This is a genomic window from Sphingomonas horti (assembly GCF_009753715.1).
GTDB lineage: Bacteria > Pseudomonadota > Alphaproteobacteria > Sphingomonadales > Sphingomonadaceae > Sphingomonas_B > Sphingomonas_B horti.
This window is the reverse complement of record NZ_WQMS01000002.1, coordinates 1-54,759: the sequence shown is the minus strand read 5'-3', so window position 1 is coordinate 54,759 and position 54,759 is coordinate 1. Positions and strand designations below refer to the sequence as shown.

The 54,759-nt window shown below is 64.5% G+C and carries 59 protein-coding genes (1 of these 59 only partly in view); 28 read left to right on the top strand and 31 right to left on the bottom strand.

Annotation, left to right across the window (positions count from 1 at the left end):
- The 5 genes in view from GON01_RS02805 to GON01_RS02785 are tightly spaced (at most 20 nt apart) and all read right to left on the bottom strand, a layout consistent with a single transcriptional unit that may run on beyond the window.
- A protein-coding gene (locus GON01_RS02805) for a hypothetical protein (RefSeq protein WP_157025846.1) crosses the window boundary here: on the bottom strand, positions 1 to 953 show its 5' portion. The gene continues 883 nt to the left of window position 1, outside the view; the window shows 953 of its 1,836 coding nt (coding positions 1–953); it begins with the start codon at positions 951 to 953; its stop codon lies off the left edge, out of view.
- On the bottom strand, positions 953 to 1,891 hold the full coding sequence (locus tag GON01_RS02800) for a TniB family NTP-binding protein (protein WP_157025844.1): 939 nt from the start codon (positions 1,889 to 1,891) through the stop codon (positions 953 to 955). Before GON01_RS02800 ends, GON01_RS02805 begins: the two co-directional genes overlap by 1 nt.
- 20 nt (positions 1,892 to 1,911) lie before the next feature.
- Positions 1,912 to 4,245, bottom strand: a complete 2,334-nt coding sequence (locus GON01_RS02795) for a hypothetical protein (RefSeq protein ID WP_157025842.1) — start codon at positions 4,243 to 4,245, stop codon at positions 1,912 to 1,914.
- Position 4,246: 1 nt separating this feature from the next.
- The gene (locus GON01_RS02790; protein ID WP_157025840.1) at positions 4,247 to 5,059 is read right to left on the bottom strand and encodes a hypothetical protein; all 813 of its coding nucleotides are present in this window, start codon (positions 5,057 to 5,059) and stop codon (positions 4,247 to 4,249) included.
- Positions 5,059 to 5,421, bottom strand: coding sequence for a hypothetical protein (locus GON01_RS02785; RefSeq protein ID WP_157025838.1), 363 nt, complete (start codon positions 5,419 to 5,421; stop codon positions 5,059 to 5,061). The genes GON01_RS02790 and GON01_RS02785 overlap by 1 nt, the downstream gene beginning before the upstream one ends.
- 580 nt (positions 5,422 to 6,001) lie before the next feature.
- On the opposite strand from GON01_RS02785, the gene GON01_RS02780 reads away from it, so the two are divergent.
- Positions 6,002 to 7,012 carry a hypothetical protein gene (locus GON01_RS02780; protein WP_157025836.1) on the top strand — a complete coding sequence of 337 codons (1,011 nt, stop codon included), beginning with the start codon at positions 6,002 to 6,004 and terminating at the stop codon, positions 7,010 to 7,012.
- Between the two features lie 2 nt (positions 7,013 to 7,014).
- Here the strand turns inward: GON01_RS02780 and GON01_RS02775 are convergent, their stop codons facing one another.
- On the bottom strand, positions 7,015 to 7,965 hold the full coding sequence (locus GON01_RS02775) for a hypothetical protein (protein ID WP_181600244.1): 951 nt from the start codon (positions 7,963 to 7,965) through the stop codon (positions 7,015 to 7,017).
- Between the two features lie 325 nt (positions 7,966 to 8,290).
- Here GON01_RS02775 and GON01_RS02770 point away from each other — a divergent pair, with 325 nt between their 5' ends.
- Positions 8,291 to 8,650 (top strand): hypothetical protein, encoded by a 360-nt coding sequence (locus GON01_RS02770; RefSeq protein ID WP_157025832.1) that lies wholly within the window; start codon positions 8,291 to 8,293, stop codon positions 8,648 to 8,650.
- A 4-nt stretch (positions 8,651 to 8,654) separates the two neighbouring features.
- Here GON01_RS02770 and GON01_RS02765 read toward each other — a convergent pair whose 3' ends face one another.
- The gene (locus tag GON01_RS02765; protein ID WP_157025830.1) at positions 8,655 to 9,119 is read right to left on the bottom strand and encodes a hypothetical protein; all 465 of its coding nucleotides are present in this window, start codon (positions 9,117 to 9,119) and stop codon (positions 8,655 to 8,657) included.
- Positions 9,120 to 9,879: 760 nt separating this feature from the next.
- A complete protein-coding gene (locus tag GON01_RS02760) occupies positions 9,880 to 10,329 on the bottom strand; it encodes a carboxymuconolactone decarboxylase family protein (protein ID WP_232328617.1) in 450 nt (149 codons plus the stop codon).
- A 573-nt stretch (positions 10,330 to 10,902) separates the two neighbouring features.
- Here GON01_RS02760 and GON01_RS02755 point away from each other — a divergent pair.
- The 5 genes from GON01_RS02755 to GON01_RS02740 all read left to right on the top strand — a co-directional run bounded on the left by GON01_RS02755 (position 10,903) and on the right by GON01_RS02740 (position 13,474).
- Positions 10,903 to 11,676 carry an SDR family oxidoreductase gene (locus GON01_RS02755; RefSeq protein ID WP_157025826.1) on the top strand — a complete coding sequence of 258 codons (774 nt, stop codon included), beginning with the start codon at positions 10,903 to 10,905 and terminating at the stop codon, positions 11,674 to 11,676.
- A gap of 13 nt (positions 11,677 to 11,689) precedes the next feature.
- A complete protein-coding gene (locus GON01_RS02750) occupies positions 11,690 to 12,160 on the top strand; it encodes a cupin domain-containing protein (protein WP_157025824.1) in 471 nt (156 codons plus the stop codon).
- A 58-nt stretch (positions 12,161 to 12,218) separates the two neighbouring features.
- Complete coding sequence (locus GON01_RS02745; protein WP_157025822.1) at positions 12,219 to 12,857, top strand: HD domain-containing protein; 639 nt, start codon at positions 12,219 to 12,221, stop codon at positions 12,855 to 12,857.
- 105 nt (positions 12,858 to 12,962) lie between these two features.
- The gene (locus GON01_RS17165; RefSeq protein WP_258558471.1) at positions 12,963 to 13,100 is read left to right on the top strand and encodes a TMEM175 family protein; all 138 of its coding nucleotides are present in this window, start codon (positions 12,963 to 12,965) and stop codon (positions 13,098 to 13,100) included.
- A 47-nt stretch (positions 13,101 to 13,147) separates the two neighbouring features.
- The gene (locus GON01_RS02740) at positions 13,148 to 13,474 is read left to right on the top strand and encodes a TMEM175 family protein (RefSeq protein ID WP_258558470.1); all 327 of its coding nucleotides are present in this window, start codon (positions 13,148 to 13,150) and stop codon (positions 13,472 to 13,474) included.
- Positions 13,475 to 14,076: 602 nt separating this feature from the next.
- Here GON01_RS02740 and GON01_RS02735 read toward each other — a convergent pair.
- A complete protein-coding gene (locus GON01_RS02735; RefSeq protein WP_157025820.1) occupies positions 14,077 to 14,973 on the bottom strand; it encodes a LysR family transcriptional regulator in 897 nt (298 codons plus the stop codon).
- A gap of 98 nt (positions 14,974 to 15,071) precedes the next feature.
- Between GON01_RS02735 and GON01_RS02730 the strand changes: the two genes are divergently transcribed.
- Genes GON01_RS02730 through GON01_RS02720 form a run of 3 tightly spaced genes read left to right on the top strand, consistent with a single transcriptional unit; the run spans position 15,072 to position 16,907 of the window.
- Complete coding sequence (locus GON01_RS02730) at positions 15,072 to 15,821, top strand: SDR family NAD(P)-dependent oxidoreductase (RefSeq protein WP_157025818.1); 750 nt, start codon at positions 15,072 to 15,074, stop codon at positions 15,819 to 15,821.
- 25 nt (positions 15,822 to 15,846) lie between these two features.
- Entirely contained in the window at positions 15,847 to 16,272 is a 426-nt protein-coding gene (locus GON01_RS02725; protein ID WP_157025816.1) for a hypothetical protein, read from the top strand.
- A gap of 29 nt (positions 16,273 to 16,301) precedes the next feature.
- Positions 16,302 to 16,907 (top strand): outer membrane protein, encoded by a 606-nt coding sequence (locus GON01_RS02720; RefSeq protein ID WP_157025814.1) that lies wholly within the window; start codon positions 16,302 to 16,304, stop codon positions 16,905 to 16,907.
- Between the two features lie 150 nt (positions 16,908 to 17,057).
- Here GON01_RS02720 and GON01_RS02715 read toward each other — a convergent pair whose 3' ends face one another.
- The 8 genes from GON01_RS02715 to GON01_RS02680 all read right to left on the bottom strand — a co-directional run bounded on the left by GON01_RS02715 (position 17,058) and on the right by GON01_RS02680 (position 25,200).
- Positions 17,058 to 17,750 carry a response regulator transcription factor gene (locus GON01_RS02715; protein WP_157025813.1) on the bottom strand — a complete coding sequence of 231 codons (693 nt, stop codon included), beginning with the start codon at positions 17,748 to 17,750 and terminating at the stop codon, positions 17,058 to 17,060.
- Entirely contained in the window at positions 17,740 to 18,129 is a 390-nt protein-coding gene (locus tag GON01_RS02710; RefSeq protein ID WP_157025811.1) for a response regulator, read from the bottom strand. Before GON01_RS02710 ends, GON01_RS02715 begins: the two co-directional genes overlap by 11 nt.
- Position 18,130: 1 nt before the next feature.
- Positions 18,131 to 18,772 (bottom strand): response regulator transcription factor, encoded by a 642-nt coding sequence (locus GON01_RS02705; protein WP_157025808.1) that lies wholly within the window; start codon positions 18,770 to 18,772, stop codon positions 18,131 to 18,133.
- Positions 18,769 to 22,260: a PAS domain-containing sensor histidine kinase gene (locus GON01_RS02700; RefSeq protein ID WP_181600243.1), complete on the bottom strand. Its 3,492-nt coding sequence runs from the start codon at positions 22,258 to 22,260 to the stop codon at positions 18,769 to 18,771. Before GON01_RS02700 ends, GON01_RS02705 begins: the two co-directional genes overlap by 4 nt.
- Before the next feature lie 185 nt (positions 22,261 to 22,445).
- Complete coding sequence (locus tag GON01_RS02695; protein ID WP_157025805.1) at positions 22,446 to 22,655, bottom strand: hypothetical protein; 210 nt, start codon at positions 22,653 to 22,655, stop codon at positions 22,446 to 22,448.
- Between the two features lie 127 nt (positions 22,656 to 22,782).
- Positions 22,783 to 23,697, bottom strand: coding sequence for an MBL fold metallo-hydrolase (locus GON01_RS02690; RefSeq protein WP_157025803.1), 915 nt, complete (start codon positions 23,695 to 23,697; stop codon positions 22,783 to 22,785).
- A 212-nt stretch (positions 23,698 to 23,909) separates the two neighbouring features.
- A complete protein-coding gene (locus tag GON01_RS02685; protein ID WP_157025801.1) occupies positions 23,910 to 24,269 on the bottom strand; it encodes a hypothetical protein in 360 nt (119 codons plus the stop codon).
- A 46-nt stretch (positions 24,270 to 24,315) separates the two neighbouring features.
- Positions 24,316 to 25,200, bottom strand: a complete 885-nt coding sequence (locus GON01_RS02680; RefSeq protein ID WP_157025799.1) for a hypothetical protein — start codon at positions 25,198 to 25,200, stop codon at positions 24,316 to 24,318.
- A 454-nt stretch (positions 25,201 to 25,654) separates the two neighbouring features.
- Between GON01_RS02680 and GON01_RS02675 the strand changes: the two genes are divergently transcribed.
- From GON01_RS02675 to GON01_RS02655, 5 genes are all read left to right on the top strand, one after another.
- Positions 25,655 to 26,413: an SDR family oxidoreductase gene (locus tag GON01_RS02675; protein WP_157025797.1), complete on the top strand. Its 759-nt coding sequence runs from the start codon at positions 25,655 to 25,657 to the stop codon at positions 26,411 to 26,413.
- 105 nt (positions 26,414 to 26,518) lie between these two features.
- A complete protein-coding gene (locus GON01_RS02670) occupies positions 26,519 to 26,896 on the top strand; it encodes a hypothetical protein (protein WP_232328629.1) in 378 nt (125 codons plus the stop codon).
- A gap of 256 nt (positions 26,897 to 27,152) precedes the next feature.
- Entirely contained in the window at positions 27,153 to 27,770 is a 618-nt protein-coding gene (locus GON01_RS02665) for a response regulator transcription factor (RefSeq protein ID WP_232328616.1), read from the top strand.
- 83 nt (positions 27,771 to 27,853) lie between these two features.
- A complete protein-coding gene (locus tag GON01_RS02660; protein WP_232328615.1) occupies positions 27,854 to 28,255 on the top strand; it encodes a response regulator transcription factor in 402 nt (133 codons plus the stop codon).
- A 23-nt stretch (positions 28,256 to 28,278) separates the two neighbouring features.
- Entirely contained in the window at positions 28,279 to 30,282 is a 2,004-nt protein-coding gene (locus GON01_RS02655; protein ID WP_232328614.1) for an ATP-binding protein, read from the top strand.
- 57 nt (positions 30,283 to 30,339) lie between these two features.
- On the opposite strand, the gene GON01_RS02650 is transcribed toward GON01_RS02655, so the two are convergent.
- Positions 30,340 to 31,050, bottom strand: a complete 711-nt coding sequence (locus tag GON01_RS02650; RefSeq protein WP_157025789.1) for a sensor histidine kinase — start codon at positions 31,048 to 31,050, stop codon at positions 30,340 to 30,342.
- A gap of 609 nt (positions 31,051 to 31,659) precedes the next feature.
- Here GON01_RS02650 and GON01_RS02645 point away from each other — a divergent pair.
- The 3 genes from GON01_RS02645 to GON01_RS02635 all read left to right on the top strand — a co-directional run bounded on the left by GON01_RS02645 (position 31,660) and on the right by GON01_RS02635 (position 34,406).
- Positions 31,660 to 32,490, top strand: a complete 831-nt coding sequence (locus GON01_RS02645; RefSeq protein ID WP_157025948.1) for an alpha/beta fold hydrolase — start codon at positions 31,660 to 31,662, stop codon at positions 32,488 to 32,490.
- Positions 32,491 to 32,996: 506 nt separating this feature from the next.
- A complete protein-coding gene (locus GON01_RS16545; RefSeq protein WP_232328613.1) occupies positions 32,997 to 33,539 on the top strand; it encodes an alpha/beta fold hydrolase in 543 nt (180 codons plus the stop codon).
- Between the two features lie 528 nt (positions 33,540 to 34,067).
- Positions 34,068 to 34,406 (top strand): hypothetical protein, encoded by a 339-nt coding sequence (locus GON01_RS02635; protein WP_157025786.1) that lies wholly within the window; start codon positions 34,068 to 34,070, stop codon positions 34,404 to 34,406.
- Positions 34,407 to 34,632: 226 nt separating this feature from the next.
- Here the strand turns inward: GON01_RS02635 and GON01_RS17315 are convergent, their stop codons facing one another.
- Positions 34,633 to 34,737: a hypothetical protein gene (locus GON01_RS17315; protein WP_332308465.1), complete on the bottom strand. Its 105-nt coding sequence runs from the start codon at positions 34,735 to 34,737 to the stop codon at positions 34,633 to 34,635.
- A gap of 56 nt (positions 34,738 to 34,793) precedes the next feature.
- Here GON01_RS17315 and GON01_RS17390 point away from each other — a divergent pair, with 56 nt between their 5' ends.
- A complete protein-coding gene (locus tag GON01_RS17390) occupies positions 34,794 to 34,946 on the top strand; it encodes an ATP-binding cassette domain-containing protein (protein ID WP_408640891.1) in 153 nt (50 codons plus the stop codon).
- On the opposite strand, the gene GON01_RS17310 is transcribed toward GON01_RS17390, so the two are convergent.
- From GON01_RS17310 to GON01_RS02615, 4 genes are all read right to left on the bottom strand, one after another.
- A complete protein-coding gene (locus tag GON01_RS17310; protein ID WP_309503878.1) occupies positions 34,903 to 35,292 on the bottom strand; it encodes a hypothetical protein in 390 nt (129 codons plus the stop codon). The two genes, GON01_RS17390 and GON01_RS17310, sit on opposite strands and share 44 nt — an antisense overlap.
- Positions 35,293 to 35,295: 3 nt before the next feature.
- Positions 35,296 to 38,031 (bottom strand): ATP-binding protein, encoded by a 2,736-nt coding sequence (locus GON01_RS02625; protein WP_181600258.1) that lies wholly within the window; start codon positions 38,029 to 38,031, stop codon positions 35,296 to 35,298.
- A 72-nt stretch (positions 38,032 to 38,103) separates the two neighbouring features.
- The gene (locus GON01_RS02620) at positions 38,104 to 38,937 is read right to left on the bottom strand and encodes an oxidoreductase (RefSeq protein ID WP_157025783.1); all 834 of its coding nucleotides are present in this window, start codon (positions 38,935 to 38,937) and stop codon (positions 38,104 to 38,106) included.
- A gap of 13 nt (positions 38,938 to 38,950) precedes the next feature.
- A complete protein-coding gene (locus GON01_RS02615; RefSeq protein ID WP_157025781.1) occupies positions 38,951 to 40,060 on the bottom strand; it encodes a redoxin domain-containing protein in 1,110 nt (369 codons plus the stop codon).
- Between the two features lie 205 nt (positions 40,061 to 40,265).
- Here GON01_RS02615 and GON01_RS02610 point away from each other — a divergent pair, with 205 nt between their 5' ends.
- The 3 genes from GON01_RS02610 to GON01_RS02600 are packed head-to-tail and all read left to right on the top strand — an operon-like array spanning position 40,266 to position 42,767.
- Positions 40,266 to 41,534 carry an epoxide hydrolase family protein gene (locus GON01_RS02610; protein WP_157025779.1) on the top strand — a complete coding sequence of 423 codons (1,269 nt, stop codon included), beginning with the start codon at positions 40,266 to 40,268 and terminating at the stop codon, positions 41,532 to 41,534.
- A 23-nt stretch (positions 41,535 to 41,557) separates the two neighbouring features.
- Entirely contained in the window at positions 41,558 to 41,971 is a 414-nt protein-coding gene (locus GON01_RS02605; RefSeq protein WP_157025777.1) for an organic hydroperoxide resistance protein, read from the top strand.
- 22 nt (positions 41,972 to 41,993) lie between these two features.
- The gene (locus tag GON01_RS02600) at positions 41,994 to 42,767 is read left to right on the top strand and encodes an alpha/beta fold hydrolase (protein ID WP_157025775.1); all 774 of its coding nucleotides are present in this window, start codon (positions 41,994 to 41,996) and stop codon (positions 42,765 to 42,767) included.
- Positions 42,768 to 42,848: 81 nt separating this feature from the next.
- On the opposite strand, the gene GON01_RS02595 is transcribed toward GON01_RS02600, so the two are convergent.
- The 4 genes from GON01_RS02595 to GON01_RS17155 form a co-directional block, all read right to left on the bottom strand.
- Positions 42,849 to 43,382 carry a cytochrome P460 family protein gene (locus tag GON01_RS02595; protein ID WP_157025773.1) on the bottom strand — a complete coding sequence of 178 codons (534 nt, stop codon included), beginning with the start codon at positions 43,380 to 43,382 and terminating at the stop codon, positions 42,849 to 42,851.
- Positions 43,383 to 43,393: 11 nt separating this feature from the next.
- The gene (locus GON01_RS02590) at positions 43,394 to 44,422 is read right to left on the bottom strand and encodes an alpha/beta fold hydrolase (RefSeq protein WP_157025771.1); all 1,029 of its coding nucleotides are present in this window, start codon (positions 44,420 to 44,422) and stop codon (positions 43,394 to 43,396) included.
- Positions 44,423 to 44,622: 200 nt separating this feature from the next.
- Entirely contained in the window at positions 44,623 to 45,210 is a 588-nt protein-coding gene (locus GON01_RS17160; RefSeq protein ID WP_157025769.1) for an MFS transporter, read from the bottom strand.
- Positions 45,102 to 45,857 (bottom strand): MFS transporter, encoded by a 756-nt coding sequence (locus GON01_RS17155; RefSeq protein ID WP_181600241.1) that lies wholly within the window; start codon positions 45,855 to 45,857, stop codon positions 45,102 to 45,104. The genes GON01_RS17160 and GON01_RS17155 overlap by 109 nt, the downstream gene beginning before the upstream one ends.
- A gap of 80 nt (positions 45,858 to 45,937) precedes the next feature.
- Between GON01_RS17155 and GON01_RS02575 the strand changes: the two genes are divergently transcribed.
- From GON01_RS02575 to GON01_RS02565, 3 genes are all read left to right on the top strand, one after another.
- Positions 45,938 to 46,504: a TetR/AcrR family transcriptional regulator gene (locus tag GON01_RS02575; RefSeq protein WP_157025947.1), complete on the top strand. Its 567-nt coding sequence runs from the start codon at positions 45,938 to 45,940 to the stop codon at positions 46,502 to 46,504.
- Between the two features lie 46 nt (positions 46,505 to 46,550).
- Complete coding sequence (locus GON01_RS02570) at positions 46,551 to 47,519, top strand: quinone oxidoreductase family protein (protein WP_157025765.1); 969 nt, start codon at positions 46,551 to 46,553, stop codon at positions 47,517 to 47,519.
- A 347-nt stretch (positions 47,520 to 47,866) separates the two neighbouring features.
- Positions 47,867 to 48,196 carry a dihydrofolate reductase family protein gene (locus tag GON01_RS02565; RefSeq protein ID WP_309503848.1) on the top strand — a complete coding sequence of 110 codons (330 nt, stop codon included), beginning with the start codon at positions 47,867 to 47,869 and terminating at the stop codon, positions 48,194 to 48,196.
- A 154-nt stretch (positions 48,197 to 48,350) separates the two neighbouring features.
- Here GON01_RS02565 and GON01_RS16830 read toward each other — a convergent pair whose 3' ends face one another.
- From GON01_RS16830 to GON01_RS02550, 3 genes are all read right to left on the bottom strand, one after another.
- On the bottom strand, positions 48,351 to 48,929 hold the full coding sequence (locus GON01_RS16830; protein WP_181600240.1) for an MEDS domain-containing protein: 579 nt from the start codon (positions 48,927 to 48,929) through the stop codon (positions 48,351 to 48,353).
- 473 nt (positions 48,930 to 49,402) lie between these two features.
- Complete coding sequence (locus tag GON01_RS02555; RefSeq protein ID WP_157025945.1) at positions 49,403 to 50,407, bottom strand: SDR family NAD(P)-dependent oxidoreductase; 1,005 nt, start codon at positions 50,405 to 50,407, stop codon at positions 49,403 to 49,405.
- 1 nt (position 50,408) lies between these two features.
- Complete coding sequence (locus tag GON01_RS02550; protein ID WP_157025764.1) at positions 50,409 to 51,044, bottom strand: LOG family protein; 636 nt, start codon at positions 51,042 to 51,044, stop codon at positions 50,409 to 50,411.
- Positions 51,045 to 51,124: 80 nt separating this feature from the next.
- Between GON01_RS02550 and GON01_RS17150 the strand changes: the two genes are divergently transcribed.
- Entirely contained in the window at positions 51,125 to 51,715 is a 591-nt protein-coding gene (locus tag GON01_RS17150) for a TetR/AcrR family transcriptional regulator (protein WP_198159764.1), read from the top strand.
- 409 nt (positions 51,716 to 52,124) lie between these two features.
- On the opposite strand, the gene GON01_RS02540 is transcribed toward GON01_RS17150, so the two are convergent.
- Complete coding sequence (locus GON01_RS02540) at positions 52,125 to 52,433, bottom strand: ArsR/SmtB family transcription factor (protein ID WP_181600238.1); 309 nt, start codon at positions 52,431 to 52,433, stop codon at positions 52,125 to 52,127.
- A gap of 157 nt (positions 52,434 to 52,590) precedes the next feature.
- On the opposite strand from GON01_RS02540, the gene GON01_RS02535 reads away from it, so the two are divergent.
- On the top strand, positions 52,591 to 53,319 hold the full coding sequence (locus GON01_RS02535) for a hypothetical protein (protein ID WP_157025758.1): 729 nt from the start codon (positions 52,591 to 52,593) through the stop codon (positions 53,317 to 53,319).
- Positions 53,320 to 53,395: 76 nt separating this feature from the next.
- On the top strand, positions 53,396 to 54,283 hold the full coding sequence (locus tag GON01_RS02530) for a 3'-5' exonuclease (RefSeq protein WP_157025756.1): 888 nt from the start codon (positions 53,396 to 53,398) through the stop codon (positions 54,281 to 54,283).
- The last annotated feature ends 476 nt before the right edge of the window (positions 54,284 to 54,759 follow it).

The following is a 54,759-nucleotide window of genomic DNA, read 5'->3' as shown; positions in this document are numbered from 1 at the left end:
TCCGAGGTCCGCAGGGCATCGGCCAGGCACTGCACTTCGGGCAGGAGCTCACCCCGCGCGTGGCCATCCAGGATGTTCCTGATCCTCCCCCGTGCCGCCCGCGCCTGGGGCGTTGCGTTGGCGCCGCCAAGGCGAGCGGCAAGCGTCCCAAGCGAGTCTGGATAGCCTTTCAGGAGAGTCCACGCCTCCGCGTGGGCCGATACTACCTGCTGCTGCTCTCCTAGGTGGGTTCGCGCACGGAAGCTGAAGCGCAGTTCGGGATCGACGATGCCTGCGGCCAACGAGGTTATCTCAAGCAGCGCACCTGCTGAGAGGCTGGCGAGCTCCTGCGGTAAGCCTGCAGCCACTCGCTGCCCATCGGCCGAGGTGCCGTAAGCCAAGGTGCAAAGCTCATAGAGATCGGCGCGGAGCGCCGGGTCGACGAGTTCCGCCCGCTGCACGGTCAGGTCTGCGTTGCACATGTCGCACCGACGCTGGTCCTGAGCCTGACGCCAGCGCTGCACCTGACCACAGTCTGCGCAGCTGTCCTGCAGGAACTCCCAGCTTTCGGAGCAGAATGGAAGGGTGCGGAGCGACCACGCCGTCAGGTGGGTTTTGGCGCGGCCGAGCGTCGCCGGCGAGAACCGCCTGACGTTCGTCACAACGGCCTTGCGGCGGACCGGGACGCCGTTGAGCTGGACGTATGCAGAGCTGGGCCCGGCGCCCAGCATTCGCGCCTCCACGCTCGCCTGGTCGGCCCCCAGCGAGGTAGCGAGCAACGGAGCCGCCTCGATGCTCAGCAGCGCGGCTATGGGCTTCGCGGTGTAGCTGAGGCCGGTGCGTCTCAGGATGCTGTAGGGGGACGGGAGGACGTTCTCATGAGCAGTCCTCGTGATCCAGCCCATGAGTGACTCGCGCTCGAGCGGCACGATCGGCCACATCACCGCCGCCGCGGGTCGTGCGATCTCGGTCATTACTCAGCGAGACCCTGAAGCGGATTGGCGTCCAATTCACCTTCCAGAACGTAGCGCACGTCCAGCGCGCGGTGGAGGTCCGCGACGGTGATGCGGCTCCCCCTCCGACGGGCGACTGCGCAGAGCGCGTCCTCCAGAACGAGCGCGAGTTCGCCGATGAGGCCGCTGCATGCCCGGCAGAGCGCCTCCGCGACGTCGGGCGCGGCCAGGTTCGAGTGCCGCGTGAGCAGTTTGCGCCTGACGATCTCCTCGTCCATGCCGGCGAGGAACTGCTTCCACGCCGTCAGGTCATCCTCGTGGTCGGGATCGAGCGGCGTAAGCGAGAGCTGCGAGGAGCACCGGTTCCGGAGCTCCTTGTTGGACTTGAACAGCCGGTTCGCATCGGCGGTGCCCATGAAGACTATGGGTGCCCAGCCCTTCGTGAGCATGTTCTTGAGCGTATTCGAGACGTCCTTGCCCATGATCTTCTGGCTGCAGTGGTTCAGCTCGTCGATGATCATGATTTCCACCCCCTTCTCGATGAGGGCCTTGCGGAGGCGTTTGAGCAGCAGCGACTCGGTGCCTTCGGTGGCATACTCGTCGCCGAGCTGCTCCAGGCACGAGACGATCAGACTCTTGGGCGTTCCGGTCGTCTCGAGTGTGACGTGGAGGACGGGCGTCTTTGTGGGGTCGCGGTCCGGCTGAGCTGCGACGAAGGCGACGAACTGCTTGGCGGCCTCGGACTTGCCCGCGCCGCTGGGTTGGATCACCCTGATCCCTCGCGTCGGGGCGCCGGGCGCACGCGCCAGGCCGGAGACGCGCAGCTGCTCCATAGTCTCGATCAGCTGATGCTGGCGCGGCTCCGCGAGGCGGATATCCTGGAACCGGCTCTGGACTCCGCCGACCCTCGCGCCGCGCTCGGAGGGGCTCTCGTCTTCTGATTCCGTGCTGTTGGCCAAGGTTACTCTCCTTCTGAGATCTACTTGAAGGTCGACGTGCTGAGCGGCTTCACCGCACCGGCCGCTTGGGACTTCTCCGCACGCTTCGGCCTCGGTCGCGAGCCGGGCTCTCCCGCGGCTCGGTTGCTACCTCTGCTCCCGTGGCGAGGCGGCGTCCGCCGGGTCGCTGCGTCGGCAATCTCCCGGGTTCCTCCCGCGTCGCGGCTGTCGCGATCGGTTTGTGAGCCGCGGCGCCGGCGCTGTGGCTCGACCATGGCGTCGCGGCGGATGGTGGAGCGGAGTTCGTGCTCGACCAGGCTCTCCATGCCGCTTGGCGAGGGCTGCACGCGAATCATCGAGACGGCGTCGCCCAGGTATCTCCGTACGTTCGGGGCATCGATCAGGCGGGCCATGGTCTGGCGTTCGCGTGCCGCTGCTTCGGGCATCGCCGCCTTGAGATCGTCGATGAAGCCTGCTTCGAGCTCGATCAGCGCCTCTTCCACCTCCTCGGGCGTCTTTCCGTAGAAGTCCGCGCCCATCGCCGCGGCGTGCTCGAGGGTGCGCTCGTGAAGCCAGCGCGGCTTGCCGCTGGCGTAGCGCCTCTTCGTGCAGGGCACGTCGACGTAGCGGCGCGTGTGCGGGTTCCACACCGAGACGAAGCCAATGTCGTCGGTGTAGGACTTCACCTTGACCCGGTAGGTCGGGTCCTCGGTGTCCTCCGCGGGGCCGAGCGCATGCGCGAAGTCGGCGAGAAGAGACTCGTTTGCCTGCCCATCTGAATATTTCAATCCGTGCAGACGGCATCCGGTCCGGCCGAATGGAACGTAGTCGACATCTCCGATCGAGCGGAGGAACTGGTCCAAATCGCGCGCCTGACTGTGCCCGTGGAGCGACATTTGCTCTGTCCAGACGTCGAGCGGGCACCTCCAGTTCAGGGCTTCCGAGGGCGTCAGATGGTATTTCGCGATTGCTTCGGCGAGAAGCACGCGGAACTCCTGGATCGTTACGACCACGTGCTTCTGGGGATCGTAGCCATACTTGCGCATGCGGGGGACGCTGAGCGGCGACCCGGGCACCTCGCTCATGAGGCTCTGGACCGTCTGGTGCCCCCGCTCGACGTGATTCTTGTGCGTAGGTTGGCCTTCGCCCGCCAGCCTGACCTCGTGGCACAGGTCGCCCCCGGCGTCCTCGTTGGCCTTCGAGATGTTCTGGAGCGCGTTGTCGTAGACGTAGGCCCCGACGACGTATCCGAAGATGTCGGCTAGCTCGGGGTGGGACTCACGGTAGCGCTTGGGTACTTCCTTCGGCTCTGCGCCATGCGCGACGGCGCGCATCCAGGTCGAGATCGAGGGGCTTTCGAAGCTGACGTCCCAGCCGATGAAGCACCGTGTGAAGACATCCATGCTGAAGACGACGGTCGCGGGCCCGACTGGAACCCGCCGCTCGAGGTCAATCAGGAAGTATTTGGGAAAGGGCGTGTCGTCCTGCTCGACGATCTCCAGGTAGCGGGTCGGCTCTTTTGAGACGCCCCCGCCGCGATACTCCGCCTGCCTGGCCTTCTTCCCGAAGGCGGCCTGGGTCGTGTCGCCGTTCTTGGCGCGGTGACATTCCAGGCGGAAGATCTCACGGCCGTATGGCTTGAGCGGCTTGGCGGGCTTCTCGTAAGAGAGCTTGACGCCGTTGACCTCGACAGGCTGGCCGCGTGACGCCCGTGCGACGTCTCTTTTGAACAGTTTGAAGCCGGTCTTCTGCGTGCGGCCCGTGATCGCCTCCACCGCAACCGCATGCAGTCTGCCGATGTTGACCACGATTTGATGGGCCTTGCGCCTGCGGGGGACCCGTCCGCTACGGGACTCCGCATCGACGGCGCGGCGATCACCGCGTCGGCCACGCTTCTTGATCCAGGTGCGGAGGGTGGTGCCGCATGGCACCCGTCCGAAGCGGGCGATGACCTCCTGCTTGTCGAAGGCTCTGAGGAACCACGTCGTGAGGCCCGAATCGCTGAGCGCTGGCAAGTCGTCGTCCGGCTCCATCTCCCAGGCCTTGAGCACCTTCCGTCTCAATGGGGCCCAGGAGTCGCGCGCCTCGATTTCCTCCGCACTCGCCTCCTCGGCGCGCGCTTCGGCCCGGACCGGGTCGTCGAGCGGATCGGACCGGATCACAAGCTCGCGGCTGGCCTGTGCGGCGCGCATCATCGCGACCGTGGGAAATGCCGGAAGTCCCGACTCGGGATCTGGCATGGTCAGGATGAGGCCGGTGCTGGAGATCGCCATGAAGCGACGGTCCGGCGTCCTCGTGGTCAGGAAGTAGCTGGTGCGCTTGTAGACCAGTTCGGAGCCTGGCTTGAGGCTGGCGTAGATGTCGAAGTTCGACATGTCAGAACCTGATCTTCGAGATGAACCGGGGAACAGGCTTCAGTTCGACGGCCGTCGCGTCGCGGATCGGCTCGTCGAGGTCGAGAACCACCCGTCCCGCGCAGATGAGCGCGTGGACGACCGCCTTCCCCTGCAGGGGACGGGGATCCATGGCATCGCGGACTGCCGCGAACGTGGAGCGTGGACTCCTCGCGCGCAGCTCCTCGAGCCTCGCCAGCTGCTCCTCGCTCGTGTGGGCCGACCTGTGGGCGAGGATTTGGCCACGATTCAGGGCGAACTGCGGAGACCCGGCGATCTCCTTTTCGTAGCGGACGCGGACGCGCCAGCCGATCCTCCCGAGGATCTCACGCGCGCGGGAGATCTTGAGGACATAGTCCGGCTTCATCTGCTCGGGGTGCTGCTTGACCTCGATCGCTTCGATCGTGCCGTCCTCGAGCTGCCGGAGGTGGTCGCAGATCCACTCCACTGCGGCACCGCCGATCATCATGCGGAGGCGGAATGCCTGGGTCTGGTAGTCGAGAACTTTCGCGAGGATCTCGCTCTCCTCGATCAGCGCCTGCTCGCCCAGCCCCTCGTAGGGCTGGGCGAGACCGGTCTTCCAGCTCGGGTAGACGCCGATCACGTGCCGATGGGCATCGCCCATCAGCGTCCGCAGGGCGCCGCCTGCATCCGAGACGTACAGGCTCGCCAGAGGATCAATGGAGCTGGCGAGATCGCTGGAGGCATCCACGAGGCGGGCGCGGTTGAGGCTGCGCAGCTGCTCGTCGCCGAGCAGAACGGGCAACCCCTCGATGGATCCGGCGCGGATCGGCATCAGTCGCGCACCTCCTGCAGTGCGAGGCTGACCGTGCCAGCTTCGATTGCCGCCTCAAGTGCGGTCGCGCTCATGACAGCGGTTGCCCCGGGGGCGAATCCGTCCAGATCTGCGTGGACGTGCTTGAAGAGGAAAACGTCATGACCGCCGACCGCCGACGAGATCCCGATGAAGAGCCTCCCGCCGATCACGCAGGGGGCTCCCGCGCCGATGGCTTCGAGCAGCACGGCGTTGCCTCGCGCAACCGGGTGGGGGGCAACCGGCGGCTGGTTGCCATGCCGCCGCAGAGGGCGACGCCAGGCCCGATCTGGCCGGGAGGGATGGGTCTGAACGTCTTCGTTCTCGATCGCGGTGGTCTTCATGCTTATGCTCCCGATGGTGTTCGCGTCGGCTGCCGGGTGCCGGCTGCTGCCCTTCAGCTCTTCCGGAGCTTAGGCGGGGACTGCTCGAGGTTGGGCGAGGCGGTGACCGACGGGACCGTGAAGCCCGGGATGATGAAGTTGACGATATCGATGGTGATGGCCATCTCGACCGTTCCGTGCGCGAGGTTGTCCTCGTGATCCGAGACGCCGTCGTTCGGTCCGCCTGCTGCCGCGCGAAGCTGGACGGCGCGGTGGTCCAGTCGGTGGCGATCACATGCCTCCCTCCGGCACCTGTGGTGTCCCCACGAGGCGCGGCGCTTCGCAGCCTCAACGTCCGGTGCAAAATATCTATTCATATTGTCTCCAGATGACAGTGCAGCGGCGGCCATGTGGGTCGGGCAGGCCGGGGTGTCAAATTCTAATCTGGAGAATTTTTCGATTACGTGCTTAACAAGCCGAGCGCAGGACCGGTGATCTGCGGAAGGATGAGGTGAGCTGCTTGGAAAGTGTTTCGTCTTCGCGTCGCGGTCGAGGTCTGGAGAAACTGTTCGAAGGGCCGGTTCCGGAGGCGGAGCAGGCCATGTGGGCGCTGATGGACGAAGAGCAGCGGAAGCGTGCGCTGCAGCGTGGCGCGGCCCTGATCCGTTGGAACAGCGGTGAGGGCTTTCGGACGGCGGCCGAGGCGGCCGTGGCCGCCGGCGTGAAGCTTGTCCGCTTCTACCAGATGAACAAGGACTGGAACGCTCACCGTTCGCTCTCGGCCCTTGGCGTGTCGGCCGCTCCACGCGCGCGGAGGATGAAGGCGGTGCGTGCGGACCTCGGCGCTAACCTGCAGGCTGCAGCCGCCGTCGTGGTCGACGCCGACGAGGAAGCATCGGTTCGACAGCTTGCCTTGGATCTTGAGAATGCGCTGAGGTCAAACGTCGGTTCCGAGGTGACTCTACCGTCTCACAACACTCTCAGGTCCGTGATCGAAGCGGAACTCCGCCGACGTCGCCGGAAGGGCAGGCCGGGAGAGCATCTGTTACTCGACCATTGCGGCTGTGGCATCCTGCGCCCGGATCTCACCGCCTATGAGATGTTCGCCATACTGGACAGTGCTACCCACCTCGTCATCGGTGCCAGCCTAGGCGATGGCGACGAGGCGATGCCGGGTTATTCCCTCGCGGCCGCCGACGCCTTGGAGCGCCTGGGTGACCAGCGCCTCCGGCGAATCGATTGGGCCCAACGCGTCGCGCATGCCCAAGTCGTGCCGGGAGAGGATGATCCGCGAGTCGCGCTTGACGTCCTGCGTGGCGCTGCGCCGGGAATCGGCCTGAACGTGACCAAGAAGGGCGGCGGCCGCTACATCCTGTCCAGAGTCGGTCCACAGCTCGGCGTGCTCCCGCTCTGGCGTACGCGGCCAGGACTGGACCCGCCCCGCACCCTCATCCGGCGCGCGCCCGTCCTCGAGCCTGACGCGGCTGCTGCCCGACTCAAGCTGGAGGTGACGGCGCACAACGATGAGATGCTGGAGCATGTGCTGCAGGGAGATGGTGACGGAGACGACACGGCGTTGAGGGCTATGCTGTCGGCGCTCGCGGGTATGTGATGTCACAGCATCAGCAGCACCGGCTCGCCTGCGCCGCGGCGACGGTCGTGCTCTGCGAGTGCCGCCTGGAGCACAATGGCCGCATCGGCGGGTGACAGCGGCTCGTCTGCCCCCGCCCTCAGGATGCGCTCGGGCGTTAGCTTTGTGCGTGGACTGTAGATGAGGTCGACCGGCCCGATCCCGCTGCCCAGCGTCTTCGCCAGCATGCGGCCGGTGCTGAACCGGGTCCGAAGATCTCTGTCTTCGGCGACCACCGCCATCGAGATCTCCCGATCCTCCACTGTCTCGACGAGGAGCTCGATGCCCGTCATATCCAGCCGCCCGAGCTCTTCCCGGAAGGACGGCGATGGCCCGTCACCGAGGGCGAGGGCGGCCGCACGCACGGCTCCGTCCCGCAGGTCCACGGCGATCAGCAACTCGGGCAGGATCAGGCGGTCGTCGATCCGCACCGGCATGGCGACGATCGCCCGGCCGATCACCAGATGGCTCGGGCCGGCGCCCCCGACGATGCGGTTGAGGAGTGACATGCGGATGTAGGCGACCATCCCGTCGGATGGCGGACGGGTTCGGCGCTGGGCGCAGAGCTTCGCCACCGCCCTGATCGCCTCCCGGTGCGAGGCGTTGACGGGCAGCGCGGCGATCGCCTCCTCGGCTGCCGCGCGGGTGGCCGGTGGCAGACCGCCGGATCTCGGGCCTCGTGGCGTGCGCGTCCTGCCGCCCGTGGACGCTATCGCGTCCGGTCGCCGACTGACCTGCCAGGCCCTTACGAGGTTCATGAACTGCGGTGCCCCGAGGCCGACGCTGCGGGCCGCCGCAGCGCGGTCGTCAGCCGTCGGGAACGGTAGCGCGAGATATGCTTCGATAGCTTCGATGCGCCTCGTCACCTCGGCCCAACGCAGTGGGTCAATGCCGGTCAGGTCGGGCGATTTATGATTTGCGGAAGCGTTCATCATCTACTCCATGTGCTGCTCGAGTTCTGGGGTCGCCCGGTGGGAGCGGGCGGTGTGGGGAGTGCCGACCGCTGCGCCGGACGGATGCGGTGGCGGGCGCGCGCCTGTTCCCATCGGCCCCGGCGACCGGGGTCAGGATTTGAGGGAGCCTGCCTTGAGCCGTTTCTGCGGGATCGATGCTCCAGCGGTCGATTGACCGATCGGCATCGCGCGGGCGCCACGCGCCGGCTTGCCTCTGTTGGACAGAAGCGGTGCGAGACCGCGACTGTCGAGCTAACCGCTGCTTAAGTTCCGGCGGCTAGCCGGCGCCATTTCGAAGGAGTGGCAGATGGCGCGAACGCACATGGGCTTCCCGACCCGGCGCAAGACCATCACCGTCAACGGTGCGACCCGCCCGCTGGGCGCGGGAAGACAGTTCGAGATCCGCGTGGATGGGAGCACCACGTCTTGGGTGGTGGAGGATGGCTCGCATCATGAGGCTACCTACTCGGCGGCGATATCGGCAATGATCGACGCCCACGCGGCGGGAGTGACGCACCTCACCCTCCAGACGCCGAACGACGACGTGCGCCGGACTGCGACCGGAGAGTGGACGCTGAAGGACTGTGAGCTCGCCAGGATGCGGGCGATCTACCTCCTGTTTAAGTGCGACTTCGACGACGTGGACTGGATCAGGGGGCCAGCCTGACGTTCTAAGGGCGCAGGCGCAGCGGCCGATCCACCACCTGCGTATCGATGTCGACTTCGAGGTCAAGAACGCCGGGGATTGCGTCCGGTCTGCTCCAAGTGCCGGACCATCTCGTTACTTCCCTTCCGGGCCACTGCAGGACACCATACAGCACATTGTGCAGGGTCATCGGCCTGGCGTTCGGCCCCACGATGAAGCTGCGGTGGAACGCCGCGCTCTCGCCCCGCCTGAACAGCCGCAGATGCGAATATCCGCTGGGCAGGGGCGCAGCGGGAGCCAGCTTCTTCGCCAGATCGTAGTCCAGGGTAGGCACCGCCGCGAGCAGGCGCACGAACTCCGCTACCTCCTCAAGCACCTTCTCTCCCCTTGCGGGCATGGCAGCGGCTGCCTGCCGGTCTGCTGCTTCGCGATCACGAGGAGCGTCTCCCAGGCGCACGCGAGCACCGTCTCGTTCGAACTCAAGCGTCATCGAATTCTCCTTTTCCATGTGACCCTGTGGTCAACCCGATCAGCTGAAATCAGGACCTTTCTCACCTCACCGGACGAGAACCGTCCGAGCGGCAGCACCCGTGACCGCGGCGCACCCCAGCACGCTTGAAGACCTGCGCCGCCGATGGGGCTGTTCGAAGATCTCGGGCGACGCGCGCAGCCCCGCTCCGCCAAGTGGACTGTGACGCGGCTTCAGTGCCTGAGGATGATCACACGCCGGCCCGCGACTCCGCGGGCGCGGTCCGGGCACCAAGCGCCGAGCACCTGGAACGAGTCCGACTCCCTTGCTCGTGCAGTTGGGCTCATGTGGAGGATCGCGCGTGTTCGGTTGTGGAACCGATTGTCGACATCCAAGCGTCAGTCGTCGGCCTGGTGTCTGAGGCCAAGCCCGGGATCGATGTCCAAGGCGTTCACGGCCACGGTTGCTGCGACGAGGGCGGCCTTGGTGCGGGTTTGGCGCTGGACCGGGGAGTGATCGGCTTCCGTGCGGCGAGCGCACCCGATTATGCGATCAAGATCCTGGTCCGAAGATCGCGAGCGAGCCTCTAGCGAATATGATTTTCAATCGTCATCGGCAGCTCCGCCACTGGCGGAAACTCATGGGCAGGATTCGGACGCTCGCGAAGCGGGTCCCGCGATCCGCTGCGGCGGGCGCCAGCACGGTCGGGAGCGGCACGATGCCGGAGCCATCGGCGGCTATCGCCCTCCTCGCGAGGAGCGGGAGGGCGTCGGTGACCTGTCTAAGCGGCTGCGGCGACCTGCCCCGTGGAACGACGAGCATGCAGACCGATTTGGATGCGGTTCCACACGTTGATCGAACTTATCGCGAGGGTGAGGTAGGCGATCTCCTGATCCTCGAAGTGTACCTTGAGGTAGAGGAAGTCGGCCTCAGGTGCATGCGTCCGACTGACATCCGTCAGCACTTCGGTCCAGTTCAGCGCCGCGCGCTCCCTTTCGGTGAACAGCGGCGAGTCGCGCCATGCGGAGAGAAGGTGGAGGCGCTCGTGCGATTCACCGTTCTTCAAGGCTCCGGTTACATGCATGTTGATGCAGAACGCGCAGCCGTTGACCTGCGAGGCCCGCAACCGCACAAGCTCCAATAGGCCGTGGTCTATACCGCTTCCGGAAATGGCCTGCTCGACGGCGTTCAGGGCCTTCGCCCCGTCGGGAGCGATTTGGAAGAAGTTCATGCGGGGTGCCATTCCGAGCTGACCTTTCTGTTAAGGATTAGATCGCGGAGCCGCCGCTCCGCTTGCAGCGGGGCGTTGCAGGGGGAGCAGCGAAGCGCTGTGATGACGGTGAATTGCCGGTCGGCGTCTTGATACATGGATTTGCCCCTTTGGCATTCGGCGCCGAATACGCCCTCGACGCTCCGAGGTCAGCTATGCATCCGGCCAGGAGGCCCCTGCCCAAAGCGGTAGGAGCGACCATCGGATTGGCGGTGCTGCGCCATTGTTTCCGCAGCCGCATTCACCCTCAGCTGGTGCAGGTGACTGCTTTCCGCGTACGTGCAGTGCATGTGGTCGATCGACCGCGACTGGGCTCATTGTGCGGGCACGTCGGGCGACCATTGATTTTTCGACCTGTAGAACGCCTGGCGTAGCCAATGCGAACTCAGTCGTGCCAGCCGCTGCCCGCCTAGACGTTGGTGCAGAATGGCCTCGACCCGAGGATGATGCTGGCTGGCGTGAGGTCCGATTAATTTCTCCGGAGAGAAGGTCCACCGGTCGAACCAGCGAAGGAGCTCGAAAGGAGACCGACAGATGAAGATTGCTGTGATCGGCGGGACCGGCTTGATCGGTTCAAAAGTGACGGCGATTCTGCGTGGGCTGGGCCACGAGGTAGTCGCTGCCGCTCCGAACACCGGCGTGAACACCATCACGGGTGAGGGGCTGGACGAAGCACTCGCTGGAGCAGAGATCGTGGTCGATCTCGCCAATTCGCCTTCCTTCGATCCCGACGACGTCTACCAGTTCTTCCTGACCCATGAGGACCATCTTCTGAGCGCCGAGATTCGTGCGGGCGTCCGGCACCACGTGGTTCTGTCCATCGTCGGGATCGATCGCTCGCCCGAGAATGGCTACTTCCGCGCCAAGGTCGCTCAGGAGAACCAGGTCATTGAAAGAGGGCAGCGGCACACGATCGTTCGGTCGACACAGTTCATGGAATTTCTTGGCGCCATCGCCGACGCTGGCGAGACGAATGGACAGGTCCATATCGCGCCGGGCATGTTCCAGCCGATCGCCGCTGACGACGTGGCTGTGTTCGTGGCCGAAGCGGCACTTTCCGAACCGGACAACGCAGTCGTGGAGATTGCGGGTCCCGACCGACTGCCCCTCGACGAGGTGATTCGTGGATACCTGAAGGAGACCGGGGACCGGCGGGCAGTGGTGACCGATGCAAGCGCGCGCTACTTCGGAGGACTGGTCGACCAGCTGTCGCTGGTACCGTTGGGTGAAGCGAAGCTCGGGCAGGTCAAGCTCGCTGACTGGATCGCTCGCCGGCGTGAGGCGCCTGCTCTTCTCAGGAAGGCGTGAGCAGAGGGTGTCCATGAAGAACTTCACGCTATGGGCCGCAGCCCTCCCGCTTGCCCTGTTGAGCCAGGCACCCGCCCTGGGGCAGGGCACACAGGGCGGCACATCCTTGAGCGGATCGCGGAACGCTTCCATCACGCCGGTCTACCACCACGCTCTTCCGGGGATCCCCGGCAAAAGCCTCAAGGGTGTTCTAGTGGAATATGGTCCGGGAGGCTTCTCACCGTCACACAGGCACGCGAAGTCTGCGATCATCTGTGCGACGGTCCTGGAGGGCGAGGTCCGCTGCCAGATCAATGGTAGCACGGTTAGAACCTACCGGGCCGACGAGAACTGGGCGGATCTGCCCGGCGACCATCATCAGGTGAGCGCGAACGCGAGCGCCACCCGGCCGGCCAAGGTGCTGGCTGTCTTCGTAGTGGACGACAGTGATGGTGCCCTCACCATTCGCACGTCCGATAGGCTTGGGGCACAAGCCTTCTTGTGACGGAAGCTCCTGCCGTGCCCCTGCTCACGAGCAGTCCGCTTCTAGAAAGAGCTGACGGATGAACGACGACATCGCCGAGTTCGCGGGCTTTCGAATCCCGCCATCGATCCAGCGGGCGATCGATCATGCCCGTGCCTCATGCCCGCCATACCTGTTCAATCACGTCGTTAGGTCGTGGCTCTTCGCGATCCGACTGGGCCGGGTGAGAAAAGTGCATCACGACGCAGAGGTCCTGGCTATCGGGACGCTGCTGCATGATATCACGCTGAACGAGCGCTTTTCAGGTCCGCGGCGGTTCGAGGTTGAGGGAGCGGATCTCGCCCGCAGCTTCGTTCGGGAACTCGGCTTCGACGACAGGCGCTCGCAATTGATCTGGGACAGCGTCGCCCTGAACTCCACCCCTTCGATCGGGCTCCATAAGGAGCCGGAGGTCGCGCTATGCACCGGCGGCGTCTGTCTCGATGTCGTCGGGCTCGCGGCAGACGCGATCTCGACCGCGGAACGCGACATGATTGTCCAAGCCTTTCCCCGCCTGAACATGAAGCGCCAGATGACGAGGTGCTTCGTCCACTTGGTTGAACAGGCTCCCGCGACCACCCACGACAATTTCCTGCGTGACTTTGGAGATCGGTTCGTTCCCGACTACAGGGCGCAATCGTCCGTGGATCTCGTTCAGGCTGCCCCGTTCGACGATTGAGCGCGGCCTCGATGCACAGCCCCGATTCGACGCAGGCCGCTCGACAGGCTGGTCGCGCCGGTCGGCGCAACTCTCCCTCTTGCGGTTGATGGCCGAGGCGCTTCGTTGACGGGAAGGCGGGTTGAGGCGATCACCAATGGGCTGATCGCCATCATCATGACGATCACGGTGCTGGGCCTGAAGGCACCGACTGGAACCAATCCTGAAGACTTGTGGGCCGAGGTGCCCATCCTGCTGGTCTAGGGTCCAGCTCCATCAATGCTGGCACCTACTGGAGCAACCACCACCACATGATGCGGACCGCCGACAGGATCGACGGCCGTGTGCTGTGGGCGAACCTCTTCCTGCTGTTCTGGCTGACGCTTGTGCCCTTCGTCATCCGGTGGCTCGATCAGAGCGGGTTCTCCCCGTATGTGACGGCTGCCTACGGCGTGATCCTTGGTATGGCGGCCGTAGGCTGCAGCATGACCGAACGGGCGATCATAGCGTGCAACGGCCCGGACCCAGCGCTGGCGCGGGCGATTGGTTCGGATTGGAAGGGTTGGAGCAGCATCGCCATGTACGTCATCGCGGTGCCGCTGGCGTTCTCGAACCGTTGGCTCGCGATCTCCCTCTAATTCGCCGTGACTGCCATCTGGGTCATGTCTGATCGTCGGATCACCTGCGGTCTGAAGAGCACTCGCTGATCGTTTGACGGAGCGGTGCTGAGCGCCCCGCTGAAGGTCATCACCCCTTCCTCGGATGCTCCAGTTGTGCAGAGCGATTGACGCTCGCGACTGGCGCGCAGGCAGTCCGCTACGCTGGGTCGTGATGGGCCGGGCACCGCCGGTGGCTGCGCCCGTCGATCTTCCGCTCGCACGCTCACGCTTTGGCACAATGCCACCTGACCCACAGAGGGAGCGAAGCCCCGTCAGGGTTTGAAGAAACTGACCTTCAACCCAGGAGAACCTCAGCGTCCGCATGATGTCCGCGCGGAGCGGGTCGCTTCAGAGGAAACTGCGTGGCGGCGAAGGCTCGGCAAGTGCTGATCCGCCCATCTACAGATCCAGCGGAAGATGACGCCGTGCTGTTCACGAACTGGTCGAGCCGACTCCGGGGTAGCGGCCCTACATCGCGGTGTCTCTGCGGTGCTTCCGTCACAGCGTTCAGAACGTCCGTGGACGTTGGGCCAGTCTGTGCGGGCTCCAGCTTTAGAGCCGCAGACGACTGCATGCCCGCATCAAGCCTTGAGCGAGTACGGAGCCAGCACGTCAGCCACGAAGTCGCAGAAGGCCCTCACGCGCAGAGGTGGAAAGCGCGCGAAGGCGTGCAATGCCTGCGCTGGAACTGGCGCGAGCGCCGCTTGCGGCAAAACCTCGATCAATCGGCCGGCCGCCAGGTCATCGCTGACCGCTACTCTGAGCAGCTGTGCGACCCCGACCCCATTCAGCGCGGCTATCCGCATTGCCTGGCCAGAGTCCGTATCGAACCGGCCCTCGATCTCGAGGCTCGCACCATCGGCGAGGGAGATCGGGTATGCCTGCGATCCGAGGACGTAGCGGATGTGTTCCGCCTGACCCACGTCCCCAATGGATGTCGGCATGCCGATCCGGTCGAGGTAGGTTGGGGACGCGACCAGGACCAGTGGCAGGACGCCCAGCGGGCGAGTGATCCAGTCGACGTCTCCGACTGCGCCGACGCGCAGCGCCACGTCGAACCCTTCCCGCACCAGATCAACGTGGCGATCGGTCACGCTGATCTCGAGCGTGACCTCGGGGTGGCGCGGCACGAAGTCCTTCGTCAGCGCATCCACTAGGAGGGACTCCAAGATCCCAGGGAGGCTGACCCTAAGCCTGCCCCGCGTGCTGCGCTTGTCGCCGAGCACCTCGTCCGCATCCTCCAGGGCTTGGAGCAGGGGTGCGATGCGCTCGTAGTAGGCTGCACCTTCCGAGGTAAGCGACAGCGATCTGGTGGACCGCAGGAACAACTTGGTTCCGAGTTTCCGCTCGAGGCGCTCGACGCTCTTCGACATCGCGGATGGGGTCGTCCCACCGAGCCGCGCAGCCGCGCTGAACGAGCCCGCCTCCGCGGTTCGGACGAAGGCGAACAGGCCCGAATAGCGTTCGATCCCCTTCATTCGCGACTTAATGGCAAAGGACCTGTGCCTTTGTCCATCCTAACCGCGCCATTCTGGAACACCCATAATCAGAGGACATGCAACGGAAGGGAACTCAAATGTTGAGCTTGCAAGGAAAGGTCGCCATCGTGACCGGGGGCAACAGCGGCATCGGGCTCGAGACCGCGAAGCTCTTTGCCGCCCAGGGCGCGCAGGTGGTGATCACCGGACGGCGCAAGGACGTCGTGGACGATGCCGTAAGTATCATCGGGAATAGGTCTATCGGCCTGCAGGGTGATGTCGCGGATGCGGAGCATCACCGGAAGGTCGCTGACTTTGTCCGCGAGCGCTTCGGCGGCATCGACGTCTATGTCGCGAACGCCGGCATCATCAGGATTCAGAACACCACCGAAGTGAGCGAGGCCGACTACGACGCGCAGTTTTCGATCAACGCGCGCGGCACCTTCTTCGGAGTGCAGCACATAGCGCCGGTCCTGCGAGACGGCGGGGCCATCATCTGCCTCGGATCCATTGCGAGCGAGAAGGTGCTCGAGGGTCATCCGGTCTATGCGGGGACCAAGGCCTCGATCAACGCCTTCGCACGCGCGTGGGCGCTCGAGCTGAGCAGCCGCCGGATTCGCGTCAACGTTCTCAGTCCTGGTCCGACCGATACGGCGATCGTCGAGAAGCTCGGGGTCCCGGAAGCAGATCGGGAAGGTTTCACCGCGGCGATGACGAGATCCATCCCGCTCGCGCGCTTCGGCCAGCCCGAGGAGGTCGCTCGGGCGGCACTGTTTCTCGCTTCTGACGCAAGCAGCTTCGTGACCGGCGTCAATCTCCGCGTCGACGGCGGGATGGCGCTGCTCTGACATCTTCAACAGAAAGGAATGTCCAATGGGAATCGAGCCAGTCGATCCGAGAATACACGAGTTGATCCACGAGGTGGTGCATATCGGGAGCGCCTATGACGTGGACGGCATGGAGCGCCTCTACACACCCGATCAAAGCTTCCTCATCCTCGGCAGTGACGGAAACGTGACGAGGGTCAGCCGGGCGGAATCCTTCGCCGAGTTCCGGGCACGGCGGGATGGCGGAGAGGCTCCTCTCTCGACCGAGCACCGCGTGCTCCACGTCGAGCAGCAGGGCAGCTTCGCGACCGCCATCCTCTACCGGCGCATGAGCCCGAACTCGCCCGCTGCGATGTACGAGCTGAGACTGCTCAAGAGCGGCGAGCGGTGGATGGTCGCCGGTGAGACCGTCACCCCGTGGCCCGGCGGCATCGACGGAAGCTTCCTGCCTGTGCGCAGACACGCGGCCTGAACCCTCACTAATCAAAGGATGATAATGCAATGAAAATCAAACTCGCACTCTTCACGCTCCTGCTTGCGTCTGGCACTTCGCAGCCGCTGGCCGCGCAGAGCTTCGAGGGTCCCTACGTCGGCGCTCAAGCGGGGTGGACACAGAACAAGCTCGGCCGGGTCGAGACGGACCTGGGAACAGCACGCGTCAACTCCTCCAAGGATGCAGTCGCGGCCGGGATCTTCGCCGGGTACAACATCCGACCTGCCGATCGGATCGTCTTGTCGGGTGAGGCCGGTGTTCTGTTCGGCTTCGATGACCGCCTCACTCGTTCTTACAAGGACGCGGTCGCGACGATCAATCCCGAGTATAGCTTCGACCTGGGCGTTCGCGCGGGCTACCTCGTGACCGACCGAACCCTCGTGTATGTTCGTGGGGGCTATGAGAACGTACGTGCGTCCGTTCGACTGCTGGACCTCGAGGGGCCCCGCAGGGGCAAGGACAACCTGGATGGCTGGACGGTCGGCGGAGGCGTCGAGCGCCTCCTGACCCAGCGGCTGTCGGCACGGCTCGAGTATCGGTATAGCGATCTCGGCGGAAGCGGCTCCAAGTTCGAGCGCCATCAGGCTCTGGCCGGGTTGGCTTGGCATTTTTGACGGACGACAGCATGGCGAGGTCGAGCGGGAGGGTGCCTTCCGCTCGGCCTCGAGCTGGGGGTTGGGCGTCGACCCTACAGCCAGAGGCTATCTCCGGCCGCTGAGCTAGCCGGCCCGCTCGGCCAGCGGCTGCGATCGGGTGCTCACGCCCTAAGCCGAACTTGCACGTCGCAGCGGTTCGGGGAGGGTCTCCCACATCCGGATGAGCTCGCCGATGGACATCGCCTGCATCTTGCGCATGACGTTGCTGCGATGCAGCTTGACGGTCACCTCGCTGATGCCGAGGTCGAAGGCGATCTGCTTGTTGAGGCGTCCGCGTGCCACCTCGTGCATGACCTCGCGTTCGCGAGGTGTCAGCGTCTGGAATCGTTCGAGATTCTGCGCAACGAGTTCAGCCTCAGACTGCTGCTGCGCATCCCTTGCGAGCGCGGCATTGACTGCATCGAGGAGCACTTGATCCCTCACCGGCTTGGTCAGGAAATCCACAGCACCTGCCTTCATGGCTTGGACGGTCATGGGGATGTCGCCGTGCCCGGTGAGGAAGATGATGGGCTTGGGGTTTCCGCTCCGGGCGAGGTATTCCTGAAGATCCAGGCCACTGGCGCCCGGCATGCGGACGTCGAGGATCAGGCACCCGGGTCGCTGCAGTAGATCGGTCTCGAGGAGCTCGCGGATGGAGCCCAGGGTGACGGGCTGGAATCCCGCTGACAGAATGAGCTCCGAAAGAGCCTCTCGCATGGCTTCATCGTCGTCGACGACGATCACATTCGCCTGCTCAGGCACGGCATTGAGGCGCGCCGGCAACGCCGGCTGCGTTCGACGGTCTAGCTGATCAGATCGCATGATGGCCTCCGCGGTTTCGTGAGGTGAGAGCTCGATCCAAGGCTGCAAGTAGGTGGGCGGCATCGAACGGTTTGCGGAAGAGGTTGGGGACGCGCTCGAGGCGTTCCTCGTCCTGGGGTTCGTGCCGCCCTGTGATCACGAAGACAGGCAGTTGGGCGTCCGTTCTCTGCACCCGCGCGCGGAGTTCGAGGCCGTCGATCCCTGGCATGCCGATGTCAGTGATGAGGAGGTCGACAGCAGCTGTGTCGGCGGCGAGGAAGGCTTCGGCCGACGTAAACATGCATGTCGCGTATCCGGCGGAGTCGAGTAGATCCTCCAATGACTCCAACAGCCGGGAGTCATCGTCGACGACTGCGATCAAGGGCTGATTGCCGAGCATGTCAGGATCGACCCGGTCGACGTGAGTGGGTCACCGGGATGGCAAGACGCTCGGCCATCCGCACCAAGTCGGCGAGCGAGTCCGCCCGCATCTTTTGCATGACGTTCCGGCGATGGACCTGCAGCATGATCTCGCTGATGCGTAGCTCGGCTGCGGCCTGTTTGTTGAGCAGGCCGCTGACGACGAGCGGGAGAACCTGGCGCTCACGGGGAGTGAGCTGATCATATCGCTCCTGGAGAACTCCGATTTCCGCCTGCTGCGCTCGCATTTCGCAGTCCTGCGCGATTGCCGCCTCCACGGCCGAGAGGAGCGCGGCATCGCTGAAGGGCTTCGTCAGGAAGTCGACCGCACCCCCCTTGATGGCGCGCACGGACGAAGGGATGTCGCCATGTCCGGTGATGAACACGATCGGCGGCTGCCCGGGACCAGTCAGCTGGTTCTGCAGATCCAGTCCGTTGATGTCCGGCAGGCTCACATCGAGGATGAGGCAGGCCGGTGCATCTGACCTCGGGGCGGCTAGGTATTCACGGGCGGATGCGTGACTCGAGGACCGGATGCCGTGCGCGGACAGCAGCTCACCAATCGCCTCCCGCACGCGCGGGTCGTCGTCCACGATGTGCACGATGGGCTCTTCCGGGCTCATGCATTCGCCTCGCTGCCAATCGGCAACGTGAACGCGAACGTCGCGCCTCGATCGTCATTGTTCCGGAACCAGATCTTGCCTCCGAGGGATTCGACCATGGAGCGTGAGATCGCCAATCCCATCCCCATTCCTGTCCGCTTGGTGGTGAAGAAGGCGTCGAAGATGTTTTCCGGGTTGATGATGCCCGGTCCGGTGTCGGAGACTTCGACGTGAGCGACCTCCCCTGATCTAGTTGCCTTCACGGCCAAACGCCGTTCTGCCGACTGTCCGTCCATCGCCTCCACGGCGTTGCGCATGAGGTTGAGCAGGATCTGCTGGGTCTGAACGCCGTCGAAGAGCAGGTGCCCGATATCGCCGCTCAGCGACAGCGATACGTCGACGCGCGCGGACCGGGCGAGGTCAGCGAGCACGCGCCGCGTATCGGAGACTATCTCTTCGAAGGAGAGCAGGCTTCGAGGTTCGTCGCTCTTTCGGAAGAGTCCCCTGATCCGCCTGATAACGTCGGCCGCTGCATTCGCGTCGCGAACGATCCGATCGACCGTCCGCTGTGCTCGTTCGAGGTTTGGCGGATGCATTTTCAGCCAGCGCTGACAGGCGTGGGAGTTCGTCACGACGGCTGCCAGAGGCTGATTGATCTCGTGGGCGATGGAAGCGGAGAGTTCGGCGAGGCTTGCCGCCTGCGTGGCCTGAGCCAACCGCTCCTGAGCGAGCCGGAGCTCCTCCTGCGCCTTTACTTCCCGATCGATGTCGAGGCAGATAACGTTCCACTGGATGATTGCGCCGCTCAGATCACGCATCGGAGCGGCACGCGTTTCGACCCACCGGTATTCCCCGTCGTGACGACGGAGACGGTGTCGCCTCGCATAAGGCTCACCCGTCGACAGCGAGTGCGCGTAGTCCTCTCTCACCCCGGCAAGATCATCAGGGTGCACCCCGGCATCGAGTGTTCCTGCCAGTCGGGACCTTCCGGTCTCGTCGAGAGCTCCGAGCTCATAACCCAGGAACTCCCTGAGCTGCTGGCTCCTATAGATCGGCTCTCCGTCGGGCGCGGCGCAATCGATCATCGCCGGCAGTGTCTCCACGACCTGCCAGAGGAATCGCTCCCGCTCGCGGAGTGCCTCTTCCACCCGAAGTTGATCGTCGACGTCGTGAGAGAACCCATACCACCCGACGATCTGACCCGAGTGGTCCCGAAGCGGCTCCGAGTTCGAGAGGACCCACCGGTAAGCTCCGGCAGGTCCCTTCAGCCTGTAGGATACGGAAAGTGGCTCACCTGTCAGAAGGGCATTGTGGAAGGCCTCGGTCACGAGCTCGACGTCCTCCGGGTGGGTGCGCGCGGCGACCAGTTCGACGAAGTTCAACCCGTCGCTTGAGGGGGAGTTGTTTGGATCATGTCCGATGAAGTCCGCCATCCGCTTGTTGAAGAAGATGGGCTCTCCTCGGGAACCGAGCCGCCAGAGCGGGATCGGCACCATATCCACTAGCTGCGAGAGTTCCCGTTCGCGATCGCGCAGTGCCGCTTCCGCACGCTTCCGCTCAGTGAGGTCCAGAATATACGCGAGCCCCTGCCGGGAGTCGCCCTCGAAACATGCGGCACCGATCAGGACCGGCACGCGACTTCCATCCTTCCGGAAGTATTCCTTCTCGCGAGCCTCCATCTTGCCTGTCGCAGCAAGCTCTTCAGCCTCCTCCAGCGCATGGACCTGCTGCCATTCGGGAGGGGTTATGTTGAGCCAGTTCAATCCATTTGCGACGTCCGCCCGGTCATACTGGATCATGCTCAGGAACGCGTCGTTCGCGTCGATCAGGGTGCCATCCAGGTCCCAGATCACGATCCCGATGATGTCGGAGTCGACCAGTCGCCTTATTTTAGCCTCACGGTCGGCGACTTCCGTGTAGAGGCGCATCTGGTCATCGATGTCGTGGCAGAGGCCGAACCACTGGACGACATGCCCGCGGTCGTCGCGAACGGGCTCGGCTCGTCCCGACATCCAGCGATACTCACCGTCGGCGCGCCGCAGCCGGTATCGCATGGCGAAACTGTCGCCGTTCTCAATCGACTGCCCCAGAGATGTCTCGAAAGCCTTCACATCTTCGGGATGGATCGCCTTGAGCAAGCTGAGCAGCCCACTTCCTTCTTCGCGATCCTCGACATTCCAGCCTAGGAAGTCGACCATTCGCTTGTTGAAGAACATGGGTTCGCCGACGGCACTCAAGCGCCAGATGTGGCTGGGCACCATGTCGATGAGTTGGGAGAGTTCGCGCTCTCTGTGGCGCAGTCCTTCCTGAGCGCGCATCAGGTCTTCGATGTCTATGAGTACGCCATACCACTGCACGATCTGGCCGCGCTCATCCCGCAGCGCCTGCGCCCGCACGTCCATCCAGCGGAACTGGCCATCATGGCGACGAACTCGGTAGCGCCGGTTGAACGGCTCTCCGGTGCGCACGCACTGTGCAAGCGCCTCATGTGCTGCCCTACCGTCCTCAGGGTGCACCAGCAGCGTTTCGGCCAGCTGCAGGCGGCTCACGCCGCGACCATCGAGTTCCTCCACGGACAGTCCGAGCCATCGGGCGAGTTGCTTGCTGTAATAGGAGGGCTGACCATCTGGCGACAGGCACCAGGTCAGGCTCGGCATGGCGTCGACCAGCCGCCTTAGGTGTCGCTCCTGTTCCTGAAGCGCCTCCTGAGCGATGACCCGGTCGTGCACATCGACGCAGACGCCATACCATTGGGTAATCACGCCCTTGTCGTCCCGCAATGGCTCCGCGCGGCCTTCGGTCCAGCGGTAGCTTCCATCTGACCTGAGCTGGCGATAGGTCGCCACGAACGAAGTTCCGGTCTCGAACGAGTGCGTTAGCGCGCGTTCGACCATCGGGACATCCTCCATATGGATGTCAGCGAAGGACTTGGAGTTCGAAGACCCGATCAGGTCCCCCAAGCTCACTCCGACGGTATCGGCCAGGCGCTTGTTGATGTACGATGGCGTGCCATCGGGAGTTGTGCACCAGATCAAGGCCGGGACGGTGTCGACGAGCTCCTGAAGATCGCGCGCTCCGCCGGCTTCCTCCTTGTCAGGACTTTGTGCGGACCCCGGGCCTCGAATGAAGGTGCCGTACCATCCGGTAATCTTACCCTCATCATCATAGCTTGGCTGAGCGGAGCACCGGACCCGCGTATAGCAGCCCTCAGCCTGTGAGATACGGCATTCGACGTCGAAGTGGCTTCCAGCGGCCAGACTGGACCGCCACGCGGCGACGGCTTTGGGAAGATCTGCCGGGTGGATTGTCCGCTGAACCGCTGGGCTGGCCTGAGCAATGCCAAGTTCCCGCAGGGCCGACAGCATCGATTCACCTTGGCCGGGCGTGACATAGGTGCACTCGCCGTCAGGATCGCTCGCCCAGGCGAGCCCGAGTAGATTCTCGACCAGCTTCGCAGCCGAAATCGCGTCATGGACGGCGCCATCTGTCAACGCGGTGCTCATCGTCATCAGCCGCTCCTCCCCCGGACGCCGTGCACACCCATCCAATCCTGCGGCGCGCGGAAGCAGCCTTGCACCGGATCCGGACCGCATCAACTTTGGTTGAAATAGCCGTCCCGGTGGTTTCGGCCACCCTATGGGTATCCATTGGTGGACTGCAGGTGCGACGTGCTTCTCAGAACGGCAGAAGGGCGTCAGTTTCGGGGAGCAAAGACTGCGGCAATCGTGACATATGCGATCGCAGAAATCACGAGGGCGATGGCTAGGTCGGCAAGCGATTCGTAGACGATCCAGGCGAGTCCGGCCGGCCCCGGGGAGCACAACAGGAGCGGACCGAGGTATTCCGAGACGCCATTCTTCGCACGGGAGGCGGAGCCGTTGTTTCTCACGTCCCGCGGGTTCATCTCGATTCCTTCAGAGCGGGACTGGACGGGCTGGCGTCAGCGTAGGCTGCTTGCGCCGCTGCCGCAGGTGGCCTGGGCGAATGCGGACCTCGCTCCGCATTCGCCCAAGCTCACCTCCGGCACTCGGTCAGTAGTCCCAGATCGCTGGCACGTAGCGAAATGCCTCTCCGGCAACTGACACGCGCCCGACCGAGGGGAAGGTCAGATGTGTGGCGACGAAAAGCTCACCAGTCTCCGCAGCCTCGCTGAGTAGCTTCATCCGAACACGGGTGGCTTCCTCGGGATCATGCTCAAAGCCATTCTCCCAATCGGGGTGATCGAAGCCGACGGGGAAGATCGCATCGCCTGCGAACATGAGCCGGTCACTGCCAGCGGCCACGCGGACAATGCTGTGCCCAGGGGTATGGCCGCCCGTGCGCTTGACGAGCACGCCCGGCGCCACTTCGACTTCCTCCTCGAACATCTGCAGGTTCGATCCATATCGAAGCAGGAAGTCCTTCGCCGTCGACCGCAGCACGTCTGGCACCGGCGCCGGCATGGCCGTGCGGGAGAAGTCCGGCGCCTTCCAGAACTCGACCTCCGACGCCGACACGTGGATCCTGAGATCGGGACTGAGCCTTTCCTGCACGCCATCGACCAACAATCCGCCGATATGGTCCATATGCATGTGGGTCAGAATCACGTCGGTGATGGAGGACAAGGATATGCCGGCCGCCTCGAGCCGGTCCGGCAGGCGACCCGCGCGGGGGAAGCCCGGGAACTGGCCGCCGAGGCCGGCGTCAACCAGGATGGTCCTATCGCCTGTCTGCAGCACGAGGACATTCAGTCCCCAGTCGAAGGCGTCCGGGCCAAGAAACTGGTCTTTGAACCAGCCGGTCCGCGTCGCTTCATCCACGTTCGTAGACATGGTCTGGGTAGGCAACGGCAATACGCCATCGCTGATCACCAGGACTTCGATATCACCCACCTTCAGCGCGTAGCGCGACGGTACGAGTTCTTCCACGGCGGCCGTGCGGGGCCTCTCGATCGTATCAGTATGCATGTCCAGTCCTCACTTCCGCCGCGATGTGAGCGGCGAGGACAAGGCTATGGAGGGAGCACTTCCTGGTCGATTGGGTCGAGGCATGATCGCCTGCATACCCGCGTATAGGTGATACTATCCGGACGGCGCCGCGTCATCGTAGTCTTGCTGAACGGCAGGCCTGAGTTTGCGCCGCCGTGGCCCCAGATGCTGGTCGCATCCTGTTGCCGTTGTCAGGCGCGGCGGTTTCGCCGGATCAGCTCCTCAACCTCGAGCAGCGCGGTCTCGGAAAAGCGGAACTGCTGACGAAGTTGGCTGCGCGTCTGTACGATGCTCGGATCACCTAGTCTCAGTAGGACACTGTAGCGTCGGAGGTGCTCCAGCCGCTCGTTGGCCAGGCGGTTCGAGGCTCTGAAGCCGAAGGCCCATCCGAGCAGGCGGGCCAGTCCGCCAGGCTCCCTAATGGTCGAGACGTGATCGAACAGCGATAGGGCGACGACACTTTGCTCGTTTGGGCTCAACCCTCTGTCGCGCCTCCGATCGGGAGGCTGAGATGGGTCGCTTGGGGCGTGTCCGTAGGGCGCGCTCAGCATGATCGGCTTCTCCTTGCTTGCTGGTCACCCCCCATCGCTCGTCTGGTCAGCTTGGTGATCTTCCCGCGAGCCAAAGGGCCAGGTTCCGGACGTAGAGGTGAACCGACCGTTGGGCCGCGGGACAGCGAGCAAGCCTTGAACTGGGCGCTTCACTTACGAAGCTTGGACAACCCGACGCGCTGTTCCAGTTGTAGTCAGCGAAGTGATGGAAGGTGGACTGGGCGATCCCGCGGCCCACTCCATTCGTGCCTTCGAATGCGACGGCGAGCGGGAAGCGCGTTCCGGATACCTTGCTCTGCCCCATCGCGATGACGCGCGCGCTCGGGTCGTCGGCGGGGGCGCCCACCGCACCTTCATGCGGATGTGATGGTAGGAAGCGGAGACGCTCGCCGGGCCGTTCGGGATCCTGCAGCACGGGGTGCGGCGGGTCCAACACCTCGATCTCCTGAAAGTCGCCGTTCGCTCCGGAATGGTAGTTCGGCCATAGGATGTAGGCAGTCTCCCGGTCGTCGATCCGTCGTCGTGCCTCCTCGGGCTCGGGATTGCGGCTGTGGAAGAAGTGCGCGCGTCCAACCCCGCCCAGCGTGCATAAGGAGCTGCCGAGATCCATATGGTCGCGAGTCACCAGCAGGCCGCCACCCTGCTCCCTGAACCGGCTGATGGCCGCGCAATCCGCGCTGTCGAGCCCGTCGCCTACGTCGACGGCGAATAGCCACATCTCATCGAAGTCCGAGGAATCCAAGGTGGAGAGGAGCGGATCAGGTCCATGGGCAACGGATCGATCCCGTGCTGTTACCTCGAAAAGGGGAGTTCCGGTCGTATCGGTCAGACCGGCCAGATAGGCGCGCAGCATCGAGAACCGGTTGATCGCCCAATCGTCCTCGACCGCAGTGATCGTCGTCTGAAGCAAGATCTTGATCGGGGGGGTCATCGTGCCTTCCTCTTCGTCGGCTGCCTCGCGGCGCGACCCTGCTCGCCTCCGCGCCACCGCCTAAAATCGCGCCTCGACTACAGTTCACGAGGGGACCTCAGTCGCTCACCAAGGCGCTCACGACAGCGACCGCGCGGAGGAGCAGAATCCACGCTCAGGTTAGTGCCTGGGCATGGTGCAGCGGAATCAAACCTGAGATTAGGCCACTACAGCCGTTTCGAGGCGACCTGACGATTGTTGGATAGGTTTGCTAGCTCGACGGTCAGCCCGATCCATTCTTCAGAGTAGTGGGCGCTGTCCCGTCCGATAGGGATGACATGGGCGGGATATGCCGCGGGCTAGGTTCTTTCACCGTGTCGTCTACGGATAACCGCACCCAGCGCCCTCTGCCCCCAGCTCACAAAACGAGGATAGCGTCCCAGCGAACTTCTTCAGACCAGCGGAGGGCAAGCTGATGCGGATCGTCATAATCGGTGGCACGGGCCTGATCGGCTCGAGGGTTTCGGACCGCTTGAGGGCGGCAGGTCACGAGGCTATGGCCGCTGCCCCGAGCACGGGGGTCGATATCGTTACGGGACAAGGTCTTCTGGACGCGTTCGGTGGAGCCGACGTCGTCGTGAATCTCGCCAACTCCCCCGCGTTCGATGACGAGACCTCGATGTCGTTCTTCCGGACAGCCGGGCAAAACATCAGGGATGGCGAGGCGAAGGCGGGCGTACGGCACCATGTTGCCCTCTCGGTAGTCGGCACGGAGAAGCTGCAGGAAAGCGGATACTTCAGAGCCAAGCTCGTCCAGGAGCAGCTCATCAAGTCGGGTGCGACGCCATGGACGATCCTTCGTGCGACGCAGTTCATGGACTTCCTGCGTGGCATCGCCCAGTCCGGCCAGGTTGGCGATGACATTCGCCTGCCGCCGGCCTCGATTCAGCCGATTGCTGCAGACGACGTCGCTGACGCGGTCGCGGCTGCCGCGATGGCCACACCGGCAAACGACACCATCGAGATCGGCGGCCCTGAGCGGTTCCGGATGGACAAACTGATCGGCCGCGTGCTTGCGTTCGACAAGGATGAACGCAAGGTCATCATGGACCAGGAAGCTCGATACTTCGGCGTTCGCCTCCAGGGCGAGGAGCTGATCCCGGGACCCGACGCCCGTCTTGGCTCGACCCGTCTTGAAGACTGGCTCGCCAATGCGCCGGTCCGCCGATCGTAACACCTCACCAGGGCATCCTGCGCGGAGAGAGCCACCATGCTAGAGAAGACATGTCTGACGGCGGCCGCCTTGCTCGGCCTAGGCGCAATCGCGAACGGCGTGTTCATGCTGGTGTCGCCGGCCGGATGGTATTTCGCCGTCCCCGGGGTGACGACTACGGGGCCGTTCAATCAGCATTTCATCCGAGACATCGGGATCATCTTTATTTTCATCGGATGCGGCTTCCTCCTGGGCATAGTCCGGCCCGTGCACCGCGTCCTGCTGTGGGGCGCACCGGTCATGTGGCTGTGGGGTCACGCACTGTTTCACTTTTGGGAAGTGGCGGTGGGGATCTGCGGTCCATCCGTTCTGGTAAGGGACTTCCCGGCTGTGACGCTGCCGGCGCTAATCGGTGCCGCCATAACCGCATGGGCCGTCGCTGATGCGCGAGACATTTGCCGCCAATCGTCTGGCTTCCGTCCCGTCGCCAGGCAGGTGGGATAACGGAGCGCTGACGCGGCACTTCGAGGGCTCTTCGCCCAAGAGATCTCGGATGCGCGCGCCAAGCTGCGGCCAGCGGCTCGAGGCGCTGCCCTATACCAAGGTCGAGCTCGCACTGGCGCAATGGTGAGCTCGAGCCTTCCTACAGGGCAGCGGGAGGCAGTCGCCGGGATGCCTATGGTCGCTGCTTCGCCTCTTCCTTGAGGTCGCACCAGGATCGAGAAGAATGATCGGAGCTCCGCCACCCGAGGAAACTGCCTTGGCCCTCGTCGTCGATGACGACGAGGACGTGCGCACCGCAGTAGGAGAGTTGCTGCTCTCCGTCGGCATCGAAGCGGTTTGCTTCTCCTCCACCCGTGAACTCGTCGCTTCACCGCTCTTGGCGCAGGCAAAGTGCCTGATCGTCGATATCCGCATGCCTGGAGCGAGTGGTCTGGACCTCCAGGAACATCTGAAGTCGGCCGGGATAGCTACACCAATCGTCTTCCTCACGGGCCATGGAGACATCCCGATGTCGGTTCAGGCGATGAAGTCTGGAGCCATCGACTTCCTCACGAAGCCGGTGCGGGATCAGACGCTGATCGATGCCGTGTTGTCGGGTATCGAGCGGGACAAGTCGCAACGCGCGGACGCGCGCATCGTGGAGGGCCACCTGCAGCGGTTCTCCCTGCTTACTCCCCGGGAGCGCCAGGTCCTGCGTGAGGTGGCCATGGGCAGGCTGAACAAGCAGATCGCCTATGACCTTGGGATCAGCGAAATCACCGTGAAGCTTCATCGCAGCAACGTCATGCGAAAGATGAGCACCGCGTCGGTGGGCGAGCTGATCCGAGCCTGGGAGAAGTTGCCGGCCGATGTGCGGGGCGAAGCGTCGCACTAGACTTTGGTATGGTTCTAAAGGCTTACGAGCTGCGCGACAGTGTCGGCGGCGGTTCTTGAGACCGCACCGAAAGGATGTGGCCTTTGCCTCAGATACCGACCGTCGCCATCATCGACGATGACGAAGCTGTCCGCGAGGCGCTGGGCGATCTGCTCCATGTCTCAGGCCTGATCTGCCGCTGCTTCGCGACGGCCGGCGCATTTCTTGCGGCTCTGAGGACAACGCATTTCGACTGCATCGTGACTGACGTCCGGATGGAGGGAATGAGCGGGATTGAATTGCTGGAGCGGCTCCAGAAGGACCGCTGCGACCTACCGATCATTGTTCTCTCGTCGATCTTGGATCAGCAGGTGCGGGCGCGGGCCCTAGGTCTCGGGGCGCATTGCTGGCTTTCTAAACCCGTAGGTGACAAGCGCCTGCTCGATGCCCTCTCCGCTGCCATGGGCTCTGGCTCGGTCGCGGCCGGGGAAGGACACAGCAGCTGATGGCATCGCCTGCATCAGACGAAATGAGCCTGGCCGAACTTGCTTCGGAAAGCACCGTTCTGTTCGATGAGGACGGTCGGGTCCGCTACTGGAACCCGGCAGCCGAGCGGCTCTTCGGATGGCCGGCGCTGTCTGTCGAAGGTGTCCAGGTCACGCGGCTCGCGGCTTCCTCCAGGCAAGAGGCCTCAGCGTGGGCCGCCCTGCTGCAGGAGGGCTTCTGGCGCGGAGTTCTCAAGCGACGCTCCCGGGACGGTCATGTCGTAGAGGTGCAGGCGCGGCGCCTGGTCCGCTTCGAGGACTCAGGGGAGCTGCGGGACGTCGTGGAATTCGCGGCGCCGACCAGCGGCCACCGGCCAACTTCCATCGATCCGATCGACGCACCGGATCAGATGATGGCGGCAAGCTGGGAGATCGACGTCGCCCCATGTGAGTCGATCCTCGCGGATATCGAGGGCGAACGAGCGGGAGACCCTGATGGCCGGCATGCCGCCCTCTACCAGGAGATCGTCGAGAAGGCCTTGATCGTCCGGGTCAACAAACGGACCGCTCGGCTTGTCGGGGGAAACCGCACTCGGGAGATCATGGCTGGACAACGCGTCGCGGCCTTTTGGCCGCTCGCGAGCAGATCCGCCTTGGGAGAGCTGATCGTCGAGGCCTTGCGGTCAGAGGCAGGCCGAAGCGTTTTCCGCGGACTACCCACGGACGGCATTCTGCGCGACCCAGTAGTCACTGCGTGGCGCGCCGACAGCGAACGGCCGACGCACGTCTTCATCAGCGTCGAAGGCGTCGCCGATGATGACCGCTCCTACTTGTACCTGAAGGCGAGCGAGGCTCGGTATCGCAAGCTCATCCACTACATGCCTGTCGCGCTTCTGCAGGTCGATGCCAGTCACATGGGCAAGATCTACGCCGGACTCCGGGCGCAGGGAGTGGTAGACTTCGACGGCTATCTCCAAGAACATCCCGAGCTCATCGATCTGGCTGGGAGATCCGTGCCGGTCACCGACGTGAACCGCCGTGCGGTAGAACTGTTGGGCGGACAGGGCCCGCATGACCTGATCCGACCCGTGGGCCATCTGTTCGCCATCAGCCCGGCCACACTGCGCCGCGTGATGGTAGGGAGATTCAGCGGGCGCACGAGCCACAGTGAATTCATGAAGGTTCGCGCACTGGATGGACGTGTGCTCGACGTGCGCTTCTCCGTCACCTACCCTGAACCTCTCACCGAACTCGACACGACGATCTTCAGCCTCGAGGACATGACGGACAGAGTGCGCATGGAGGCACAACTCCGGCAGCTCCAGGCCGACTACAGCCATGCAGCCAGGGTCTCGATGCTCGGAGAGCTGACGAGTTCCATTGCGCACGAGGTGAACCAGCCCCTGGCGGCGATAATGACGAACGCGGAGACGAGCCTGCGATGGCTGGCACGTGATGTGCCGGACGTGACGAAGGTCACCCAACTGACCGCGAGGATCGCCGCAAGTGCCCGTCGCGCCGATGAGATCGTCCAGCGCATTCGCGGAATGGCGTCGAAGCGCGCTCCTGAGACAGTGTCGCTCACGCTGAACGAGATCGTTCAGCAGAGTCTGCTGTTCGTCAAGCATGAGATCGAGACCCGCTCCATAAGGGTTGCGACGTCCTGCGCGCGCAACCTACCTCGAGTGATGGGTGATCGGGTCCAGCTGCAACAGGTCGTGGTGAACCTCCTCATCAACGCGGCGCAGGCGATGGAGGGGGTGGATGAAGCAGAGAGGCTGCTCACCATCGAGACGATGGCGGATGCCGAAGGCTCTTCAGTCCTGACCCTTCGCGATCGAGGTCCCGGCATTCCAGCCGAGCATCTGAGCCGGATCTTCGACGGCTTCTTCACCACCAAGGATGAGGGCATGGGCATCGGCTTGGCCATCTGTCGGTCGATCGTGGCGGCGCACGGAGGCACGATATCAGCGGCCAATGTGAGTGCAGGTGGCGCGGAGTTCCGGGTTGAGCTACCTGCTGCGGAAGTCGCTCCCCGTTGGACCTAGCGCACGCCCGCTGAACTGCCTCGCCGAGAGCGGTGGGGGCCCCATACGGCAGCAGCCTCAGAAAGCGCGAACTGTTCCAGCGGCCGAGAGCGCGAGGCTGACGGTCGTCCCTTCTCCCCGGGCACTCATGATTGTGAGGTCTCCTTGAAGAGCAGAGGTGAAGCGCTTCGCCATGGCCAGTCCAAGCCCAGTCCCGCTCGCCTTCGTCGTGAAGTAGGGGGCGGCGGCTCGCTCGAGAACTTCGGCGGACATGCCTGTTCCGTTGTCAGCAACCTCGACGAGCACGCGCTGAGTGCGTCGCTCGAGTCGGGCCGAAACGACGATGCGCCCACTTCCCTCTACGGCGTCACAGGCGTTTCGGATGAGGTTCAGGAGCACGTTCTCAAGGCAGTGCCGATTACAGAGCAGCACGGGGAGGTCAGGCTCCACTTCCACCGACAATGAAATCCGAGGTGGCACGGCCATGCGCAGCACCTGCTCGATCTCCAAAATGCAAGTGCCGACCTGAACCTGGTCGATGTTGATGCGCGGCTGCGGCCCAAGCTGCCGCGCCAGAGAACGAACCCGTTCAAGAGCGAAGATGGCTCCGGATAGCAGCGCTTGAGGTTCGGAGTTGGCGGCGATTGCTGGATGCCGTTGCAACAGCCCGAGTGCGCTTCCAAGCACCTGCATCATGTTGCCGAGGTCATGAACGATACCCGGAGTGTGGATGTTTCCATCTGTGGCGGTTTCCGCCCACGCACCCTTCGCCTCGCCGATCGTCGTCATCCTCGTCGAATATCCCGTATTGGTCCGAGCGGGGCCGGCTCTTGAGGTAAGCCCCTTCAGGACGATGCGCCCATGATCGGCCTCGGCGGCAGTCCCTTCTTGAATATGTCCGCACGTGCCGAAGCTAAGCGGATCACGTCCGGATGGGTCGGGCGAGCTGCCCTCTCCGGCGAGCGCCCCTGTCCTGCAGCGTTGAACCCGACGACGATTGGATGATGCCCGCTGAGAGGTCGGGTGCCAGACAGGATCGTTTCTGGCCGAAGCGAGGACGGGTCATGAAGAACCGCAGACGCCCCTCATCTTCGGAAGTTCAGCTCCTGTCCGCATCGCTGCCGGTCACTGGACCTTCGCATAGAGCTCACCCTGCTCCCGGATGATCGTCGCCGGCGCGACGCTCGCTATCAAAAGGGAGGTCGCCGGCTTTCATGTTCAGGGAGTCGGCAGGCCAGTCAGCAACGAGGTTCTGCCATGTCCCAGCTTGAGGGCTTCATGATCGATCGCCGCACGGCCATCGTCGGGGGCGGTGCCGCCGTTGTCGCTCTCGGTCTGCAGGGTCCCGGCGCAGCCTCGGGCCGGACCATCACTCCCGCGCGCAAAGGAGCAGTTGCCATGAATTACATCGTCGCCGCCGATGGCGCTCAGATCTTCTACAAGGACTGGGGCCCGCGGGATGCGCAGCCTCTGGTCTTTCACCATGGTTGGCCGCTCACGGCCGACGAGTGGGACAATCAGCTCCTATTCTTCCGAAGCCAAGGGTATCGGGTCATCGCTCATGACCGTCGTGGTCACGGGCGATCCACGCAGACAGACAACGGCCACGACATGGACACCTATGCTGCCGACGTGTCCGCGCTCGTTGCGGCGCTCAAGCTGAACGGAGCGGTCCATATCGGCCATTCGACCGGCGGGGGCGAAGCAGCGCACTACGCCGCACGAGCAAAGCCGGGCGCTCTTGCGAAGCTTGTCCTTGTGGCGGCTGTCCCACCGGTCATGGTCAAGATGGCCAGCAATCCCGGAGGGCTACCGCTCGACGTGTTCGACGGCTTCCGCCGAGCCCTCGCTCAGGATCGCTCACAGTTCTACCTCGATGTAGCTTCGGGTCCGTTCTACGGCTTCAATCGGGACGGCGCGAAGGTCAGCCAGGGTCTGATCCAGAACTGGTGGCGCCAGGGAATGATCGGCAGCGCGAAAGCCCACTATGACTGCATCAAGGCCTTCTCGGAGACCGACTTCACCGAGGATCTGAAGAGGATCAAGGTGCCGACACTCGTGATGCATGGCACCGACGACCAGGTGGTGCCGTTTGCCAACTCAGCGCCGCTGTCCGTCAAGCTGCTCGAGAAGGGTGTCCTCAAGGCCTACGAGGGCTACCCTCACGGGATGGCCGGCACAAACTCCGAGGTCATTAACCGGGACATCCTGGACTTCATCCGAGGATGACGGTGGTGCGCCGAGGCCGCACGCAGCGGCGGCCTCGGCTCGCTGGGCCAATCGAGATCAAGGCGCTCGCAAACCGATGTTTCAGATACTCTCCGGCGGGGCCCCCGAGTTGCGGAGACCAACCCGCACACCTGCCGATGTGCCGACAGTGGAGCGTCGTCGGTTCCTCGCCTCGGTTGTAGGGGGAGCGGCCTTGGCCAGCGTGCCTGGTTCCATATCGGAGGCGGCAGGAGTGAAAACGTCCTCTGTGGCAAGCTCCTTGCTCTCGTCAGGCCTCCGTCGTGCTCGCACGAGCAGGCTCGACGTCGCCTACGCCGACATCGGCCCTAGTGGCGGTCAGCCCGTTCTCCTTCTCCATGGATGGCCATACGACATCCACAGCTATGAGGAGGTCGCAGTCGTCCTAGCGAGGGCGGGCTACCGGGCCGTCGTCCCGTTCCTCGCTGGCTTCGGCCCCGCTTCCTATCACGAGGAGCGGCCAGCAGGCTGCGCTCGTCGCCGATGCGATGGAGCTGATCGAGGTCCTCCGCCTTGAACGGCCGATCGTCGCCGGTTTCGACTGGGGTGCGCGGAGCGCCTGTGGCTTGGCTGCGCTCTATCCCGAGCGGGTCCGCGCTATTGTCTCTGTCAGCGGATATCTGATCAGCAGTCAGGCCATTGGCCGGAGGCCGCAGGCTCCTGCCGCAGAGCGTGAGTGGTGGTATCTCCACTACTTCGCGACCGAACGCGGCCGAACCGGCTATGCCACCTTCACTAAAGATTTTGCGCGTCTGATATGGCAGACCGCCTCCCCTCGGTGGACGTTCGATGAGCCTAGGTTCGCCCGGCCTGCGGCAGCTCTAAGCAATCCAGACCACGTGGACGTGACCATTCACAACTACCGTTGGAGGCAGAGTCTTGCCTCTGGCGATCCGCGCTACGCCCATCTGGAAGCGCGCCTGGCGACGCTTCCGGCCGTGCGCCTGCCGAGCATCACGCTCGAGGGGATGCGAATGGCGCTCCCATCCGCGGCCGGTCGACTATCGGACCAAGTTCGTCGCGCCGTATGAACATCGAATGATCACTGGTGGTGTCGGTCACAACCTGCCCCAAGAGGCTCCCATGGCCTTTGCCCAGGCCATCCGCGACGTAGACTCCTGGGCAGATTGACGGGAGGGCCAATCTCGCACCGGGTAGCGACGACACCTGCTTGCGGCGGAGATCCACGTCGACCTGGTGATGCTACCCAGAGTGGAGAAAGAGCGGGTAGGGCAGGCGAAACGGTTCACCCCGTTCTGTTCGGCATGGCCCCTTCGATCGCCAACTCTCTCCATTGGACTGATGCGACCTGCCCGAACGTATGATGGCGCGAAAGGGGGAACTGAGCGACGGTAGCGCCACACGAGACCTCCCCAGGGTGCCCGTCCTGCCCCCCTCTCCCCTCGGGCACCCGGCCGCCGGCTAGTCGCCGGCGGCCTTTTTTTTGCCCGCTGCCGCTTATCGGTGAGTGAGGGCGGGATGAGAACGCCACTGATCGGAACCGCTTGTGATCAACCCAGCGTTAACGATCGTCCCGCAGGGTTAAGGAGAACAGCCCGGTGGAGTATGTGCAGATGTCGATAGTCAGTTCCATGTCGAGCTTCGCGATTCCAGCTGGATACAAGCTTGGGGACGGAGCAAAGGCACGAGCGGGCGAAATCCCTGGCGTGAAGGACATCTTCGGCACCCCGATCCTCAACCCCAAGCCTCCTTCACCCGGTGCTCCGGTCCAAGAGGCGCGCGCCACCATTCTGGAAAGGAATGGATTGAACGAGGAGCAGTATCTGCGGCTCCGAGCTGAACGACCTGCTGCCGTGGATGCTGAGCTGGCAAGCGAGTTCGGTAGGCTGGCTTCCAGGCTTCAGTCGGGATCAGGCTCCGTGGATCGCCTCGCCTGATCGCCTCCCGTTGGACGTGGAAGGCGCCGTGGCCGAGCTTTCGGCTCGACGATCAGGATGAACGTTGACCCAGAAGACAACCCCGCTGGGGCGGCGTAGGGCAGCTATTGATCCTTCTTCAGTCTCCGAGCGACTGCACTACGAAGAGAGCCGTCTGGTTTGCTGGCCTCAGACCCAGCCAGGCGTCCCGGAAAACGATGGTGCCCGTTCCCTCCGAGCTGAACGGCTACTCCGCTCGCCGGTCAGAAGCCGCGATATGGCTCGCATGCGATGCCGTCCCATCGCCATCCATCTCGTCACGGCAACCAGGCTCGCCATAGTGGGTGGGCACTACGCCAGCGGCGCGAGCGGCATCGCAGTTCCGAGAGCACGCTCGTATTCAGGTGCGTGTTGGCAGAGACCACGCGGGGCTTGATCGGCCACGCGGAAGCTTTCAGACAGCCGACCCCGATCTGCGGTCCCAATGGATCGGGCAAATCCACGCTGCTCAGAGTCATCACGGGCCGTTCGCCTGTTTCGACCAGTGGGTCAGCATGTTGATGCTGGAGCTACGATCGCGGAGAATATCCAGGCGTAGAATGTGGGGATGACCGACAATGATTGCCGGGGGGCGCTGGCCCGGTTCGGGTTCAGGGCCGACGCCCCCGATCGCCGGGTGGCGGCGCTCACCGGCGGGCAGACGCTGCGTGCGGGGCTCGCCTGTGTGCTCGGCGGGTCGAAGCCGCCCCCGCTGCTCGTGCTCGACCAACCCACGAATCACCTCGACATGGAGTCGATCGGCAGTGCAGGCCGGGCTGGATGCATTCGACGGTGCGCTTCTGGTCGTCAGCCACGACGAGCGGTTCCTCGACGCGATCCGAATGTCGCGCAGGATCGATATCGCCACAGCCTAGTCCGGCGGCGGATCGGCGAGGTCGGTGGCGGCTCGAAGCTCCCAGGCGCGCGCGCCTTGTTCGCGGCTGAGGGCGAGCGCCTGTCCGAGCAATGCTATCCCTGCATCCTCTTCTCCGGCGGCGCGCACGATCCGGGCCTTGAGACGCAGCAGCTCGGGCGCTGCATAACGCTCGCCATTGGCTTCGCAGTGCGCGAGCGTGGCGTCGATCAGCGCCAATGCTTCACCGGTTCGCGACTCTGCGGCGAGGCCGCGGGCAATCGCGATCGAGAAGGGCGTGGTCAGCAGCTCGTAGCGCGCAGCCCGGAGCCGGAAGAGGCTTTCCTCCAGTGCGCCGAGCGAATCTTCGGTCCGGCCGCGCTGGATGTCGAGCTCGCCGCGAAATCCGGCTGCGGCGGCGATATAGGGGCCCAGCGCATTCACCTCGGCGCATTCGGCGAAGGCGGCGAGATCGGCCTCGGCGGCAGTGAAATCCTCCATCCACAGAAAGACCGAGAACGACCAGATCATCGCGATGCAATGGGTGAGCGGATGATCGAGCCGTGCCGCCTCGCCGACGAACTGCCGCGCCAGCCGCCCGGCCTGTTCGGCGTCTCCTGAGAGCCACAGCGTCCGCGCCAGCGCAATCCCGGAGCGGTTGCGGTGATCGAAGCCGTAATGGATGGTTCGGCCACGCGAGGAAGGCGGGCTCATCTGCAGCGAAAGCTCGAGCGCGCGCCGCGCATTTTTCTGGTCGCCGGCGAGATGGTGCGAAATGCCCGCAAGCGAATGGGCAACGCTAATTGCCTCAGGCGCCCCGATTGCCTCGGCCACCGCGACGGCGCGTTTGGCGTGGCGCATCGCGAGGGCATATTCACCCACGCGCTCGTGGAAGATGTGCAGCCGGCCGAGCAGGCGCAGCTGGTTCCATTTGTCGTCGAGCGCAGTGGCGATCTCGAGCGCGCGGGCGAGCGCAGTGCCGGCGGCTTCGCTGTTGCCCCGCGTGAACATCAAGGTGATGCCGAGCGCCGCCTGAAGCTCGAGTTCCAGCGCGGTGCCGCGTTGATCGTCCGTGATCTCCGCAAGCGCGCGGGTGGACCAGGTGTGGCACTCGATCAGGTGCGACAGATTGAGGAACACCGGCGCACTGGCGGCGGCGAGGCGCACCGCAATCCGGCGGTCGCCCTCGCGCCCGAAGCACCAGTCGAGCGCGCTGCGGATATTGCCGAGCTGGGGGCGGAGCGGCCTGGCGTCTTGCAGCACGCCTTCCTCCTGCCCGGCCATCTCGAGCTCGGCGAGGAAATAGGCAGCGTGGCGGCGGGCGATGGCGATCGGCGCGTTGTCGCCGTGCGCGCGCAGCTTCTCGCGCGCATAGGCGCGAGTCATCTCGAGCAGCCGATAGGTGCCGGTGCGGCGCGAGCGATCGGGTACGATCAGCGATTTCGAGCTGAGTTCGTCGATCGCGACGGCGACTTCGTCCGACCCGATGTCGGCGCCGGCGACCACGCCCAGCGCCGCGTCGATCGAGAAGGGCCCGACGAAGATCGAAAGCCGCTCGAGCACGACACGCTCGGAATCGGAGAGCAGATCGTAGCTCCAGTCGAGCGTGGCCTGCAGCGTCTGCTGGCGAGGTTGCGCGGTGCGCCGGCCCGACCAGCCAAGGCTGAACCGCTCGCCGAGCTGGCGTGCAGTGGCCTCGATGCCGTGGGTCGCGACGCGGACGGCGGCCAGCTCGATCGGCAAGGCCATTCCGTCAAGGCGCTGGCACATCTCGGCGAGCAGCCGGGCGGCCGCGTCGTCGAGCATCAGCGCGCTGTCGGCCGCCGCAGCGCGTTCGCGAAAGAGCTGCACCGCTGGATAGGCGAGCAGCTGATCGCGGGTCAGACCGGCGAGATCCTCGGGATAGCTGAGCGCGTCGAGGCGCAGGACATGCTCGCCGCGCACGCGCAACGGCTCGCGCGAGGTCGTCAACACGCGTGCTTTGGGCGCTCCCTCGACGATCCGCTCGACGATGCCGGCGACCGCCTCGATGACATGCTCGCAATTGTCGAGGATGAGCAGGAAGGGGCGATCGCGGATATGGCCGAGGATCACGGCGAGAGGATCCTCGCTCTGCACTGCGATCCCCATCGCGCCGGCGATCATCGAAGGTACCACCGCCATGTTCTCGAGCATGCTGAAGTCGACGAAGGCGACCTGATCCGCGAACGTGGGCGCCAGCCGGTGACCGGTCTCAACCGCGAGTGTGGTCTTGCCCACGCCCGCCGCGCCGACGATCGAGAAGAGCGGCGTATCGGCCACGCGCTCGACCAGAAGCGCCACGTCGCGCTCGCGTCCGATTAGATGCGGCAGCCGCCCGGGCAGATTGGTCGTGGGCGCCCTGACACTCTCTTCCAGGCGCCGCGGTGCCGTACCGCCGTGCCGCTCGACCGGGGCGACGAATGCATAGCCGACGCCAACTTGGGTCGCGATGTAGCGCGCGCCGTCGACGCCGTCGCCGAGCAGCTTGCGCAGCCCGGCCATGTGGAAGCGCAGGCTCCCGTCTTCAACCACCACATCCGACCAGACGCGCTTGAGCAGCTCGCGCTTGGAGAGAACGCGACCGGGCTGATCGGTGAGCACCACGAGCAGGTCAAAGGAGCGGCCACCGATCTCGACGGGTTCGCCGTGCCGGGTCAGCAGGCGCGCGTCAGGGGTCAGGCAGAAGGGCCCGAAGCAAATGCGTTCGCCAATTTGCTGGTCCAGGTCCGCCACGATCCGCCCATAGCTTTGTCCGCCCGGCCGATCCATGCCGCGTCGGGCGGCGCCCCTCAATCCTGCGGACGATTATTCCGGGGGGAAATCGGTCGAGGCGCTGAGCGGGCGCCAGCGCTCCAGCTCGTCGAGTCGGGCGCGGTCGCTGCGTTCGATTGCGGCGAGCGCGTCGCTGCCGAGGGGGAGGCGGACGGGCGGCGCGTCGGCGGCGACGACGGCGAGGATGGCCTGCGCACCGCGGCGGGGGTCGCCGGGCTGCTTGCCATGATAGGCGGCCTGCATGCGTGCGGCATTGCCGACCACGGCGTCGTATTCGGCGCGGCCCGTGTCGAGCCGGGTCGAGGAACCGGCGAAATCCGTGCGGAAGCCGCCGGGCTCGACGATGGTAACGCGTACTCCAACCAGCTTCATTTCTTGCGCGAGCACTTCGGAAAAGCCCTCCACGCCCCATTTGGCCGCGGAATAGGCCGCACGTCCGGGTGCGCCGAGCCTGCCGCCTACCGAGGAGAACTGGATGATATGGCCGCTGCGCCGCGCGCGCATATGCGGGATGACGGCCTTGGTCATCAGGATCGTGCCGAACAAATTGGTGTCGATCTGGGCGCGGAAGGATTCGATGGACGTATCCTCGACCGAGCCGACATCGCCATAGCCTGCGTTGTTGACCAGCACGTCGATCTGACCGAATGCGGCGATCCCCGTGGCGACGGCGGCGGCGGTCTTTGCTTCGGCGGTCACGTCGAGCCGCGCGGTGATGAGATTGCCGGGACGGCCTTGGCCAAGGCCGGCGAGCTGATCGGGATCGCGGGCGGTCGCCAGCAGATTGTCGCCAGCGTCTAAGATCGCTTCGCACAGCGCGCGCCCAAAGCCGCGCGAACTGCCGGTCACCAGCCAGGTACGCGTCATGACGTTGCTCCGCTCAACCGAAGGTGAAAACATAGGCGCGCACGCCGGGGCGCGAGAATTGGATTTCGAGAGTGCGATCCACGATCTCGCCCGGCTGGCGGATCAGCTGGTAGAGCCGGTCCTGCTTCACTTCGCCCCAGCCGGCCGCATCGACATCCACGCCGTGGCTGGCGCTCGGCGCGCGGCCGTCGATCGTCACACGGAAGCGGACCGGGCGGCCATCGGCCGCGCCGCCGAGGACAAGATGCGCGTCGCGAGCATGGAAGCGGAAACGGATCGTGCCGGGACTGCGCTCGAGCAACGCATATTCGCCGCCGACCTTCCAGATGCCGGCCAGATCCCATCGATTCCGCGACAGGCTCGCGGCGGGCGCATAGCTGCGTGCCGCTCCCGGGTTGAGGCCGCCCGGGGAGGCGAAGCCGACGGCCTTGGCATAGCCGAGATAGGCTTCGGGCGAGCCCAGATCGGCCCAGTCGGCCTGCGCTTCGACGCCCGCACCCTCGATCGCGGTCTGTGGAACGTGGGCCAGGTCGAGCCCCGCCTCGGCCAGCAGCGTGCGGATCAGCTGCTCGCCCTCGGCATATCCACCCTCACCGAGCCGATAGCCGCGGACCTTGCCTTGCGCGTCGATGAAATAGATGCCGGGCCACCCCCGATTGGCGAAAGCGCGCCACATCGCATAGTCATTGTCCTGCAGGTTCGGATAGCGGACATCGAGCTGGTCGAGGGCGAGCCGGACATTCGCCGGGTCTTTCTCGAAGCCGAATTCCGGCGCGTGAACGCCGACCACTGCGAGCCCCTTGTCCGCGTAGCGCTGGCTCCACGCGCGGAGATAGGGCAGCGCGCGCAGTGAATTGATGCAGGAATAGGTCCAGAAATTGACGATCACGACCTTGCCGCGCAGCGATCGGGGACTTTCGGGCGCGGGGAGCAGCCACGGCGAGGCGCTCTGCAGCATGTCGACCGGATGCGCGCTGGTGTCGAACGGCGCTTCGACGGCGGCATTGCCGGCGCCCGTGGGCGATCGGGCGAGGCCGAGCGCGTCGCCGAAGCAGGTCGCGGCGGTAGCAGCCGCCGCGGCGACCGCGGCCACTGCGAAGCCGAGCGAGCGTTTCTGGTCCATGGTGCCGGCCTCCTGTGCTGGTCACTAAGGATATTAGGTTGGCTATGCGGCACCGCCCGTTAGTCGTCGCCCAAGCCGCGTTAGTTGCCGAGAGCCCATCCGGTGCGCGCGGCCTAGCGCGGATTAACGCCGCATCACTGCACTTAACGCGCGCCGCCGCGCCGATCCCCTAGATCTGACAGCGACCAGTTCGGGAGAAAGCCCAATGTTCGCAGATCAAGTCTCGCGCCGCGGATTCGTCGTCGGGGCGACCGTGGCGGGAGCGCTCGGCACTGTGCCGTCCCTCGCACGTGCGCAAGGAGGGGACGGCGCCATCCGCCCCTTCCGGATCGCGATTCCGGAGGTCGAAATCCGCGCGATGAAGCGCCGGATCGCCGAGACCCGCTGGGCCGATGCCCAGCCGGCGCGCGACGACGGCCAGGGCGTGCGCCGCGACGTGCTCGAGCCGCTGATGCGCTACTGGGCGCAGGGCTATGACTGGCGCAAGGTCGAGGCGAAGCTCAACGCGCTGCCGATGTTCCTGACTACGATCGAAGGTCTCGATATCCACTTCATCCATGTCCGCTCGCGGCACGAGAATGCGATGCCGATGATCCTCACCCATGGCTGGCCCGGTTCAATCCTCGAATTCCTGGAGGTCATGACGCCGCTGACCGACCCGACGGCGCATGGCGGCAAGGCCGAGGACGCGTTTCATCTGGTAATCCCCTCGATCCCGGGCTTTGGCTTTTCCGCGAAGCCGACGGTGCCCGGTTGGGGCTCGGATCATATCGGCCGCGCTTGGGCGATGCTCATGCAGCGGCTAGGCTATGACCGCTATGTCAGCCAAGGCGGCGATTGCGGCTCGGTGATCTCGCAGCGCATGGCGCTCCAGCACGTGCCCGGCCTGATCGGCATCCATCTCAACATGCCCGCGGTCGTTCCCGCCGACGTCGCGAAGGTTCTCGCCGCGGGCGATCCCGCTCCGGCAAACCTGTCGGCGAAGGAGCGCTCGGCGTTCGACCAGCTCGAAGTCTTTTATCGCGACAATTCGGCTTATGCCGCGATGATGAACACCCGCCCGCAGACGATCGGCTATTCGCTAGTCGATTCGCCAGTCGGCATGGCCGCCTGGATGTACGAGAAGATCGGCCAGTGGACCTATCCCGCCGGCGATCCCGAGCATGTGCTCGGTCGCGACGCGATCCTCGACGACCTCTCGCTCTATTGGCTCACCGGCACGGGCGCATCCGCCGCACGGATCTACTGGGAGGACCACTCCAACAATTTCAACGCGCGCGGCGTCATCGATCTGCCGGTCGCGGTGAGCGTGTTTCCCGGCGAAATCTTCCGCGCGCCGAGGAGCTGGGCCGAGCGCTGCTACGCCAGGCTCTTCTATTTCAACGAAACGCGCAATGGCGGCCACTTCGCCGCCTGGGAGCAGCCCGCCTTATTCGCCGAGGAAGTGCGCGCCGCCTTCCGTCCGCTTCGCTGAGCCCCGCTTTCAAGGAGAAGACCATGTCCGACACCAAGACCCTGTACACCGCCCATGTCCATGTGACGGGCGGCCGCGAGGGCGCCGCCCGCAGCTCGGACGGCCGCCTCGCCCTCGCCCTCGCGGTCCCCGGAAGCCCCGGTACCGGCACAAATCCGGAGCAGTTGTTCGCCGCCGGCTGGTCGGCCTGCTTCGAGGGCGCGCTGGGGATCGCTGCGAGGAGCAAGGGCGTGACCCTGCCTGCCGATCTCGCGATCGATGCCGAGGTCGATCTGCGCCACGGCGAGGACGGATATTCGCTCGCCGCCCGGCTGAACGTCAGCGTCCCCGGGTTGAAGCCCGAGATCGCCCGCCAGCTGATCGAGGCGGCACACCGCACCTGCCCCTATTCCAAGGCGATCAAAGGTAACATCGACGCTATAGTCCGCCTCGTCTGACCCCGACACGAAGGAGATCGACATGAACAAGCTGATTGCCGGGCTGCTGCTCGCCACGGCCGCATTGCCGCTCACCGCACAGGCTCAGACCGCGAAACCCACCGTGGTGCTCGTCCACGGCGCCTTCGCCGATTCCTCGAGCTGGAACGGCGTGGTCCGGATCCTCGAGCGCGACGGCTATACCGTGATTGCAGCGGCCAATCCGTTGCGCAGCGTCCGCGGCGATGCCGATGCGGTGCGTGCGCTGGTCGACAGCATTAAGGGTCCGGTCGTGCTCGTCGGCCATAGCTACGGCGGCTCCGTGATCAGCGAGGCGGGCGAGGGCGCGTCGAATGTCAAGGCTTTGGTCTATGTCGCTGCCTTCGCGCCAGAGACCGGCGAGACCGCGCTCGGGCTGACCGGCAAGTTCCCCGGCAGCACGCTGGCGCCGACGCTGGCGCCGCCGGTCAAGCTCGCGGACCGCGGCAACGACCTCTACATCCTTCAGGCGCGTTTCCACGACCAGTTCGCGGCGGACGTGCCCGCGCCGGAGGCACGGCTGATGGCGGCCGGCCAGCGCCCGATCGCCGAGGCGGCGTTGGGGGAAGCCTCCACCGCCCCGGCGTGGAAGCACATCCCTTCGTGGTTCGTCTATGGCGACAAGGACCGGAACATCCCGCCCGCCGCGCTGGCGTTCATGGCCGACCGGGCGAAGTCGCGTGGAACGCTGGTGGTGAAAGGCGCCTCGCACGTGGTGATGGTGTCGAACGCGCCCGCCGTGGCCGGCCTGATCGAGAAAGCGGCGTCCGCCCGGTAAGCTGCGCGCCGGCGTTCGCCCCCGACGCCACGGCCGCGCTCGCGGCCGGCTCGCCTTCGCGTAGCCGGCCGCGGGCGATCTCTATTGCGAGTAATGCGTGAAGACGAGGTCGGCCTTGCTGTCGAGCGCGTCGAGCCTGGCGTGGCAGGCGAAGCAGGCCTTGGTGAGCGCCGCATCCTGGTTCGCCACGCCGTTCTCGAACTGGCCGTAGCCCCAGCCGCCGCTTGCTGCATAGCGTTTCGAATCCTTGACGCTCACCTGCACGTTGACTGGCTCGCCGGCGACGAAAGACTGTGGTGCGGGGAAGACGCTGTCGTTGCGCGACGACGATTCGAACCGCCACGCCAGTCGCACGAGGATCGCGCCGTCGGGGAAAGGGCGCTTGCCCTCGCGTAAGGCCTTCACGGCGGTCTCGTTGCCGAGAATGGCGCGGATATCGTTGTTCCTGCCCGCTTCGTGCGCGACGCTGATCAACTTCCAATCCCGATAGCCCTGGGGAAGCTTGACCCCGTAGACCCGCGAAACATCACTGACGGGGCGCCGGGCGTCGGCCACCGTCGAGATCCCGAACAACAGGCTCGCGAGCACGAGGCCAGAGGTTGCGATGCGCTGCATGCCGCTTCTCCTCAACCGGCCAGTCGGGCGACGTCGAGCACCGCCTTAGCGAAGGCGGCCGGGGCTTCCTGCGGCAGATTGTGGCCGATCCCACCGGTGATCAGCCTATGCTCGTAGGGACCGGTGAACTTGGCGCGATATTGCACGGGGTCGGGGTGCGGCGCGCCGTTGGCGTCGCCTTCCATGGTGATCGACGGGATTGTCACCGGCGGCATTGCGGCGAGCCTCGCCTCCACCGCGTCATACTGCGCCTCGCCCTCGGCGAGCCCGAGCCGCCAACGATAATTGTGGATCACGATCGCGACATGGTCGGGATTGGTGAACACGGCCGCCGAACGGTCGAAGGTCGCGGCGTCGAACTTCCATTTGGGCGAAGCCAGCTGCCAGATCAGCTGATTGAACGCCTTGGTGTTCGCGGCATAGCCGGCCTTGCCGCGCTCGGTGGCAAAGTAGAATTGGTACCACCATTGCAGTTCGGCCTGCGGCGGCAGCGGCTTCGCGTTGCCGGCTTGGCTGCCAATCAGATAGCCGCTGACCGAGACCAGCGCCTTGCAGCGCTCGGGCCAAAGCACTGCCATGATGTCGGCGGTGCGCGCGCCCCAGTCGAAGCCGGCGACGATCGCCCGATCGATTTTGAGCGCGTCCATCAGCGCGATGCCGTCGGCTGCGAGCGCAGCCTGTTGGGCATTGCGCGGCGTCTCGGCCGAACGGAACACCGTGCTGCCATGGCCGCGCAGGTGCGGGACGATCACGCGATAGCCGCGCGCGGCGAGCAGCGGCGCCACCTCGGCGAAAGCATCGATCGCATAGGGCCAGCCATGGAAGAGCAGCACCGCCGGCCCGGAAGCGGGACCTGTTTCGACATAGCCGATGCTGAGCACTCCGGTCTCCACCTGCCTGACCGGTCCCAAGGGGAACGGTACCCGCGGTGCCGCCGCCAGCGCCGGCGCGCCGCCTTCGGCCAGCGCTGTGGCGATGGCGGCGGCGCCTTGGACGAAGCCGCGGCGATCGGTTAGGGTTTCGGGCAGAAGCGTCGACATGGCTCGGGTCCTTTCGGCGGCGGAGAACGGCTTCAGATAGCGTCGTACGGACGGCGGCGCCTGTTAGTCGCTATGATCTGATGTGAGCGGGCCGCGCGCCATCGGGGAACTAACAGCGCCTGACTGGCTCTTACGAACCCCCGAGACGTAATCGAAAGACGCTCCAGCCCAGTCCAGCCCAGCCTCACCGAGCTCCGCTTCTAGGCACGCTTAAGCATGGGCATGAGCTCGATGCCTTTGGTTTCGCGCAGCAATGCTGCGGCGAACAGTACAAGCAGGTAGGATGTCGACACGTAGAGGCCGATCGAACGGGAGATGCCGTAGGCGGCGATGCTGCCGCCCACGGCGAGCGGGGCGAGGCCGGCCACGCCCCGCCCTACATTGTAGCAGAAGCCGAGACCCGAACCCCGCATACGCGTCGGGTAGAGCTCGCTCAGCACCGGCCCGATCACGCTGTAGAGTCCCATCGCGAACAGACCGAGCGGCGCGCCGAGCGCGAGCAGTGCGGCGTCCGAAACCCCGCCTTCGGTGGCGATAAGCACCGTCGCAATCCCGCCCGACGCGAACAGGACGAGTGTCGCCCGGCGGCCGAGACGGTCGGCGAGGGTTGCGCCGAGAATATAGCCGGCGAGCGATCCTCCGACGAGCACCGCCATGTGCCTCGCGGCCTGCGCCGTGGTCAGGCCGCGCTCGAGCCGCAGCATCGTCGGCCACCAGGTGGCGAGCGCCCAATAGCCGCCGTGCGTCCCGATCGCGAGCAGGCTGCCCCGGGCGGTGTTGCCGCGCATTCGGCGCGAGAAGATCCGATGCCACGCCTCGACATCCGGGGCGGCGAGGAGGTGGCGGACTCGGCGAGCCGCCGGCGTGCAACGAAAATCGCCAATGCCGGCGGCAGGCTCACGAAAAAGGCGGCGCGCCAGCCCAGTTCTGGCGGCAGCAGCGCGACGGCGATGGTGGAAGTCGCGGCGGCCAGGCCCCAGCCGATTGCCCATGCGCTCTGCGCCGTTCCGACCAGCCGGCCGCGCGTCGCCGCGGAAGCGATTTCGCCCATGTACACCGCGCCGACCGCCCATTCGGCACCGAAGCCGAACCCTTGGAGCGTCCGCGCGACGAGCAACTGCTCGAAATTCTGCGCCAATCCGCAGCAGAGGGTGGAGAGCGCCATCCAGACGATGGCCACCTGCAGCACGCGCACGCGCCCGAACCGGTCGGAGGCCAGTCCCGCCAGCCAGCCGCCGGCCGCGGAGGCGACGAGCATCACCGTCGCCAACAATCCGCCCGCGGCGGGCGACAACTGCCAGAGCGTCAGCAGCAGCGGCAGGATGAACGAATACAGCTGGACGTTCATCGCATCCATGCTGAACCCGGCATAGGTGCTGCGGAATGCGCGGCGGCCGTTCGGGTCCAGGTCGCGATACCAGCGCGGTGCGATCATCGGAGTGCGCGTGCCAAAAGAATCCATCGCGGCTCTCAAACATATCTTGAACGATCGTTCCAGTGCATTATCTCGCCGCCATGGCCCGTCCTAAGGAATTCGATGTCGATAATGCCGTGGAGGCCGCGATTGCGGTGTTCCGTGAGCATGGTTTCGAGGGTAGTTCGGCGCAGATGCTCGTCGATGCGATGGGGATCGGTCGGCAGAGCCTGTACGACACGTTCGGCGACAAATGGGGCGTCTACCGCGCCGCGGTGCAGCGCTATTCGCAGGAGGAAGTGCGGACGCATGCCGAGGTGCTGATGAGCCGCGAACGTGCGATTGAGGGCATTCGCGCGATGCTGGACCGCGTGGCGGGAGAAGCGAACCGGGCGTGCCTCGGCCTAGGCGCCACCGTCGAGTTTGGCTGTTCCCGGCCTGACCTGGTGAAGCTCCGTGAGGCTTCGAGCAAGACGTTGGTCCGCGCCGTGAAAGAAGCCTTGGTCAAAGCGCAGACGCAGGGCGACGTGGCGACTGGTCTCGACGTGGATCATCTCGCAGCCTTCGTCATCGCGACGATCGCCAGCATCCGACTCGCTGCACGCGCGGGCGCGGGGGGCGAGCAGATCGCCGCCCTCGTCGATCTCGCCCTGCGAGCGCTGCGCTGATTTTCTTGCTTCGTTCTGGAATGATCATTCAATAAGGAGATGCAAGATGAAGGTTATCGCGATGACGGCGATCGGCGGCCCCGAAGTGCTCGAGCTGCTGGATCTGCCGGAGCCAGTTGCAGGTCCGGGGGAGGCGCTCGTCGAGGTCGCCGCGAGCGGCGTGAACTTCATGGACGTGGGCGTGCGCCAGGGAATGGCGTGGCACGAGAGGCCGTTGCCCCGCGCACTCGGGGTCGAGGGCGCCGGCCGCGTCGTATCGCTGGGCGAGGGGGTGACCGATCTCGCGCTCGGGCAGCGCGTCGCCTGGGTCTATGCCCCCGGCAGCTATGCCGAGCGGATTGCCATCCCCACTGCTGCGCTAGTGCCGGTGCCCGACGATATCGACGACCGCACCGCCGCCTCGCTGATGATGCAGGGGCTGACCGCCAGCCACTTCGCGACCGACTTCTATCCAGTCCAGCCAGGCGATGTCGCGCTGGTGCATGCCGCCGCCGGCGGGCTTGGGCAGTTACTCACGCAAATCATCAAGCTGCGCGGCGGCACGGTGATCGGCCGGGTCTCGTGCGCGGCCAAGGTCGAGGCCGCGAGGGCCGCCGGGGCGGACCATGTCATCGTCGATGCCGACGGCGATTTCGCGGCCGAGGTACTCCGCCTCACCGGCGGCGAGGGCGTGCATGTCGTCTATGACGGCTCCGGCCCCGCGACCTTTGACGGATCCCTTGCCTCGTTGCGTCGCTCCGGGACCTTTTGCTGGTACGGCCCGGTGCTGGGCGACCCCGGCCGGATTGACATCATGAGCCTGCCGCGCAGCATCAAGCTCGGCTACGCCGTCTTTTCCGACCACATCCATACCCCCGAATTGCTGCGTGCCCGGACAACGCGCCTGTTCGACTGGATCCGTGCGCGTACGCTGCGGGTCGCGCCAGCCCGTGACTTCGCTTTGTCGGATGCTGCGGAGGCGCATGTGGCGATGGAAAGTCGTGTCACCACCGGCAAGCTGCTTCTTATCCCATAGGGCGGCGGCAGGATGAAGAGCTAGGTCACAAGCGACCGCGGGGCGACCCTTTCGGGAGAACGGCAGCTATCGCGGATAGTCTATCGGAAGCGGACGGTCCGCTGGCAGCCCCGTTCCAGACCTCATTCTGATCAGTTGCCGACTTCTGCTTTCGCGCTGGCCTATCCGAAAACGGCCGGTCCGCCAAGGTCCCGCTCCGGTCATTATGCGAGCACCCCTGAACGGCAAAGACGGGCGGGTGACAGTCACTAGCTCCTCCGCGATGTCGAATATCATCTAATGTTCGTTGACGTCTTACCTCTTCATCTTGGCCAAGAGCGCTCTTGGGGCGGTAGCCGTTTTCACGGGTGACAGCAGCAGTAGGTCTAACGGCAAGAGCGTACTTCAGATCAGCACGCCCAGACGCTAAAGCCGCCGTTGGTGAAAAAGATGTTCGGATCGGGGGCGACCCTACCGTCGCGCGGGAATATCTGAAGGCGGGCTTGGTCGATCACCTCCACGTCGCCATAACTCCAACTCTGTTGGGTCGCGGCATTTGCCTGTGGGATGAACTCCGCGGCCTAGACGTCGGCTATTGTGTCGAGGCAGAAAACTGCGAAAAGCGGCGTTGTACATCTCACACTGCGCCGATGGACGCCCCTTCACCAGCGGCACCCTTTCTGCTGCACGAAAAATGACGTCGCGATAGTCGCATGGAACAGCTCACACCGCTCTACGGGAAGCCGATTCGGACGACCGTGCTAATCTGCAAGATATTTGACGCGAGCACGACCGAGCCAGCAACCACGCGTTATTGTCTGCCGCGGTGTGCCGGGACGCTCTTCGACCAGCTCAGGCTAAGCTAACCAACCGCCGAGGCAACACCCAGCCTGGCCGCGGGAAATGGCAGGTGTAGCCATTCGGAACTCGTTCCAGATAATCCTGATGTTCGGGCTCAGCTTCCCAGAACGGCCCGGCTTCAGCGACCTCGGTGACAACCCTCGCTTCGAACTCGATGATGTCTTCATGTTGCGGGCGATGATCTGCCGTCCAATCCATATTGCAGACAATGCGGGTCGCGGGGAAGCCGCTCGAAGCATTGGCGGCGGCAATGGTCTCGAAGGACGCTAACATCCGATCCTGGTCGAAACGGCCACCGTTCAGATAAACGTCAGTGGTGTTGCGGAGCTCCAGCTGACCGGTGGCGCGGGCATGACCAGGATCGATCCCGGCCGAGGCGAGGCGTTCAAGATGTTCGGCTTCGTCGTCCGGGGAGATGACGTGTATCGCCTTATCGCCGCGATCGAATCCTTCCGCAATGAACGGGAGCAAGACGCGATATGCTTCATCCACCCCGCTGAAAAAGGCGCAGGCATGCCTGACGTCGCCCATCTCCGAGTTTCCCAGGCGCACAGCGACCTTACTGCCCATCTGATGACCCCCTTCGGAGCCACGGAAGCCGCTCAACGGCCCGTTTGATCATGCACTTCCGCAGCCTGGAGAGCTATTGATACCATGGTATCGATCTCCCGGCACCCGGTCGGCAACTCATCAACGTCTCCCCCGCCACTCTGTGGCGTCTGTGCCGGTCAATCACAATCAGCTGTTTGAGGCATCTGTAAGGGATCAGTGTCGAACGGCCTATTTTGATCGCTTCGATCTGTCCGGAAGCGATAAGCTCATACATCCCGGAAGAACAATTGGTGCCAGCCTCTAACCGTTTAGCGCGGCGGGCCGACGGCGGACACGGTTCGTCTGCCATCAAGCCTGCTTGAATCCCTTTGTTTAGATTTTTCGATCGAACACTGGTCGGAACCAAGTTGTGCTATCAACATGGAAGGAGCGTAGCCTACAGCTGGCCGGGAGGCGATCGCGATGATAAACACTTCGCCGGTTTTAACCGGCTAAAGTTCGGCCGGAAGATCACGGCCAGTGAAGCGAACACTCTCTCTCCACAGGTTTTCAGCCATGTCGCGGTCAACGGCAAATGGGCGCACCCCGAAATTCCCTTCAACTTCAACCGCGGCGATATCGCAGTCTTCACAATAAACCCCACCCTTGTCTCGCAATGCCTGAGCGGTCGCGCACCATATCGTGGTCGCCGCGCCCTGCTCTGGCGTTTTCATGTCGCGGAGTGGATCGACCACAGCCGTGCCGTCGGCGTTAAGAGCGCCGAATGCATCGATCTCGTCATGGGTCAGATATCGAGCGAGAGGCCCAAGGATGGATCCAGGGTGTACCGAAAACGCGCGAATGCCGTGGTCACGGCCCCGCGTGTCGAGGGCGACCGAAAATAGCGCGTTGGCCGTCTTGGCCTGTCCATAGGCCAGCCACTTATCATAGGGACGGAGCCTGAAATTCAGGTCATTGAGGTCGAAGCCCCCCAACTGATGTCCTCGTGAGGACAGAACGACCACGCGCGCAGTCGCTGCACTACGAAGCGCTGGCCAAAGCTCGGTCGTCAGGCGAAAATGACCGAGGTGATTGGTGGCAAACTGCCCTTCGTTACCGTAGAGATCCCGGAACAGTGGCGTCGCCATGACGCCGGCGCTTAGGATCAGCAGGTCCAGCGATGGATATCTACCTAGAATATCGTCGGCAAACCGATAGATAGACGGTGGGTCGAGGAGGTCCATCGCTGAGACCTCCAGGCCTGGGATATAGGACAGGGACCGTTTCGCGTTCTCGGCGTCGCGCGCCGGGACTATCACCTTTGCGCCCCTCGCGGCGAGCACTCGCGCGGTTTCTTGGCCTAGATTCGAAGCTCCGCCGGTTACCACTGCGACTTTCCCAGAAAGGTCGATATCGCCCGCGACCTCTTCAGCGGTTGTGAAGGGCCCGAAGGGAGTCCCGAGCGGCCTTTGGGCGGCAACCACTGCTTTTCCCTGCGTGGATAGTGGTGCGTTCATGTCAGTTCTGCCCGGCGAGCCATTTGGTTTCGACAGGCGCCCTGAAGTCTGCCAGCGCATCTAGGATGGCAGCCGCTTCGCTACGAACAAGCAGCGCGTCGCGGTGGATCGCCTTCAGGAAACCCTCGTCGACGACGATGTCTAGGAACTCCAAGAGCCGGTCGTAGAAGCCAGCTTCGTTCAGCACCGCGCAGGGCTTTGCGTGGTCGCCCAGCTGCGCCCACGTCCAAACTTCGAAGAGCTCCTCCAAGGTCCCGAGTCCGCCCGGAAGCGCGATGAACCCGTCGGAAAGCTCGGCCATAAGGGCCTTGCGCTCATGCATGGAGGTTACCACGCGCAACTCGGTCAATCCGAAATGCGCGACTTCGCGCTCAACCAGGGCTTGTGGTATGACGCCGATCACTTGCCCACCCGCGGCAAGGGCGGCGTCCGCCATTACTCCCATTAGGCCCACAGCGGCGCCACCATAAACCACGCCGATGCCACGCTCCGCCAAGAGCGCGCCAACCGAAGATGCGGCTCGCTCATAGACGGAAGAGTGGCCGGAGTTGGAGCCGGCAAAGACACAAATGCGCACGTTGACCTCGATCGCTGAGGGTAAATTTAAATGACGACATCGCCCCCACGAGCTTTCCATCGAACGATACGTATCGTTTCAGATGGGACTCGTAACCTATGGATAGTCGTACGTGCGCGGCCTTGAAGGGGAGTGGTGGGGTGAAGATTGGCGAGAAGGGACGCGCGCGCAGCGGCGTGACAACCGACATCGTCCGGGAGGCGGCACTTGCACTTGCCCGGGAATTCGGGCCAGGGCGCGTTACGGTCGAAGGTATATCAACTGCTTCCGGTGTCGCGAAGACAACGATCTATCGACGTTGGCCCAATGCTGCCGCTCTGATCATGGACGCGTTCTTAGATGAAATCGGTCCGGTGATCGCCTATCGCCCGACGGCCACTCTGATTGGGACTTTCAGTAACGCACTTCACGACCTCGCGCGCGCGCTCACCCCGTCTCGGCGCGAAATGCTGCGTCACCTTGTCGCAGCTGCCCAGTCAGATCCTGATCTAGGCGCCGCATTTTGGGAGAATTGGATAAAGCCGCGCCGGGAAGAAGCTCTCAGGGCTATCCAGCCCTTCGGAGTGGCTCGCGACGAAGGCGATATCCTCCTCGATCTGCTGTTTGGCGCTTTCTACTATCGAATGCTCATTCCCTACGCGGCGATTGACAGCGAGTGGATCGACGGGCTGGTTGAACGCGTTTTCCTGGACGACCCGAAACCTGCGACTGAGCTTGGTGGGAGAAACTGACTTCTGCATCGCCTCAGAAAGTCTGCTACTTGCGATGAACCTGTCATCTGTCTTCGCCGCATGAATTCTTTGGGCATTTCTGAAGACCCTACGGCGGCGGGATCTACCGTTATCGTGCCGGAAAGTATCTGAACACCCACTCTATAGTTCCTCGGTCACGATGCGGACGCCTCCTGCTGGCTGCTCAAGAACAGCCAAGGAACAGCTTGGGGCGCGGGTGGCTAGCGCCGGCTCCCACCCCTGGGCAGCGTTGCGTTCGCATCGAGCGACTTGACCGAAACGGTGCCGTTCGCGGCCATGCCGCCTGAGACAATGACGCTGCTTCCGGAACCACCAATCTGAAACCCGGTGCCGTCATCGCCCTGGTATGCGTTTGACCTTGGCGGCTCGCCGGTCGGGCGAACCGGCATCAGGAGTGCCGAACGGCCTCAGCAGCCGACAGGAAGTCAGCGAGTCTTTGCGCCATCCCGACTTCGGCATGGTAGTAGACGGTCTTGCCGTCCCTCGACGCCGTGATGAGGCCGGCGCGCGCCAATATGAGAAGATGCGAAGACATGGTGTTGGCCGGCGTACCGAGAGTCTTCGCGATCTCGCCGGACGAGAGCCCCTTCGGGTGGACGTCACGTAAATGGAGGTAGGCGTCCAGTCTGGTGCGCTGGGCCAAAGCGCTCAGTATCGGCAGGGCTGCTGTCCCATCCATGGCTACCAGATAGTCCAACCGAACCCACATCAGTAAGAGCATCCTATCACTTCAATGTTTCTAGAATTCTCGAAGTATTGAAATGTTGCTGATCACTCCCCATTTCCGGCGCCCAGCGGACCTGCCGCGCCGCTGGACAGGGCGGGAGGGGTATCGCGGCACACGGAGGAAAGCCATGGATGCTCTCTCCACGCGTGCGATGCCGGCTCGTGCCGCTTCGCAAGTGATCACCGCGATGTTTCCCGATCCGCTGGACGAGGACGAGGCACGCGACGTCTGTGTGACCGCCACGGCCCGTAAGATCACCCGCGTCGCGATGGTCGCGTCTGAAACGGCCAGCCGTTTTCAGCGCGAAGGTATCGGCCAGGATCCGATGGCGTGGATGCTAGCTCCGCGCGCGCTGTTCGGCGGCCAGAACGCAATTGAAGCCTGTCTCGAGCGTCAGAACTTCGTTCGTGCGATCCTGCTGCACGGCCTGTCGGTTGGGCTGGATGCGGCTCCCGATCAGATTGACCGCCTGCTGGCCGACGCCGCGGACGACGATCCCGAGTCGCCCTGGATGGATCCAGGACGAAACGTCGGGGGCAACAGGCGGGAGAGGATGCGGCGGCTTCGGCTCTATACGGCGATTATAGTCATCGCCCGCGGAGGCGAGTTGGTCCACGCCTTCCACGCGTCCTTCGCCAGTTCCGCCGCTGTGATCCGGGAGCGCATCCAGGCGCGGCTCGGGCTGGCTGCAGCGGAGCAGGCGCAGATCAGGCTCGGGATAGACCCCGATTGTCCAACTACCATCGCGATGGTTCCTCCGGGCATCCTGGACGTGCTCTGCCAGAGCGGACGCAGGCCAAGGTCGTCCGAGATCCCCGGTCTCGACATCACGGTGGAACAGCGCCTGCCGACTTAGGCGCGTCCGGTTCTGCGCCGATGACATCTGGCCGGCTGGCTGGCGCCGCCGGCGCCTACATCAATGGAGCAACCATATGGCTCTTCCGGGGAGCAGAGGCGGCTGCGCGTGCGCGGAGCAGATCGACCAGGACGCCCGTATCCTGCGCAAGCTCGACGTGTCGGAGGGAGTGACCGGCGAGGGCGATCCCGCGTCGCCCTACGTCTGCACCGTCCTCGACGTGGAGACGACCGGAACGGACCACGGGAGTGACGCGCTGATCCAGCTGGGGCTGCGCCGATTCCGCTGCGACGAGGAAGGCCGGATCACCCGGATCGACCGGCCGTACTCATGGTTCGAGGACCCGGGGCGACCGATTCCTCCCGAGGTCGTCCGGATCACGGGGATAACCGATGAAATGGTCCAGGGTCACGAGATCGATCGCGGAGCCGTGAAGAGGATACTCCAGGGCTCCTCCCTGATCGTGGCCCACAACGCCGCCTTCGACCGCAGGTGGGTGGAGGCTCAGGTGCCGGAGGCAACAGGACTGGCCTGGGGCTGCTCGATGGCGGATGTCGACTGGGCATCCCACGGCTTCGACGGCAGGAGCCTCGGCTTCCTCGGCATGCAGTGCGGGTTTTGGTTCGAGGCGCACCGCGCTGATGCGGATGTCGACGCAGTGATAGGCCTTCTCCGGCACCGCTTCCCGGATGGGCGCACGGTTCTGGCGGAGCTTCTCGATACAGCGAGGCAGCCGAGCTGGCTCGTGCACGCCCAAGGCGCCGCCTTCGGCGTCAAGGATCGGCTACGCGCCCGAGGCTACAGGTGGAATCCCAGCCAGAGGGTCTGGAGCAGAGAGGTCAAGGACGAGGCCTTGACCGCGGAGGAGTTCTGGCTTGCAGCCAACGTGTACTGCGTCGAAGCGAGCCCTCGTGCTCTTGGCCCGAGGCTGGAGCGCGTCGACTGCTGGTCGCGATATGCTTAACTTGGCCGCGCGAGGCAGTCTGATGTGCGGCTGCAGCCGATTCTTCTGGTCAGCGCCGCATCTACAAGGCCGAAATCCTGTGTGTTCACTTGCCTATCGATGACGATCGCAGGTTACCCTACGATTCATGTCCTCGCCCCTCAATAGCGCAGCGCCGATCCTCAGATGACAGCGCTGCCGCCGTTGAAGGAGATCCCCATCCGGGCCGGTGGCTGGCTGGATGCCCAGCCAGCCACCTTCCCTTCGTGCCCTCGGGCCGATCAGGCCGCCCGAGGAACGGAAAAGGGGATCACCTTGCAGCCGCCTGCATCGGCGGGCGCGCGCTCTGGCTGCTCCTCAGGCATGTCCCACACGCGTCCGGTGACCGCGCAGAAGAGCCTCGTCGGATCTGAGAAGCAGATGGGGTGGATGGCTCCCGCTCCCGGCATCTGAGTGCCAAAGTGTGGTTGCTGTCGAAGCGTCCACGCACGAGAGGA

Bases quoted from the DNA above. Each gene is read 5' to 3' on its own strand.
- GON01_RS16830 (WP_181600240.1), bottom strand. From the start codon at position 48,929: ATGGGCAGTAAGGTCGCTGTGCGCCTGGGAAACTCGGAGATGGGCGAC.
- GON01_RS17155 (WP_181600241.1), bottom strand. From the start codon at position 45,857: ATGATCGCACCGCGCTGGTATCGCGACCTGGACCCGAACGGCCGCCGC.
- GON01_RS02755 (WP_157025826.1), top strand. From the start codon at position 10,903: ATGAAGATTGCTGTGATCGGCGGGACCGGCTTGATCGGTTCAAAAGTG.
- GON01_RS02590 (WP_157025771.1), bottom strand. From the start codon at position 44,422: ATGTCGACGCTTCTGCCCGAAACCCTAACCGATCGCCGCGGCTTCGTC.
- GON01_RS17160 (WP_157025769.1), bottom strand. From the start codon at position 45,210: ATGCGCGGCAACACCGCCCGGGGCAGCCTGCTCGCGATCGGGACGCAC.
- GON01_RS02750 (WP_157025824.1), top strand. From the start codon at position 11,690: ATGAAGAACTTCACGCTATGGGCCGCAGCCCTCCCGCTTGCCCTGTTG.
- GON01_RS02615 (WP_157025781.1), bottom strand. From the start codon at position 40,060: ATGGACCAGAAACGCTCGCTCGGCTTCGCAGTGGCCGCGGTCGCCGCG.
- GON01_RS02595 (WP_157025773.1), bottom strand. From the start codon at position 43,382: ATGCAGCGCATCGCAACCTCTGGCCTCGTGCTCGCGAGCCTGTTGTTC.
- GON01_RS02730 (WP_157025818.1), top strand. From the start codon at position 15,072: ATGTTGAGCTTGCAAGGAAAGGTCGCCATCGTGACCGGGGGCAACAGC.
- GON01_RS02605 (WP_157025777.1), top strand. From the start codon at position 41,558: ATGTCCGACACCAAGACCCTGTACACCGCCCATGTCCATGTGACGGGC.
- GON01_RS02720 (WP_157025814.1), top strand. From the start codon at position 16,302: ATGAAAATCAAACTCGCACTCTTCACGCTCCTGCTTGCGTCTGGCACT.
- GON01_RS02670 (WP_232328629.1), top strand. From the start codon at position 26,519: ATGCTGGTGTCGCCGGCCGGATGGTATTTCGCCGTCCCCGGGGTGACG.
- GON01_RS02645 (WP_157025948.1), top strand. From the start codon at position 31,660: ATGAATTACATCGTCGCCGCCGATGGCGCTCAGATCTTCTACAAGGAC.
- GON01_RS02535 (WP_157025758.1), top strand. From the start codon at position 52,591: ATGGATGCTCTCTCCACGCGTGCGATGCCGGCTCGTGCCGCTTCGCAA.
- GON01_RS02570 (WP_157025765.1), top strand. From the start codon at position 46,551: ATGAAGGTTATCGCGATGACGGCGATCGGCGGCCCCGAAGTGCTCGAG.
- GON01_RS02555 (WP_157025945.1), bottom strand. From the start codon at position 50,407: ATGAACGCACCACTATCCACGCAGGGAAAAGCAGTGGTTGCCGCCCAA.
- GON01_RS02735 (WP_157025820.1), bottom strand. From the start codon at position 14,973: ATGAAGGGGATCGAACGCTATTCGGGCCTGTTCGCCTTCGTCCGAACC.
- GON01_RS02610 (WP_157025779.1), top strand. From the start codon at position 40,266: ATGTTCGCAGATCAAGTCTCGCGCCGCGGATTCGTCGTCGGGGCGACC.
- GON01_RS02785 (WP_157025838.1), bottom strand. From the start codon at position 5,421: ATGAAGACCACCGCGATCGAGAACGAAGACGTTCAGACCCATCCCTCC.
- GON01_RS02780 (WP_157025836.1), top strand. From the start codon at position 6,002: ATGTGGGCGCTGATGGACGAAGAGCAGCGGAAGCGTGCGCTGCAGCGT.
- GON01_RS02600 (WP_157025775.1), top strand. From the start codon at position 41,994: ATGAACAAGCTGATTGCCGGGCTGCTGCTCGCCACGGCCGCATTGCCG.
- GON01_RS16545 (WP_232328613.1), top strand. From the start codon at position 32,997: ATGGAGCTGATCGAGGTCCTCCGCCTTGAACGGCCGATCGTCGCCGGT.
- GON01_RS02715 (WP_157025813.1), bottom strand. From the start codon at position 17,750: ATGCGATCTGATCAGCTAGACCGTCGAACGCAGCCGGCGTTGCCGGCG.
- GON01_RS02650 (WP_157025789.1), bottom strand. From the start codon at position 31,050: ATGACGACGATCGGCGAGGCGAAGGGTGCGTGGGCGGAAACCGCCACA.
- GON01_RS02675 (WP_157025797.1), top strand. From the start codon at position 25,655: ATGCGGATCGTCATAATCGGTGGCACGGGCCTGATCGGCTCGAGGGTT.
- GON01_RS02620 (WP_157025783.1), bottom strand. From the start codon at position 38,937: ATGACGCGTACCTGGCTGGTGACCGGCAGTTCGCGCGGCTTTGGGCGC.
- GON01_RS02530 (WP_157025756.1), top strand. From the start codon at position 53,396: ATGGCTCTTCCGGGGAGCAGAGGCGGCTGCGCGTGCGCGGAGCAGATC.
- GON01_RS02790 (WP_157025840.1), bottom strand. From the start codon at position 5,059: ATGCCGATCCGCGCCGGATCCATCGAGGGGTTGCCCGTTCTGCTCGGC.
- GON01_RS02695 (WP_157025805.1), bottom strand. From the start codon at position 22,655: ATGAACCCGCGGGACGTGAGAAACAACGGCTCCGCCTCCCGTGCGAAG.
- GON01_RS02725 (WP_157025816.1), top strand. From the start codon at position 15,847: ATGGGAATCGAGCCAGTCGATCCGAGAATACACGAGTTGATCCACGAG.
- GON01_RS02740 (WP_258558470.1), top strand. From the start codon at position 13,148: ATGATGCGGACCGCCGACAGGATCGACGGCCGTGTGCTGTGGGCGAAC.
- GON01_RS02690 (WP_157025803.1), bottom strand. From the start codon at position 23,697: ATGCATACTGATACGATCGAGAGGCCCCGCACGGCCGCCGTGGAAGAA.
- GON01_RS02770 (WP_157025832.1), top strand. From the start codon at position 8,291: ATGGCGCGAACGCACATGGGCTTCCCGACCCGGCGCAAGACCATCACC.
- GON01_RS02680 (WP_157025799.1), bottom strand. From the start codon at position 25,200: ATGACCCCCCCGATCAAGATCTTGCTTCAGACGACGATCACTGCGGTC.
- GON01_RS02795 (WP_157025842.1), bottom strand. From the start codon at position 4,245: ATGTCGAACTTCGACATCTACGCCAGCCTCAAGCCAGGCTCCGAACTG.
- GON01_RS02775 (WP_181600244.1), bottom strand. From the start codon at position 7,965: ATGATGAACGCTTCCGCAAATCATAAATCGCCCGACCTGACCGGCATT.
- GON01_RS02765 (WP_157025830.1), bottom strand. From the start codon at position 9,119: ATGACGCTTGAGTTCGAACGAGACGGTGCTCGCGTGCGCCTGGGAGAC.
- GON01_RS02575 (WP_157025947.1), top strand. From the start codon at position 45,938: ATGGCCCGTCCTAAGGAATTCGATGTCGATAATGCCGTGGAGGCCGCG.
- GON01_RS02710 (WP_157025811.1), bottom strand. From the start codon at position 18,129: ATGCTCGGCAATCAGCCCTTGATCGCAGTCGTCGACGATGACTCCCGG.
- GON01_RS02745 (WP_157025822.1), top strand. From the start codon at position 12,219: ATGAACGACGACATCGCCGAGTTCGCGGGCTTTCGAATCCCGCCATCG.
- GON01_RS02760 (WP_232328617.1), bottom strand. From the start codon at position 10,329: ATGAACTTCTTCCAAATCGCTCCCGACGGGGCGAAGGCCCTGAACGCC.
- GON01_RS02655 (WP_232328614.1), top strand. From the start codon at position 28,279: ATGAGCCTGGCCGAACTTGCTTCGGAAAGCACCGTTCTGTTCGATGAG.
- GON01_RS02700 (WP_181600243.1), bottom strand. From the start codon at position 22,260: ATGACGATGAGCACCGCGTTGACAGATGGCGCCGTCCATGACGCGATT.
- GON01_RS02550 (WP_157025764.1), bottom strand. From the start codon at position 51,044: ATGGAAAGCTCGTGGGGGCGATGTCGTCATTTAAATTTACCCTCAGCG.
- GON01_RS02705 (WP_157025808.1), bottom strand. From the start codon at position 18,772: ATGAGCCCGGAAGAGCCCATCGTGCACATCGTGGACGACGACCCGCGC.
- GON01_RS02685 (WP_157025801.1), bottom strand. From the start codon at position 24,269: ATGCTGAGCGCGCCCTACGGACACGCCCCAAGCGACCCATCTCAGCCT.